Annotated in this window: 53 protein-coding genes (1 of these 53 only partly in view); 35 read left to right on the forward strand and 18 right to left on the reverse strand. The window is 69.4% G+C overall.

Annotation, left to right across the window (positions count from 1 at the left end):
* Window positions 1-1,782 precede the first annotated feature (1,782 nt).
* From ACYVIO_RS22765 to ACYVIO_RS22775, 3 genes are read right to left on the reverse strand one after another with little or no spacing between them, the layout of a single operon-like run.
* Window positions 1,783-2,088 carry a type II toxin-antitoxin system PemK/MazF family toxin gene (locus ACYVIO_RS22765; protein ID WP_344169623.1) on the reverse strand — a complete coding sequence of 102 codons (306 nt, stop codon included), beginning with the start codon at window positions 2,086-2,088 and terminating at the stop codon, window positions 1,783-1,785.
* On the reverse strand, window positions 2,088-2,324 hold the full coding sequence (locus tag ACYVIO_RS22770; protein WP_460652877.1) for a ribbon-helix-helix domain-containing protein: 237 nt from the start codon (window positions 2,322-2,324) through the stop codon (window positions 2,088-2,090). Before ACYVIO_RS22770 ends, ACYVIO_RS22765 begins: the two co-directional genes overlap by 1 nt.
* Window positions 2,325-2,366: 42 nt before the next feature.
* Window positions 2,367-3,035, reverse strand: a complete 669-nt coding sequence (locus tag ACYVIO_RS22775) for an LON peptidase substrate-binding domain-containing protein (protein WP_460652878.1) — start codon at window positions 3,033-3,035, stop codon at window positions 2,367-2,369.
* Between the two features lie 77 nt (window positions 3,036-3,112).
* On the opposite strand from ACYVIO_RS22775, the gene hisD reads away from it, so the two are divergent.
* The 11 genes from hisD to ACYVIO_RS22830 all read left to right on the forward strand — a co-directional run bounded on the left by hisD (window position 3,113) and on the right by ACYVIO_RS22830 (window position 15,291).
* A complete protein-coding gene (hisD, locus tag ACYVIO_RS22780) occupies window positions 3,113-4,438 on the forward strand; it encodes a histidinol dehydrogenase (protein WP_460652879.1) in 1,326 nt (441 codons plus the stop codon).
* A complete protein-coding gene (locus ACYVIO_RS22785; RefSeq protein WP_460652880.1) occupies window positions 4,438-5,556 on the forward strand; it encodes a histidinol-phosphate transaminase in 1,119 nt (372 codons plus the stop codon). Before hisD ends, ACYVIO_RS22785 begins: the two co-directional genes overlap by 1 nt.
* Complete coding sequence (gene hisB, locus ACYVIO_RS22790) at window positions 5,553-6,152, forward strand: imidazoleglycerol-phosphate dehydratase HisB (RefSeq protein WP_460652881.1); 600 nt, start codon at window positions 5,553-5,555, stop codon at window positions 6,150-6,152. Before ACYVIO_RS22785 ends, hisB begins: the two co-directional genes overlap by 4 nt.
* Window positions 6,149-6,790, forward strand: coding sequence for an imidazole glycerol phosphate synthase subunit HisH (gene hisH, locus ACYVIO_RS22795; protein WP_460652882.1), 642 nt, complete (start codon window positions 6,149-6,151; stop codon window positions 6,788-6,790). Before hisB ends, hisH begins: the two co-directional genes overlap by 4 nt.
* Before the next feature lie 229 nt (window positions 6,791-7,019).
* Window positions 7,020-7,805, forward strand: a complete 786-nt coding sequence (locus ACYVIO_RS22800; protein WP_460652883.1) for an ABC transporter ATP-binding protein — start codon at window positions 7,020-7,022, stop codon at window positions 7,803-7,805.
* Complete coding sequence (locus ACYVIO_RS22805; RefSeq protein ID WP_460652884.1) at window positions 7,802-8,629, forward strand: ABC transporter ATP-binding protein; 828 nt, start codon at window positions 7,802-7,804, stop codon at window positions 8,627-8,629. Before ACYVIO_RS22800 ends, ACYVIO_RS22805 begins: the two co-directional genes overlap by 4 nt.
* Window positions 8,626-10,455 (forward strand): AMP-dependent synthetase/ligase, encoded by a 1,830-nt coding sequence (locus tag ACYVIO_RS22810; protein ID WP_460652885.1) that lies wholly within the window; start codon window positions 8,626-8,628, stop codon window positions 10,453-10,455. Before ACYVIO_RS22805 ends, ACYVIO_RS22810 begins: the two co-directional genes overlap by 4 nt.
* The gene (locus ACYVIO_RS22815) at window positions 10,452-11,339 is read left to right on the forward strand and encodes a branched-chain amino acid ABC transporter permease (RefSeq protein ID WP_460652886.1); all 888 of its coding nucleotides are present in this window, start codon (window positions 10,452-10,454) and stop codon (window positions 11,337-11,339) included. Before ACYVIO_RS22810 ends, ACYVIO_RS22815 begins: the two co-directional genes overlap by 4 nt.
* Window positions 11,336-12,442, forward strand: a complete 1,107-nt coding sequence (locus ACYVIO_RS22820; RefSeq protein WP_460652887.1) for a branched-chain amino acid ABC transporter permease — start codon at window positions 11,336-11,338, stop codon at window positions 12,440-12,442. Before ACYVIO_RS22815 ends, ACYVIO_RS22820 begins: the two co-directional genes overlap by 4 nt.
* A 39-nt stretch (window positions 12,443-12,481) precedes the next feature.
* Complete coding sequence (locus ACYVIO_RS22825) at window positions 12,482-13,786, forward strand: ABC transporter substrate-binding protein (protein ID WP_460652888.1); 1,305 nt, start codon at window positions 12,482-12,484, stop codon at window positions 13,784-13,786.
* Window positions 13,787-13,893: 107 nt separating this feature from the next.
* On the forward strand, window positions 13,894-15,291 hold the full coding sequence (locus ACYVIO_RS22830) for an alkaline phosphatase PhoX (protein WP_460652889.1): 1,398 nt from the start codon (window positions 13,894-13,896) through the stop codon (window positions 15,289-15,291).
* Here the strand turns inward: ACYVIO_RS22830 and ACYVIO_RS22835 are convergent.
* The 10 genes from ACYVIO_RS22835 to ACYVIO_RS22880 form a co-directional block, all read right to left on the reverse strand.
* On the reverse strand, window positions 15,255-15,893 hold the full coding sequence (locus ACYVIO_RS22835; RefSeq protein WP_460652890.1) for a lysoplasmalogenase family protein: 639 nt from the start codon (window positions 15,891-15,893) through the stop codon (window positions 15,255-15,257). The two genes, ACYVIO_RS22830 and ACYVIO_RS22835, sit on opposite strands and share 37 nt — an antisense overlap.
* Before the next feature lie 131 nt (window positions 15,894-16,024).
* Window positions 16,025-17,263, reverse strand: coding sequence for an ATP-grasp domain-containing protein (locus ACYVIO_RS22840; protein ID WP_460652891.1), 1,239 nt, complete (start codon window positions 17,261-17,263; stop codon window positions 16,025-16,027).
* Window positions 17,264-17,276: 13 nt separating this feature from the next.
* Complete coding sequence (locus tag ACYVIO_RS22845) at window positions 17,277-18,560, reverse strand: MFS transporter (protein WP_460652892.1); 1,284 nt, start codon at window positions 18,558-18,560, stop codon at window positions 17,277-17,279.
* Window positions 18,557-19,822 carry an ATP-grasp domain-containing protein gene (locus ACYVIO_RS22850; RefSeq protein ID WP_460652893.1) on the reverse strand — a complete coding sequence of 422 codons (1,266 nt, stop codon included), beginning with the start codon at window positions 19,820-19,822 and terminating at the stop codon, window positions 18,557-18,559. The genes ACYVIO_RS22845 and ACYVIO_RS22850 overlap by 4 nt, the downstream gene beginning before the upstream one ends.
* A 1-nt stretch (window position 19,823) precedes the next feature.
* A complete protein-coding gene (locus tag ACYVIO_RS22855) occupies window positions 19,824-20,201 on the reverse strand; it encodes a hypothetical protein (RefSeq protein ID WP_460652894.1) in 378 nt (125 codons plus the stop codon).
* The gene (locus ACYVIO_RS22860; RefSeq protein ID WP_460652895.1) at window positions 20,198-22,588 is read right to left on the reverse strand and encodes an FAD-dependent oxidoreductase; all 2,391 of its coding nucleotides are present in this window, start codon (window positions 22,586-22,588) and stop codon (window positions 20,198-20,200) included. The genes ACYVIO_RS22855 and ACYVIO_RS22860 overlap by 4 nt, the downstream gene beginning before the upstream one ends.
* A 4-nt stretch (window positions 22,589-22,592) precedes the next feature.
* Window positions 22,593-23,945, reverse strand: coding sequence for a class I tRNA ligase family protein (locus ACYVIO_RS22865; RefSeq protein ID WP_460652896.1), 1,353 nt, complete (start codon window positions 23,943-23,945; stop codon window positions 22,593-22,595).
* Complete coding sequence (locus ACYVIO_RS22870; RefSeq protein WP_460652897.1) at window positions 23,938-24,336, reverse strand: cupin domain-containing protein; 399 nt, start codon at window positions 24,334-24,336, stop codon at window positions 23,938-23,940. The genes ACYVIO_RS22865 and ACYVIO_RS22870 overlap by 8 nt, the downstream gene beginning before the upstream one ends.
* 312 nt (window positions 24,337-24,648) lie before the next feature.
* A complete protein-coding gene (locus tag ACYVIO_RS22875) occupies window positions 24,649-25,059 on the reverse strand; it encodes a ferritin-like domain-containing protein (RefSeq protein ID WP_460652898.1) in 411 nt (136 codons plus the stop codon).
* Window positions 25,056-25,595 (reverse strand): cell division protein FtsK, encoded by a 540-nt coding sequence (locus ACYVIO_RS22880; RefSeq protein ID WP_460652899.1) that lies wholly within the window; start codon window positions 25,593-25,595, stop codon window positions 25,056-25,058. Before ACYVIO_RS22880 ends, ACYVIO_RS22875 begins: the two co-directional genes overlap by 4 nt.
* 133 nt (window positions 25,596-25,728) lie before the next feature.
* On the opposite strand from ACYVIO_RS22880, the gene rimP reads away from it, so the two are divergent.
* The 6 genes from rimP (at window position 25,729) to truB (ending at window position 32,453) form a co-directional block, all read left to right on the forward strand.
* Window positions 25,729-26,277, forward strand: coding sequence for a ribosome maturation factor RimP (gene rimP / locus ACYVIO_RS22885; RefSeq protein ID WP_460652900.1), 549 nt, complete (start codon window positions 25,729-25,731; stop codon window positions 26,275-26,277).
* Complete coding sequence (nusA, locus tag ACYVIO_RS22890; protein ID WP_425839308.1) at window positions 26,277-27,269, forward strand: transcription termination factor NusA; 993 nt, start codon at window positions 26,277-26,279, stop codon at window positions 27,267-27,269. Before rimP ends, nusA begins: the two co-directional genes overlap by 1 nt.
* A gap of 44 nt (window positions 27,270-27,313) precedes the next feature.
* Complete coding sequence (locus ACYVIO_RS22895; RefSeq protein WP_460652901.1) at window positions 27,314-27,592, forward strand: YlxR family protein; 279 nt, start codon at window positions 27,314-27,316, stop codon at window positions 27,590-27,592.
* 175 nt (window positions 27,593-27,767) lie between these two features.
* A complete protein-coding gene (gene infB / locus ACYVIO_RS22900; protein ID WP_460652902.1) occupies window positions 27,768-31,013 on the forward strand; it encodes a translation initiation factor IF-2 in 3,246 nt (1,081 codons plus the stop codon).
* Window positions 31,014-31,132: 119 nt separating this feature from the next.
* Window positions 31,133-31,567 carry a 30S ribosome-binding factor RbfA gene (gene rbfA / locus ACYVIO_RS22905; RefSeq protein ID WP_460652903.1) on the forward strand — a complete coding sequence of 145 codons (435 nt, stop codon included), beginning with the start codon at window positions 31,133-31,135 and terminating at the stop codon, window positions 31,565-31,567.
* Window positions 31,551-32,453 carry a tRNA pseudouridine(55) synthase TruB gene (gene truB, locus ACYVIO_RS22910; RefSeq protein WP_460652904.1) on the forward strand — a complete coding sequence of 301 codons (903 nt, stop codon included), beginning with the start codon at window positions 31,551-31,553 and terminating at the stop codon, window positions 32,451-32,453. Before rbfA ends, truB begins: the two co-directional genes overlap by 17 nt.
* Here truB and ACYVIO_RS22915 read toward each other — a convergent pair.
* Window positions 32,450-32,758 (reverse strand): PEP-utilizing enzyme, encoded by a 309-nt coding sequence (locus tag ACYVIO_RS22915; protein ID WP_460652905.1) that lies wholly within the window; start codon window positions 32,756-32,758, stop codon window positions 32,450-32,452. The two genes, truB and ACYVIO_RS22915, sit on opposite strands and share 4 nt — an antisense overlap.
* A gap of 41 nt (window positions 32,759-32,799) precedes the next feature.
* Here ACYVIO_RS22915 and ACYVIO_RS22920 point away from each other — a divergent pair, with 41 nt between their 5' ends.
* The 3 genes from ACYVIO_RS22920 to ACYVIO_RS22930 are packed head-to-tail and all read left to right on the forward strand — an operon-like array spanning window position 32,800 to window position 34,700.
* Window positions 32,800-33,186, forward strand: coding sequence for a hypothetical protein (locus ACYVIO_RS22920; RefSeq protein WP_460652906.1), 387 nt, complete (start codon window positions 32,800-32,802; stop codon window positions 33,184-33,186).
* Window positions 33,183-33,806 (forward strand): transcriptional regulator, encoded by a 624-nt coding sequence (locus ACYVIO_RS22925; RefSeq protein WP_460652907.1) that lies wholly within the window; start codon window positions 33,183-33,185, stop codon window positions 33,804-33,806. Before ACYVIO_RS22920 ends, ACYVIO_RS22925 begins: the two co-directional genes overlap by 4 nt.
* Window positions 33,807-33,815: 9 nt before the next feature.
* Complete coding sequence (locus ACYVIO_RS22930; RefSeq protein ID WP_460652908.1) at window positions 33,816-34,700, forward strand: NAD-dependent protein deacetylase; 885 nt, start codon at window positions 33,816-33,818, stop codon at window positions 34,698-34,700.
* Here ACYVIO_RS22930 and ACYVIO_RS22935 read toward each other — a convergent pair.
* The gene (locus tag ACYVIO_RS22935) at window positions 34,672-35,301 is read right to left on the reverse strand and encodes a DUF998 domain-containing protein (protein WP_460652909.1); all 630 of its coding nucleotides are present in this window, start codon (window positions 35,299-35,301) and stop codon (window positions 34,672-34,674) included. The two genes, ACYVIO_RS22930 and ACYVIO_RS22935, sit on opposite strands and share 29 nt — an antisense overlap.
* A gap of 98 nt (window positions 35,302-35,399) precedes the next feature.
* A complete protein-coding gene (locus tag ACYVIO_RS22940) occupies window positions 35,400-36,443 on the reverse strand; it encodes an SGNH/GDSL hydrolase family protein (protein ID WP_460652910.1) in 1,044 nt (347 codons plus the stop codon).
* A 130-nt stretch (window positions 36,444-36,573) separates the two neighbouring features.
* On the opposite strand from ACYVIO_RS22940, the gene ACYVIO_RS22945 reads away from it, so the two are divergent.
* The 13 genes from ACYVIO_RS22945 (at window position 36,574) to ACYVIO_RS23005 (ending at window position 51,848) form a co-directional block, all read left to right on the forward strand.
* Entirely contained in the window at window positions 36,574-37,557 is a 984-nt protein-coding gene (locus tag ACYVIO_RS22945; RefSeq protein WP_460652911.1) for a bifunctional riboflavin kinase/FAD synthetase, read from the forward strand.
* Between the two features lie 117 nt (window positions 37,558-37,674).
* Entirely contained in the window at window positions 37,675-37,947 is a 273-nt protein-coding gene (gene rpsO, locus ACYVIO_RS22950; protein ID WP_164604166.1) for a 30S ribosomal protein S15, read from the forward strand.
* A gap of 272 nt (window positions 37,948-38,219) precedes the next feature.
* Window positions 38,220-40,454, forward strand: coding sequence for a polyribonucleotide nucleotidyltransferase (locus tag ACYVIO_RS22955; RefSeq protein WP_460652912.1), 2,235 nt, complete (start codon window positions 38,220-38,222; stop codon window positions 40,452-40,454).
* A 20-nt stretch (window positions 40,455-40,474) separates the two neighbouring features.
* Window positions 40,475-41,764 carry a M16 family metallopeptidase gene (locus ACYVIO_RS22960; protein WP_460652913.1) on the forward strand — a complete coding sequence of 430 codons (1,290 nt, stop codon included), beginning with the start codon at window positions 40,475-40,477 and terminating at the stop codon, window positions 41,762-41,764.
* Window positions 41,765-42,081: 317 nt separating this feature from the next.
* On the forward strand, window positions 42,082-43,695 hold the full coding sequence (locus ACYVIO_RS22965) for a peptide ABC transporter substrate-binding protein (RefSeq protein WP_460652914.1): 1,614 nt from the start codon (window positions 42,082-42,084) through the stop codon (window positions 43,693-43,695).
* Entirely contained in the window at window positions 43,692-44,618 is a 927-nt protein-coding gene (locus tag ACYVIO_RS22970; RefSeq protein ID WP_460652915.1) for an ABC transporter permease, read from the forward strand. The genes ACYVIO_RS22965 and ACYVIO_RS22970 overlap by 4 nt, the downstream gene beginning before the upstream one ends.
* Window positions 44,611-45,504, forward strand: coding sequence for an ABC transporter permease (locus ACYVIO_RS22975; protein WP_460652916.1), 894 nt, complete (start codon window positions 44,611-44,613; stop codon window positions 45,502-45,504). The genes ACYVIO_RS22970 and ACYVIO_RS22975 overlap by 8 nt, the downstream gene beginning before the upstream one ends.
* Window positions 45,501-46,496, forward strand: coding sequence for an ABC transporter ATP-binding protein (locus tag ACYVIO_RS22980; protein WP_460652917.1), 996 nt, complete (start codon window positions 45,501-45,503; stop codon window positions 46,494-46,496). Before ACYVIO_RS22975 ends, ACYVIO_RS22980 begins: the two co-directional genes overlap by 4 nt.
* Window positions 46,493-47,500, forward strand: a complete 1,008-nt coding sequence (locus ACYVIO_RS22985) for an ABC transporter ATP-binding protein (protein ID WP_460652918.1) — start codon at window positions 46,493-46,495, stop codon at window positions 47,498-47,500. Before ACYVIO_RS22980 ends, ACYVIO_RS22985 begins: the two co-directional genes overlap by 4 nt.
* 4 nt (window positions 47,501-47,504) lie before the next feature.
* The gene (locus ACYVIO_RS22990; protein WP_460652919.1) at window positions 47,505-47,945 is read left to right on the forward strand and encodes a GNAT family N-acetyltransferase; all 441 of its coding nucleotides are present in this window, start codon (window positions 47,505-47,507) and stop codon (window positions 47,943-47,945) included.
* Between the two features lie 54 nt (window positions 47,946-47,999).
* Entirely contained in the window at window positions 48,000-48,746 is a 747-nt protein-coding gene (gene dapB, locus ACYVIO_RS22995) for a 4-hydroxy-tetrahydrodipicolinate reductase (RefSeq protein ID WP_460652920.1), read from the forward strand.
* Window positions 48,747-48,749: 3 nt separating this feature from the next.
* Window positions 48,750-49,190, forward strand: a complete 441-nt coding sequence (locus ACYVIO_RS23000; RefSeq protein WP_460652921.1) for a hypothetical protein — start codon at window positions 48,750-48,752, stop codon at window positions 49,188-49,190.
* Between the two features lie 165 nt (window positions 49,191-49,355).
* Window positions 49,356-51,848: an ATP-binding protein gene (locus ACYVIO_RS23005; protein ID WP_460652922.1), complete on the forward strand. Its 2,493-nt coding sequence runs from the start codon at window positions 49,356-49,358 to the stop codon at window positions 51,846-51,848.
* A gap of 555 nt (window positions 51,849-52,403) precedes the next feature.
* On the opposite strand, the gene ACYVIO_RS23010 is transcribed toward ACYVIO_RS23005, so the two are convergent.
* Both ACYVIO_RS23010 and ACYVIO_RS23015 read right to left on the reverse strand, forming a co-directional pair.
* The gene (locus ACYVIO_RS23010; protein WP_460652923.1) at window positions 52,404-54,113 is read right to left on the reverse strand and encodes an alpha/beta hydrolase; all 1,710 of its coding nucleotides are present in this window, start codon (window positions 54,111-54,113) and stop codon (window positions 52,404-52,406) included.
* 103 nt (window positions 54,114-54,216) lie between these two features.
* A complete protein-coding gene (locus ACYVIO_RS23015; protein ID WP_460652924.1) occupies window positions 54,217-54,843 on the reverse strand; it encodes a TetR/AcrR family transcriptional regulator in 627 nt (208 codons plus the stop codon).
* A 55-nt stretch (window positions 54,844-54,898) separates the two neighbouring features.
* Between ACYVIO_RS23015 and ACYVIO_RS23020 the strand changes: the two genes are divergently transcribed.
* Both ACYVIO_RS23020 and ACYVIO_RS23025 read left to right on the forward strand, forming a co-directional pair.
* Window positions 54,899-55,189, forward strand: a complete 291-nt coding sequence (locus ACYVIO_RS23020) for a hypothetical protein (protein ID WP_460652925.1) — start codon at window positions 54,899-54,901, stop codon at window positions 55,187-55,189.
* Between the two features lie 21 nt (window positions 55,190-55,210).
* Window positions 55,211-55,968, forward strand: the 5' portion of a protein-coding gene (locus ACYVIO_RS23025; RefSeq protein ID WP_460652926.1) for a VOC family protein. It continues 214 nt past the right edge of the window; the window shows 758 of its 972 coding nt (coding positions 1-758); the start codon lies at window positions 55,211-55,213; the stop codon falls past the right edge of the window.

A 55,968-nucleotide genomic window follows, 5' to 3' on the forward strand; every position in this document is an offset into this window, starting at 1 on the left:
ACCACCACGCGAGCACCACCACGCGAGCACCACCACGCGAGCACCACCACGCGAGCACCACCACGCGAGCACCACCACGCGAGCACCACCACGCGAGCACCACCACGCGAGCACCACCACGCGAGCACCACCACGCGAGCACCGGCGCGCGGCCACCGGCACGTGGGCACCGGCGCGCGGCCACCGGCACGTGGGCACCGGCGCGCGGCCACCAGAACGCGGGGCAGCGCTGCGCGGGCACCTGCACGCGGGCTGCACCGGCGCGGGAACCGGCACGCGGCCACCGCTACGTGGGCACCGCCGCGCGGGGACCACTGGCGCGCGGGCGCCAGCACGCGGGCATCGCCGGGCAAGCGAGGCCGCGTGGTCGCCGCGACGCGAGCAGCACCGCGTGAGAACCGCGCGGGCTCCGGCACACGGGCACCGCCACGCGAGCGCCAGCATGCGAGCAGCACCGCGCGGTTACCGGCATGCGGGCACCGGGACGCGGGCACCGCCACGCGAGCAGCACCACGTGGGCACACCGCCGCGCGGGGACCACCACGCGAGCAGCACCGCCTGGGCACCGGCACGCGAGCAGCACCGCGTGGGCACCGGAGCGGGCGCCAGCACGCGGGCACCGCCGGGCGGGCGCCAACACGCGAGCAGCACCGCACGGCCACCGGCCATGCAGGCTCCGGCACGCGGGCGCCAGCATGCGAGTAGCAGCACTGAGCACCACCGGGCGGGCGCCAGCACGCGGCCACCGGCACGCGAGCAGCGCCACTTGAGCACCAGCACGCGGGGACCCACCGCGCGAGCAGCACCACGCAGCCACCACCGCACCATCACGCGGGCACCGCCGGGCGAGCGTGGCCGCGTGGTCGCCGCAATGCGAGCAGCACCACGCGAGCACAGCGCGCGCACCGGCACGCGGGCTCCGGCACGCGAGCCCCAGCATGCGAGCAGCAGCACCGAGCACGACCGGACGGGCGCCAGCATGCGGCACACACGAGCAGCTCCGCGGGGCCACCGGCACGCGAGCACCGGCACGTGGGCACTGTCACGCGGGCAGCACCGCGCGGCCACCGGCGCGCGGGCATCACCGCGCGGGCGCCTACGGGCGAGTTCGCCGATGCATGTTGCCGCCGGGTGCTCGGTGGCTGTTGTGGCTGTCAGTTCGTTGGAAGGCGAGCAACGACTCGTACGGCGGGTGGCGTGCGGGGGCTCGGGCTGTTGCCGGCGGAGACCGGGATTGCTGTGGGCAGGATGCTTGCTCTGCCGGATCACCGGGTGCGGGCATGCCACGTTGTGGACTCGTACGGGGTTGTCGTGGTGCGGAGTGGGAAGGGGGCCGGGGCGTCGGCGAGGCTGCGCGCGGGTGCTATCCGGTTGGGGTGGTGCTGCTGCGGGGCCGAGGTGTGCTCGGCTCGTTGCGACGGGGAGGGCTGAGCCTGGGGTGGCCGGGAGCTGGGGAGCGTGTGCTGCTCGGGCTGGCCTCGGTGGCGTCAGGTGGTGGCGCTCGGGTGGATGACGCCTGGGGTGGTGATGGGGTTGAGGTTGGTGGTGGCGCGGGGATTCGTGCGTGATCCGCGCGGAGTTCAGCGCGTTGGGCAGGCGGGTCCACGCGGAGGTTCAGCGCGGTGGGGCAGGCGGGTTCACGCGGTCGGGCATGCGGGTTCACGCGGGGATTCAGCGCGGCGGGGCATGCGGGTTCACGCGGGGATTCAGCGCGGTGGGGCAGGCGGGTTCACGCGGGGATTCAGCGTGAGGTAGCGAGGGACAGCGCCTGGGCGCAGAGGCTCACAGGAGTTCCAGGTCGAAGGCCAGGGTTATGGCTTCGGCTAGGGATGGTTCCTGGTCGGGGAGGACGTAGCCGATTAGGCGGCCTAGTTGGAGTTTGGGGATGGTTTGGATGTTGTCGCAGCTGATGGCGCTGGGGTGGTCCAAACCGTTCTGGGGGCCTACGAGGACTTCGGTCGAGAGGCCTCGGATGGTGCTGGTGATGGGGGCTACCGTCACGTTGGTGAGGCGGGGGCGGATGAGTTCCCGGGTGAGGACTACCACCGGGCGGGGTTTGTCTAGGCGGGCGATGTGGATCGGGCGCATCAGTCGAGGTCGGTGAGTACGGTTCCGCCGGCGGTCGCGGCCAGGCCGTCGAGGTCGGTGGGTTCGCCGTACTCGGCGAGCAGGGCGAGGTCGCGGGCGGCCAAGTCGCGGCGGCGCTCGCGTTCCATCGCCCGGGCTACGACCGACGCTCGGGAGGGTGCCTTGTTGTCATCGACGAGGCGGTCCATGAAGTCGACCAACTCGTCCGGAAGACGCACGGTGATCTGTTTGCTCATACCACGACGATACCATCGTGGGATTCAACCTGGTATGGACAGCTAGTTCGGGTTCATGGTGGACCAGGACATGTCCGTGTCGGGCAGCGACGGGATGGCCTTGATCGCGATGAGCTCGGCGTCGAGGAGGCCGATCAGGTGGGCCAGGCGGGTGGTGGTGTCGGGGGCCTCGAGGAGTTTCTGGCGTTCGGGGGTGAGCAGGGTGGTGGCGGCCGACATCAGGTACGACAGGGTGCCGGGGTCGTCCGGCAGCGAGCCGATGTGCAGGCCGGGGCGGGAGATCTCGGTGACGGCGGCGGCGTACCGGCGGAAGCGTTCGACGGCGATCGTCGCCGTACCGAGCGGGTCGTCGCCGAGCTCCTCCTCCAGCCACTCGACGTCCGCGACCAGATAGTCGCCGCCGCTGTCCAGCTCGTCGACCTTGAAGCGGCGGTTGCCGGTCAGCGTGACCTCGACCGGGCCGTCGTCGTCCGCGTCGATGGTGATCTCGGAGATGGTGGCCGCGCAGCCGGTTCCGTACAGCGAGCGGAAGACCCGGTCACCCAGTTCGTACCCGTCCCGGACGGCGATCGCGCCGCAGACCATCTCGCCGCCGTTCTCGACCAGGTCACGGATCACCGAACGCCCCTGGGCGTCCGTGATCGGCAAAGGGAGCACCAGCCCCGGAAAGATCACCGTCTCGACGGTGAGCAGCGGCAGCCGAGAGTCCATACGTCGAGCCTAGGGCAACCATCCACAGGTTGTACGCCGAACCACGGGACAACTGGTGTGACCACTAGACTGGGGCCATGATTCGCCGCGTCGACCTGCGGGGCCGAGTGGCGGCCGGAGAGCTTTACGATCTCCCTGCCGAAGTTCACGCCCTGGTGCCCCGAGCCGTGTTCGACGTCGAGAAGGCTCTCGACGTCGTCCGACCGATCTGTCTGGACGTCCGGCATCGTGGTCTCGAGGCGATCAGGGAGTACGGCGAGAAGTTCGACCAGGTCCGCGTCGACGACGTGCGGGTGCCGGCCGAGGCGCTGAAGACCGCGCTGGAAGGGCTCGACCCGACGGTGCGCCTTGCCTTCGAGGAGTCGATCCGCCGGGTGCGTGAGGTCAGCCAGGACGAGCTCGGCGGCGACGTCGCGTCCGAGCCCGCGCCGGGTGGGCGGGTCACGCAGCGGCTCGTGCCGGTGCAGCGCGTCGGGCTGTACGTCCCGGGCGGCCGTGCGCCGCTCGCCTCCAGCGTCGTCATGAACGTCGTACCGGCGCAGGTCGCCGGCGTGCCCTCGCTTGCTGTCGCATCGCCTCCGCAGAAGGAATTCGGGGGACTGCCGCACCCGACCGTGCTCGCGGTGTGCGCGATGCTCGGGATCGACGAGGTGTACGCGATGGGCGGCGCGCAGGCGATCGCCGGGTTCGCGTACGGGTTCGACGGATGCCGCAAGGTCAACCTGATCACGGGTCCGGGCAACATCTATGTCGTTGCCGCGAAGCGGTTCCTGCTCGGGCAGGTCGGGATCGACTCCGAGGCCGGGCCGACGGAGATCGCCGTACTGGCTGACGGGACGGCTGACCCGGTGCACGTTGCCGCGGATCTGATCAGTCAGGCCGAGCACGACCCGATGGCGGCCAGTGTGCTGGTGACGCCGAGCGAGTCGCTGGCGGCTGCGGTCGAGGCCGAGCTGCCGGTGCAGGTTGCCAAGACCAAGCACGCGGAGCGGGTGACCGAGGCGCTGGGTGGGCAGCAGTCCGCCATCGTGCTGGTGGACGATCTCGACCAGGGGACCGTGCTGGTTGACGCGTACGCCGCTGAGCACCTGGAGATCCAGACCGAGGACGCCGAGGAGCGGGCTGCGCTGATCAACAACGCGGGCGCGATCTTCGTCGGTGGATGGTCGCCGGTGTCGCTGGGCGACTACTGCGCCGGGTCGAACCACGTGCTCCCCACCGCGGGTTGCGCGTGCCACTCGTCCGGTCTGTCGGTGCGCAGCTTCCTGAAGGCCGTGCACGTGATCAACTACAGCCGCGACGCCCTGCAGGAGGTCGCCGGCCACGTGCTCGCGCTCGCGAACGCGGAGGACCTGCCGGCCCACGGCGCCGCCGTGTCCGCACGCTTCCCTGAGGACAACTGATGGGCCGCTTCGACGGGCTGCCTCTGCGCGAAGAGCTCAAGGCGTTCGAGCCGTACGGCGCGCCGCAGCTGGACGTGCCGTTCCTGCTCAACGTCAACGAGAACCCGTACCCGCCCAGCGACGCCGTCGTCGCCGACATCACCGCGTCGGTCGCCGAGGCAGCCCGCGGACTCAACCGGTACCCGGATCGCGACTTCATGGCGCTGCGCGCCGACCTGGCCGCGTACCTGGGCCGCGAGTCCGGCGCTCAGCTGACCGCCGAGCAGATCTGGGCGGCCAACGGGTCCAACGAGGTCATGCTGCATCTCCTGCAGGCCTTCGGCGGGCCGGGCCGGACCGCGTTGTCGTTCGCGCCGACGTACTCGATGTACCCGGAGTACGCCCGCGACACCAACACCGGTTGGGTTGTCGGCCGTCGGTCGCACGACTTCACGCTCGACCAGAGCAAGGCGCTGGCGGCGATCTCGCGCCACCGCCCGTCGGTCGTGCTGCTCGCCTCTCCGAACAACCCGACCGGTACGGCGCTGCCGATCCAGCTGGTCGAGGCGGTCGCCGGACGGACTGCATCGATCGGAGCCGTTCTGGTCGTCGACGAGGCGTACGCCGAGTTCCGCCGAGCGGGGACGCCGAGCGCGACCAGCCTGCTCCCGTCGTACCCGAACCTGGCCGTCGCCCGGACCACCTCGAAGGCGTTCGCGCTGGCGGGTGCCCGGGTCGGTTACCTTGCCGCGAGCAAGCAACTGGTCGACGCGCTGCGGATCGTCCGGCTGCCGTACCACCTGTCCGCCGTGACCCAGGCGGTCGCGCGGGCGGCGTTGCGGCACTCCGACGAGCTGCTCGGCCGGGTCGACCAGCTGCGGGTCGAGCGAGACGAAACCGTCGACTGGCTGCGGGCCCAGGGCCTGCGCGCGGTCGACTCGGACGCGAACTTCGTCCTCTTCGGTACGTTCGCCGACCGGCACGCGGTCTGGCAGGCGTTGCTCGACGACGGCGTACTGATCCGTGAGACCGGCCCGGACGGCTGGTTGCGGGTCTCGATCGGCGCCGCCGCCGAGATGGCCGCGTTCCGCGCGTCCCTGGAGAAGGTGCTCAAGACCGACATCGGAAGGCAATCATGAGTCGCACTGCCCGCATCGACCGGGAGACGAGTGAGTCGAAGGTGCTGGTCGAGCTCGACCTCGACGGCACCGGTCGCGCCGACATCTCCACCGGCGTCGGCTTCTACGACCACATGCTCAACGCGCTGGCCAAGCACGCGCTGCTCGACCTGCACGTGAACACGGTCGGCGACCTCGAGATCGACGCGCACCACACCGTCGAGGACACCGCGATCGGCATCGGCCAGGCGCTGAAGGAAGCGCTCGGCGACAAGAAGGGCATCCGCCGGTTCGGTGACGCGACCGTGCCGCTGGACGAGGCGCTCGTGCACTGCACGGTCGACCTGTCCGGCCGGCCGTACTGCGTGCACACCGGTGAGCCCGACGGTCAGGTCTACGCGATCATCGGCGGCGACTACGCCGGATCGCTGACCCAGCACGTGTTCGAGACGCTCGCGTTCAACGCCGCGATCTGCATCCACATCCGCGTGCTGTCCGGGCGCGACCCGCACCACATCGTCGAGGCGCAGTTCAAGGCGTTCGCGCGAGCGCTGCGCGACGCGGCCGAGCTCGACCCGCGGCAGCCGGGAATCCCTTCCACCAAAGGCGCCCTGTGAGCAAGAAGGTCGTCCTGCTCGACTACGGCTCGGGCAACATCCGGTCCGGTGAGCGCGCCCTGCAACGCGTCGGTGCAGACGTCACCGTCACCGCCGACTATCAGCAGGCGCTCGACGCTGACGGCCTGCTGGTTCCCGGTGTCGGGGCGTTCGAAGCCTGTATGACGGGGTTGAAGGCGGTCCGCGGCGACGTCGTCGTGGACCGGCGGCTCACCGGCGGTCGGCCGGTGCTCGGGATCTGCGTCGGCATGCAGATCCTCTTCGCCAAGGGCATCGAACACGGCGTCGAGACCGAGGGCTGCGAGCAGTGGCCCGGCACGGTCGAGCGCCTCCAGCCGCACAACGGCGAGCCCGTCCCGCACATGGGCTGGAACACGGTCGACGTCCCGGGCGGCACGACGCTGTTCGAGGGCATCGACAAGGAGCGGTTCTACTTCGTGCACTCGTACGGCGTCCGCGAGTGGGCGCTCAAGGACACCCGCGAGTCGGTCACGCCGAAGGTCACCTGGACGACGTACGGCGAGGACCGGTTCGTCGCCGCGGTCGAGAACGGGCCGCTGACCGCGACCCAGTTCCACCCCGAGAAGTCGGGCGACGCCGGCGCCGAACTGCTCGCCAACTGGATCCGCTCGCTCTGAGGAAGGCCGGATCCCACCGAATCCCAGGTGGGCCGGTCCGGGCGCTTCGCCGTACCAAGGTGTTGCCCTGGTTGACTCCTGACCAGGGCGGCAGGCGTCAGCCTGCGCCGATCACGGTTCGGTAGTCCGGGTCCGATTTCCGGGCCGGACCTCTTCCGTAGATGACATCGGTGCTGTCACACTCACTCGCCAGGACGGTGGGAACCTTCGGGGATCCGGGAGGCCGGACGTGCTGGCAGCAAAGAATCTCGAGGTCGTCTACGACGATGTGATGCTCGTGCTGCGCGGCGTCAGCCTCGAGGTGCCGCAGGGCAAGATCGTCGCGCTGCTCGGCGCGAACGGCGCCGGCAAGTCCACGCTGCTGCGCGCGTTGTCCGGCCTGCTCGACCTGCACGACGGAAAGATCAGCCGCGGAACCATCACGCTGGACGGCGAACCCGTGCACGGTCTCGGCCCGAGCCGGATCGCTGCCCTGGGCATCAAACAGGTGATGGAAGGCCGCCGGATCTTCACCGAGCTGACCGTCGAGGAGAACCTCCGGATCGGCGGGCACGTCAAGCCGCGCGCGCTGAAGACCAACCTGGACCGGACCTACGACCTGTTCCCGGTGCTGGCCGACCGGCGCCGCAAAGTCGCCGGCTACCTGTCCGGCGGCGAGCAGCAGATGCTCGCGATCGGGCGCGCGCTGATGTCCGACCCGAAGTACCTGCTGATGGACGAACCGAGTCTCGGCCTGGCGCCGATGATCGTCCAGCAGATCCGCGACGTGATCGTCGACATCAACCGCGCCGGTACGACGGTGCTGCTGGTCGAGCAGAACGCCGCGATGGCGCTGGCGATCGCCGAGCACGGGTACGTGCTGGAGAACGGCGCGATGGTGATGGACAAGCCGGCCGCGGAGCTGCTGGCCGACGGCGACGTGCAGGAGTTCTACCTCGGGCTCGGCGCCGAGGGCTCGTCGCGATCGTTCCGCGACGTAAAGCACTACCGGCGGCGGAAGCGGTGGTTGTCATGACCGCCACCGAGACGCGGCCGGAGAAGGCTGCAAAAGCACCGCCGCCAGTGCTCACCTTCGAGGACGTCCTGCTGGAGTTCTCCGGCGTGACCGCGCTGAACGGCGTCAGCTTCACCGTCGACCCCGGCGAGCTGTTCGCGATCATCGGACCGAACGGCGCCGGCAAGACCTCGATCTTCAACGTGCTCTCCGGCGTCTACCGGCCGCAACGCGGCTCGGTCCGGTTCGGCGACGAGGAGCTGATCGGCCGCAGACCGCACGCGATCGCGCGGCTCGGGATCGCCCGGACGTTCCAGAACATCGAGCTGTTCTCCAACCTCACCGTGCTCGACAACCTGATGCTCGGGCGCCACCATCACAACCCGTACGGCGTGCTCGCGGCCTTCGCGTGGGTCGGCAAGGCGCGCCGCAACGAGCTCGCGAACCGCGAGGCCGTCGAGGAGATCGTCGACTTCCTCGAGCTCGCGCAGTGGCGGCGGATGCCGGTCGGCCTGCTCCCGTACGGCGTACAGAAACGCGTCGAGCTCGGCCGGGCGCTCGCCGCCGAGCCGAAGCTCCTGCTGCTGGACGAGCCGGTCGCCGGGATGAACCTGGAGGAGACCGAGGACATGGCCCGGTTCATCCTCGACATCCGCGACGAGCTGGGCCTGCCGATGGTGATGGTCGAGCACGACATGGGCCTGGTGATGGATCTCGCCGACCGGATCATGGTCGTCGACTTCGGCCGCCCGATCCGCACCGGCCGCCCACGCGAGGTCGCGGCCGATCCCGATGTGGTCCGTGCCTACCTGGGCGAAGAGCACAGAATCGTGGACCGGCCATGACGATCGCCGCCTTGGTGCGGCAAAGAGCCGACAAAACATCAGACCTCATTGCCTTGAGAGAAAAGGACCTGGGCCTCTGGCAACAGGTCAGCTGGGCGCAGTACTGGGACACCGCTCAGCTCGTCGGGCACGCGCTGCTTGCCCTCGGCATCGAGCCCGGCGACCGGGTCGCGATCCACTCCGAGAATCGTCGCGAATGGCTCTACACCGACGTCGGTGCGGTCGCCGTACGGGCTGTCACGGTCGGCCTCTACCCGACCAACCCCACAGCCGAGGTCGCCTACCTGCTTCGCCACTCAGGCTCGAGAGTGCTGATCGCCGAGGACCAGGAGCAGGTCGACAAAGCGCTGGCCGTCGCCGACGAGCTGCCCGACCTCGAGCACATCGTCTACCTCGAACCGCGCGGCATCAGACACCGGTACGACGACCCGCGGCTCCTCGCCTGGCCCGACTTCCTTGCCCTCGGCCACGAGCACCGCGAAGCCAACCCTCAAGCAGTCAAAGCCAGAATGGATCAGACCCAGCCCGACGACGTCGCCACACTGGTCTACACCTCAGGAACCACCGGCCCACCCAAGGGCGTGATGCTGACGGTCGCGAACGTCGACTACGCGATCCGCGAGCTGGTCGAACAAGGCGGCTTCACCGCCCCGCCGCCGTCCAGCAAAGACAGCGTCCTCTCGTACCTCCCGCTCTGCCACGTCGCCGAGCGCGTCTTCAGCTGCTGGTTCGGCGCGGGCGCCGGCGTCTGCGTCCACTTCGCCGAGTCGATCGAGACCGTCGCCACCAACCTGCACGAGGTCCAGCCGAGCATCCTGTTCGGCGTCCCACGCATCTGGGAGAAGATCGCCGCCGGCATCCAGATCCGGATCGAGTCCGCCGGCCTGCTCAAGCGGTACGTCGGCAGCTACTGGCTGCGCCGCGCCGACTGGATCGGCACCGCCAAAGCAGCCAACGGCGGCAAGCACACCACAGCGTCAAGAATCATCCACGCCATCGGCTACCTGATCTGCTACCGCGCCCTGCTCGACCGCGTCGGCCTCCGCAAGGTCCGGTACGCCGCCTCCGGCGCCGCGCCGATCGCGCCCGAGGTCCTGCGGTTCTTCATGGGCCTCGGCCTGCCGATGCACGAGGTCTACGGCATGACCGAGAACTCCGCCGTCGCCACCGCCAACCGCCCGGGCCGGGTCAAGCTCGGCACCGTCGGCGAACGCCACGAGGGCGTCGAGCTGAAGATCGACGAGATCAGCGGCGAGATCCTCACCCGGCACGACGGCACGTTCGCCGGCTACTGGCACGACGCCGAGGCGACCGCGCGGATGATCGACCCGGACGGCTGGCTGCACACCGGCGATGTCGGCGAGTGGGTCGACGGCACGCACCTGCGGATCACCGACCGGATGAAGGACCTGATCATCACCGCGGGCGGCAAGAACATCGCGCCCTCGGAGATCGAGAACGCGCTGAAGGCGTCGCCGTACCTCAAGGAGGCGGTGGTGATCGGCGACGGGCGCAAGTACCTGACCGCGCTGATCGGGATCGAGCCGGACACGGTCGGGCACTGGGCCCAGCAGCACCGACTGCCGTACTCGACGTACCGGGACCTGAGCTCGAAGCCGGAGGTTCTGAAGCTCGTGCAGGGCGTGGTCGACGAGGTCAACGAACGGTTCGCCACGGTCGAGCAGGTAAAGACGTTTCGGCTGCTGCCGAAGCTGTTGGAGCACGAGGACGGCGAGCTGACCGCGACGCAGAAGGTGAAACGCAGCGCCGTCACTTCGGCGTACGGCGAACTGGTCGAGGCGATGTACCGCGGAGGTGCCCGGTGAACGACTTCCTCGCGACGGTGATCCGCGGCCTCGGCAACGGTTCGATCTACGCGCTGCTGGCCCTCGGGTTCGTGATCGTCTACAAGTCGATGCGGGTGATCAGCTTCGCCCAGCCGGCGTTCATGATGGCCGGTGGCGTGCTGGTCAGCCATCTCGTCCTGCAGATGAACTTCTTCCTGGCGGTCGTGATCGCGCTGCTGCTGACCGGGCTGCTCGGCGTCGGCGTCGAACGTGTGGCGCTGCGGCCGATGATCGGCAAGCCGGTGTTCGTGATCGCGATCATCACGCTCGGCGTCGACGTCGTGATCCGTACGGTGGTCAACTCGTTCATCGGCGTCGACATCCGCCAGATGGGCGATCCTTGGGGCCTGAAGCAACTGAAGGTCGGCAGCGTGACGATCGACCAGCGGCATCTCGCGACCCTGGTGACCACGCTGGTCGTCGTCGCGGCCCTGTTCGCCTTCTACCGCTGGTCGCGGACCGGCCTCGCGATGCGCGCCGCGTCGTCGGACCAGGAGGTCGCGCAGGCCCAGGGCGTCTCGGTCGGCCGGGTGTTCTCCCTGTCCTGGGCGCTCGCCGCGATGCTCGCCGGACTCGCCGGAGTGTTCCTGTCGACGGGCATCGGCCTCGAGCAGAACCTCTGGCTGACCGCGCTCAAGGCGCTGCCGGTGATCATCCTCGGCGGCCTCGACTCACTCGGCGGTGCGGTCGTCGCGGGGCTGTCGATCGGCGTGGTCGAGGCGCTGGTCGGCAACTACGGCGGCTCGGTCAGCCCGGTCTTCGGCGGCGACTTCTTCCTGGTCGTGCCGTACCTGCTGATGCTGCTCGTCCTGCTGGTCAGACCGTACGGACTCTTCGGAACCAGAGAGGTGGAGAGGATATGAGAGGGCGTCCTCTGCTCTACACCTCGTACGGGCAGGACATGGCGTTGCTCAACACGCCGGCCAAGCGGTGGTGGACGCTGGTCCTCGCCGTCGCCGCGATCACGCTGCCGTTCATGCTCGAGGACGATCTGCTCGTCGTACTGGCGACCGCCTTTGTCGCCGCGATCGGGGCGATCGGGCTCAACATCGTCACCGGGTACGCCGGGCAGGTGTCGCTGGGGCACGCGTTCTTCCTGGCGATCGGGGCGTACACGGCCGCGGCCCTGTCGGGCGATCCGGAGAGCACGCGGCTGATCGGCTTCGGGATCACGTCGCTACCGATCTGGTTGCTGGCGGCCGGACTGGTGGCCGGGTTGGCCGGACTGATCGTCGCGCCGTTGGCCGCGCGTCTCCGGGGGTTGTACCTCGCGGTGGTGACGCTCGGGCTGGTGTTCATCGGGGAGCACCTGTTCAAGCACTGGCGGGACCTGACCGGGGGAGTGGGCGTCGGGCGGCCGGCCGCCGTACCGGAACTGTTCGGGTTGCAGTTCGCCGTCGACGGGGCCTTCTTCACCAAGGCGCAGAAGCTGTACCTGCTGATGTTCGTGCTGCTGGTGATCTTCGGCGTCCTGGCCCGGAACCTGGTGCGCTCGCGGATCGGCCGGGCGCTGGCCGCGGTCCGCGACCGGGACCTGGCCGCCGAGGTGATCGGGGTCGACGTGACCCGGTACAAGATGGTCGCCTTCGCCGTGTCGTCGTTCTACGCCGGGGTCGCGGGGGCGCTGCTGTACGTGATGATCGGTTTCGTCGAGCCGGGGTCGTTCAACCTCGCGCTGTCGGTGCAGTACATCGCGATGATCCTGGTCGGCGGCGTGGCGACCATCTCGGGATCGGTGCTGGGCGCGCTGTTCATCACGCTGTTGCCGCGGGTCACCCGCGAACTGCCGGCGGTGCTGCCGTTCGTCAGCAGCAGTTCCACCGCCGGGGGCATCACGGTCTTCCAGGTCGAGGCGATCCTCTACGGCCTGTTGATCATCGGCTTCCTGATCTTCGAACCGCGAGGGCTGTTCGGGATCTGGATCCGCATCCGCACCTACTGGAAGTCGTGGCCGTTCTCGCACTGACCCGCCAGGGCGGAGCTGGGGAGGCTGAGGAGGAGAGCGATGAGCAGAAGTCGCAGGACGGTCGCGGTGGGTCTGGTGGCCGCCGTACTGGCTGTTGCCGGGTGCCGCAACGACGCACCCGAGACGCAGGAGGGCAGCGAGGGCGTCAAGTTCGACGTCGGGGTGACCAAGGAACCGTGCCCGAGCGCGGTGGACTCGGCCAAAGGCTGCATCTACCTCGGTGTCATCTCCGACCTGACCGAGGGGCCGTTCAAGGCGCTCGGCGTGCCGGTGACCGAGGGACAGAAGGCGTTCTGGAAGCGCGTCAACACCGCCGGCGGGATCGGCGGCTACGAGGTCGACGTGGTCAAGTACACCAAGGACAACAAGTACAACCCGCAGGTGCACAACGAGGTGTACGCCGAGATCAAGCCGAACGTGCTCGGGCTCGCGCAGACCCTCGGCTCGCCTCCGACCGCCGCGATCCTGGCCGACCTCAAGGCCAGCAACGTGATCGCCGTACCGGCGTCCTGGACGTCGGCGTGGGCCTTCGAGGACGTGATCCTGGAGTCGGGGACGAACTACTGCTTCGAGTCGATGAACTCGGTCGACTTCGGCGCGGAGACGCTCAAGGCCAAGTCGGTCGCTGCCGTCCACTTCCCGGGCGACTACGGCGACGACGCGGCGGCCGGGGCGAAGATCGCGGCCACCGCGAACAACCTGACCTTCACCGACATCCCGACCGCTCCCGGTCAGGAGAACCAGGGCGCCGCGATCACCAAGCTGATGGCCGCGAAGCCGGACGTGGTCGTCATCGCCACCGGTCCGACCGAGGCCGCGACGATCGTCGGCGGTGCCGCGCAGGCCGGCTTCAAGGGCCAGTTCATCGGGGTCAGCCCGACCTGGAACCCGGCGCTGCTGAAGAGCCCGGCGGCCCCGGCGATGACCGCGCTCTACCGGCAGTCGGGACCGTGGGCGCCGTACGGGACCGACACTCCCGGGCACAAGGCCCTGCGGGAGGCCGTCGGCGACGCCGCGTTCAAGGCCGCGCCGAGTGACGGCTACACGGCCGGCTGGGTCTGGTCGTACCCGATGAAGGCCGCGCTGGAGAAGGCTGTCGAGAGCAAGGACCTCACCCGCGCCGGCCTGCTCGCCGCGGTCAAGTCCCTCACCACGGTCGACTACGAAGGCATGCTCCCCGCCGAAGCCGGCAAGTACGGCGGCGAGCCCAACGACCGCGTCTTCCGCCAGAGCCTGATCTCCAAGGTCGACGCGCCCTCACCGACGGGCGTGGCGGTGGAGAAGGACTTCTTCACCGGGAAAACCGCGGAAGGCTACGACTTCACCAAGCCCTGCTACCAGTAGATTGCTGCGGTCACGGTGAGTGCCTGACACTCGTTCTCTTGCTGTTGGGCAGTTGTTTACCGTACGTTCACTGGCGTCAACTGCTTGTACTCACAAGGAGGCCCGCCGTGACCGCAACAAATCCCCTGTCCAGGCGTCAGTTCGTCGCCCGAGCGGCCGCGGCCGGAGTCGCGGTCAGCGTGGTGGGGTCCGTCGAAGCGCTCTTCACCGCTCAGCCGGCGCTGGGCACGTCCGGTCCGAAGATCGGGTACGGGCCGTTGATCGAGGACCCGAAGGGGATGCTCGACCTGCCCCGCGGGTTCAGCTACAACGTGCTCTCGCGCGAGGCCACCGTGCGCCCGGACGGGATCAAGACGCCGAGCCGGTTCGACGGGATGGGGACGTTCCCGGACCGGCACGGCGGCAACCGGCTGGTCCGCAACCACGAGTGCAGCCCGACGGCAACGATCGGTGTGAAGGCGCCGCCGGAGCGGACCTACGACCCGATGGGCTTCGGCGGCACCAGCACGCTGGTGGTCGACCGGCACAACCACGCCACCAAGGAGTTCACCAGCCTCGGCGGTACGGCGATCAACTGCTCCGGCGGCATCACCCCGTGGCGGACCTGGCTGACCTGCGAGGAGACCGAGCTCAAGGCCGGCGAGAGCGGCTACACCAAGGACCACGGCTTCATCTTCGAGGTCGACCCGTACGACGACCGCCGCAACGTGCACCCGACGCCGCTGAAGCAGATGGGCCGCTTCCAGCACGAGGCCGTCGCGATCGACCCGGCGACCGGCATCGTGTACGAGACCGAGGACGCGTTCATCGCGCCGCTCGGCGGGTTCTACCGCTTCCTGCCGAACCGTCCGCGCGGCGGCTGGGGCAGCCTGCGGGCCGGCGGCGAGCTGCAGGCGATGCACATCCCGGGCCTGCCGGACCTTTCGGTGGTGCAGGAGGCAGGTACCGAGTTCCGCGGCGTGCAGTGGGTCAAGGTGCCCGACCCGCTGGCCACGTCGGAGTCGGTGCGGGCGCAGGACTACGCCAAGCCGATCACCGGTGGGTACAAGCTCGAGGGCTGCTGGTGGGGCTCGCTGGACCGCTGCGTGTACTTCGTGTCGTCGTTCGCGCGGACCGAGCTCGGCCCGAAGGTCAACCACGACGGCCAGGTCTGGCGCTTCGACCCGCGGCGCAAGACGCTGCGGCTGATGGTGATCTTCACCCGGCCGTCGCCCGGCTCCGACGACCCCGAGTTCGATGCCCCGGACAACATCACGATGTCGCCGTACGGCGGGCTGATGATGTGTGAGGACGGCCTCGGCGAGCAGCACATCCTCGGCACGACCGAGGACGGCGAGGTCTTCAAGTTCGCACGGAACCGGGTCAACAACGGGACGCCCGAGGAGCCGGAGTACGGCGAACTGGCCGGTGCGGGGTTCTCCGCGGACGGCCGGACGATGTTCTTCAACGTCTACAACCCGGGGATCACCTACGCGATCAGCGGACCCTGGCGCCGTAGGCGCTGATTCGTGACGCCGGAGGTCAGTAGGTACTGGCCTCCGGCGTACGTCGCCATCGTGAGCGCGCTCCGGCCCGGGAAGTCGTGCCCGGCCAGCCGGAGCGCGATCAGCGCGTCCGAGACCAGGAACAGCGCGCCGCCGACGCCGCTGCGCGGGTTGTGCCAGCGCGAGACCACAGCCGTTGCCGTGAGCAACAATGCGTACGCCGCGACCGGGACGCGCTGGGAGCCGAGTCCACGCGAGAGCACCGCGACGAGTGCGGCCCAGAGGGCGCCGTACGCCGCGAGCACGCGCCACGAGCGCTGGGTGGATTCCGGGAGCATGAGCGCCAGGTAGCAGGCATGGGCTGCTGCGAAGGCTGCGATGCCTGCTGATTGGAGCTCGGTCTCCAGCAAGAGGTCGCCGGCGGCTGACGCGAGCAAGGCGGCCTGGAGGAGTGGTGGGGCCTGGCGGGATCGGGACCAGGCGAGGAGCAACGGCATGAGCGTGGCTTTGCTGGCCTGCCGGAGGATCTTCACGTCGAACGCGACCGCGGCGACGTGGACGACGGAGGCGGTGGTGTACGCGAAGAGGCCTCGTCGGGTGTTCACCAGGTGGCTCAGGCTCATGTGGTCGAGTGTGCCGACTTGAAGTGAACAGCAGTGGATGAATTCTGGGCCCGGGCGGAGTGCCCGGGCCCAGCAGAGCGGGGGAGTCAGCGGATCGACTGGGGGGTCATGGCTGCATTCCGCGCCCGGTCCTACGGTTCGTCGATGACGATCGCGGCCTCCATCTCCAGCACGCGGCGGTAGTCGTCGTCGAGGGTCTGGGCGTCGCTGTGGATCAGGATCACCCAGGCCAGGCAGGTGAACAGGTCGACCGTCTCCGGGACGACGGCGTCCTCCTCGTGCAGGATCTTCATCCAGTGGAACGACTTCAGGCTCTCGATCCCGTCGAAGACCTCACGGTTGCGGAAGTACCCGTCCCGGTACGCCGAGACGAAGATCCCGCGCAGGTGCTGGACCAGGTCGAACCCGTCCCGCACCTCGCCGCGCACCCGGTGCGCGACGGTCCGCTTGATGTGGTTGTCACCGGTGGCCAGTTCGCTGACCATCTGGTGCCCGCCACCGGCAGGCCGGGCCGCGACCTCGATCAGGCGCGGGCCGTCCGCGGTCATCATCACCTCGGCGTGCCCGCAGCCGATCCGGATGCCGACCGCGTCCAGCACCTGCTGGGTGTACGGCCAGAGCGCCTGGACCTCCGGGTCGTCCTCGGCCAGGAAGTCGATCCGGTGGTAGATGCCGATCTTGTCACCGCGGCTGATCTTCGTGTAGCGGCAGACGTCGACCAGCGAGTGCTTGCCGTCGACGGTGTAGCTGTCGACCAGGTACTCGGTGCCTTCGGCGTACTCCTGGATCAGGACGGCGTCGTTGACCAGGCCCATCTTGTTGGTCCGCCCGAGCACCCGGTCGAACCGCTCGCGCCAGTCGCCGTCCTCGAAGACGACGTACACCTCGTCACCGGCGGCGCTCTTCGGCGGCTTGATCACCAGCCGCCGTCCGAGCAGGTCGTTCTCCTTCAGCCAGCGCTCGGCCTCGGCCGGGTCGGCGGTCCGGATCTGCCGCAGCCGGGGGACACCGGCGAGGCGCAGCGCCTCGGCCATGTCCCACTTGTCCCTTCGCGCGGACGCGAGCTCCGGCACGTTGCCGGTGCCGGGGACCAGGATCTCGATCAGCTGGTCGCACAGCTCGGTCCCGCTCTCCGCGCCGGGGAACAGGTACTCCGGCTCGTACTGCCGAAGCTCCTCGGCCAGCGCGGCGACGTCCCCGGTGAAGTAGTGGATGTGCTCGAACTCCTCCGGGTGCCAGCTGGTCGTGAACGCCGGCGGCGGCACGAGCCCACTCAGTACGGCGACCGGAGTCTGCCCGGCCTCCTTGAAGGCGGCAGGGTATTCCTGCCCTGTGGACAGTGGGTCCACGATGATCGTGTATTTGGACATCAGAGTTCTCCTACTACGAAGTCTCGCTCGGCAACGGCTCGGTGGCCGGGGTCATGTCCACGGCCGGTTCCTCGGTGGCGGCCATCGGCTTGCCCGGCATGCCGATGGCGGCCAGGACGATCCCGATCAGACCGGCGAGCCCGCACCACAGCCACACGTCGGTTCCGGAGTTGTTCCAGATCCACACGCCCAGGAACGGGCCGAGCGCGGAGCCCAGGCCGAACATGGCGTGCGCCGACCCGACGTACCGGCCGAGCAGTTGCGGTGGCGCGGCCATCCCGGGGTACGCGAACATGGTCGGACCCGCGATGATCTCGGCCAGCGTCCACAGCAGCGTGCCGATCACGAAGATCGCCACTCCGCCGGGCAGCGCGTAGAACGCCAGACCGCCGCCGAGCAGGACGAAGCCCGCGATCACGACCAGCTTCGGTGCCCAGTGCTGGACCACCTTCGTGACCAGCAGCTCGCAGGTGATGACGATGAACCCGTTCAGCGCGACCACCGCGCTGAACCACCACGTCGACAGCCCGTCGGCCTTCATGTGCAGCGGCAGAACCGCGAGGTACTGCATGTAGATCGCGGCGTTGATGAACATGCAGACCAGGAACAGCACGTACTTGTAGTCCCGCAGCACGGTCAGGTAGTTGCCCGCGGCAGCAGGTTCCGCCGCCGGTGTGTCCTGAGCAGTCTCGTCGGTAGCAGCGGACCGCCGCTTGGGCAGCGCGATGATCGCGACCGCCGCGTACGCCAGCGCGGCCAGGGCCTCGCCGATGAACAGCAGGTCCCACGAGATGGCCACCAGGGCCGCACCGACGAGCGGTGCGGCCGTGGCGCCGACGTTCATCGTCAACCGGTAGACCGCGAAGATCATCACCTGGCGATGCTTCGGGGTCAGCTCGGTCAGCAGTGCCGCCGAGGCGGGCCGGTAGAACTGCCCGACCGCACCGGCCAGCGCGACGACGATCAGAATGGCCGTGTAGCTCGGCACGTACGCGATCGCCAGCACGAAGCCGGCCATGCCGAACATGCTGATCAGTACGGCCGCCCGCGGCCCGATCTTGTCCGACAGCGAGCCGCCGATGATCAGACCGACGACCGTGCCGCCGCCGTACACACCCAGCGCCGTACCGGCCTGGACGTCGGTGAAGCCCTTCGAGGTGGTCAGGAAGAGCACCAGGAAGACCTGCAGGAACCAGCCGAGCTTGTTGACGAAGTTGCCGATCAACAGGGCCTTGACCGCGGCGGGCGCTTCCCGGATGGTCACCCAGATACCGGTGTCCTCCGTGGTTTCGGTCATGACGCTGCCTCCTCCGGCTCCTTGACCTTGCCGGACCAGCGCAGTGCCTTCTCGGCGGCGTCGAGCCCGGCCCGGCAGTCGTCCATCGACGTGGCCACCACGGTCGCGTACGCGATCCGGCCCCACAGCGTGCCTTCCGGCGGGGGACTGGTGGTCTGGCCGGCTTCCATCAACGGGACCAGTTGGTCGATCGTCCCCGGCAGGTCGGCCTCCTCGAAGGAGACCGAGTCCAGCACGGTGTCGTTCTCGTCGACGTAGAAGAACCGCACCCCGCCGACCATCGTGCGGTCCGGGACCAGCTCCGGCGTGCGCCCGGTCGCGACCGCCGCCGCGGCCAGGCCCGGGTCGGCGCCGGTCGCCTGCAGCCCGAGGTACGGGATCATGTCGCCGCCGATGCGGGCGTTGATCTCGATCACCTTCGGGCCGTCGGCGGTCATCATGATCTCGGTGTGGGTGACCCCGTCGGTGAACTCGATCGCCGCGTGCGCGTCGGCGAGCACCTGGAACAGCTGCTCGTCGGCCAGCAACGGGTCGGCCGCGTCGACGTAGTGCCCGATCTCCTCGGCGTACGGCGGGTAGCCGATCTCCTTGCGGGCCAGGCAGAACGGCGTCACCTGACCCTGGAAGACGGCCGCGTCGATGCTGATCTCGTAGCCGTCGGCGAACTCCTCGACCAGCACCTTGACGTCGTAGTGCGGCGCCTCGGGAACGGTCGTGTCGTGCGCGAAGGCCCAGTTCGCGGTCAGCTCCTCGGCCGAGTTCACCTTGACCACGCCGAGGCTGGCGGCCAGCGCGCGCGGCTTGAGGATCACCGGGTAGCCGAGCTTGTCGGCGGTGACGAGCGCCTCGTCGACGGTGTCCACGAGTACGGACTCCGGCTGCGGGACGCCCTGCGCGGCGAGCGCCGTACGGGTGAGGTGCTTGTCGCGACAGCGGTTGATCATCGCGACGTCACCGCCCGGCAGGCCGAGCGCCTCGGCGACGTGGGCGGTCTGGAGGATCCGCGCCTCGTCCCAGCAGAGCACTCCGTCGATCGGCTCCGTCTCATGGAGCTTGCGGGCCGCGGCGACCAGCGCGTCGGCGTCCAGAGTCGTCTCGAGCACGGTCCAGGCTTCGATGTACTCCTTCTCCCAGGTCGGCTCCGCGTGCAGGAACATGTGGATCCGGTACTGCGGCGCGACCGAGCGCAGGATGTACTCCCGGAACAGGCGCATCCCGGTCGCCACCACGAGCAGGTGCGGGCGTTCGGTGGTGGGGTTCATCTCAGGCCTCCCGGACCGGAGCAGGGATCTGCTCGATGTAGGTGACACCGCTGCTGCCGTCGCCGCGGCGGAAGTGGTCGGCGATCCGAATGTTGCCCCGGGCATCGAACTCGGGGATGCTGAGGCACTCGCCGCTGACCACCTCACCGGCCGCGGTGAGCAGGCAGTACGCGGCCCGGATCGAGCCGTCGTCCTGCAGGTGCCCGACCAGCCGGCCGCTGCGCAGCGTGCCGCCGGCGTAGAACTCGGCCCAGACCAGGTCGTTGTCGCGGTGGTACTGCCCGTACGGCGCGCCGCCGGCCGGATCGTCGACCACGAGCCGGAACCAGACGCCGTCGACGTCCGGGACCACCGGGTGCTCGGAGGCTGCGGCGGTCACCACTGCACCGCGCACAGCTCGTCGGAGATCGGGTAGATCTCCCGGTCGAACATCGAGTTCAGCACGATCGCGGCGCGGACCGGCAGCTGGGTCAGACCGGCGTTGGTCAGGCCGTGGCTGTACCGGCTGGCGTTGAACGAGTAGATCCGGTGGCCGTTCATGCCCTTCCAGCGCACCGAGTAGTCCGGCTCGACCAGCATCTCGCCGTCGTCGTCGTAGTCGATCCGCTCGCGCAGGTCGTCGCTGAACGGCGCCTGGACGTGCTCGCGGCCCGCGGCGACGACGACGTGCCGTACGTCGTGGTGCTCGGGGGTGACCGTGGTCGAACAGTTCAGCCGCAGCAGGCCGTCGGCGAGCAGCTCGGACGACAGGACGTCGCGGCCCGGCAGCAGCGTGACCGGGAACCGGCCCAGCGTCAGCAGACCGTCGTAGTTGCCCTGGTAGAGCGCCCGGAGCCCACCAGGGGTGATCGCGTCGCCGCTGTAGCGGGAGTCGACGATCATCTCGCGCCGCTTGCTGCGGTTCAGGCCCTGCAGGAACTCGATGTGCGACGGGCGGTAGAGCTCGTTGGCCATCGGGGAGTCGTCGATGCTGCGGAACCACTGGTTGCGGCCGAGCCACCGGATGTCGGTGAAGCCCGAGCCGAGCAGGCGCAGCACGCACTCGAGCCCGGTCTGGCCACCACCGACGACCGCGATCGGGTCGGCCTTGTGCGGCTCGAGGTCGGGCATCCGGACGCCGAGCTCGTCGGCGATGAACGCCCGGCCCGACGGCAGGTTGCGGACGTACTCCGGCCAGACCGGCCGGGTGCCCAGGCCGAGGACCAGGTGCTCGGAGACCGCGACCGGCGTACCGTCGACGGACACCTCGAAGCCGTCGTCGGTGATCGCGATCGAGTCCACCCGCGAGCTGAAGTTCACCACGCCGAGGCGTTCGGTGGCCCAGGCCAGGTAGCGCTCGTACTCGATCCGGGGGAGCGAGTCGAACTGGGAGTTGATCAGCGCGTAGAGCCGACCGGATGTGACCAGGTAGTTCAGGAACGTCAGTTCGTGCCGGGGGTCGACCAGGGAGACCAGGTCCTTCATCCAACCGGTCTGCATCCGGACACCCGGGTAGAGCAGCGGCGTGTGCCAGCCGGCCACCGGCCGGGAGTCGAACAGGGCCAGCTTCTCCGTGGTGACGTTCTTGTAGAGGGCGGCCAGCGAGAGGTTCGACGGCCCGGCTCCGATCCCGATCGTGTGGTACCGGGTCAAGCCGGCGGCGTCGCTGCTTCGTCTGGTGCCTGGTTCCATGATGGTCATGCGCTTGTTCTCCGTCCGCGAAGTGGTGGTGCGCGTGTTCGTTCCGGTGCCGAGCAGCGTGTTCGCTGCCGTCCGGCTAGCGGCCAGCGCGGTTTTCACGCTGCCGCCGGACCCACCGGTGAAGGTGAAGAGCCGATGGGTGCTGCCGAGGACCGACCAGAGGGTCAGTACCGGCGGATCGGCGTAGCAGTCGGCGTTGGTGACCGTGTGCGCGGTCTCCGAGAGCCGAAGGTGTGGCAGCCGCTCACCCGCGAGCCGGACGGCTTGGGCCGTCAGGTCGTGGATCGGTGCGCTGCTGCCGGGCGGGACGGACCAGCGGTGCGTGTCGACGCCCAGCAGCAGACCGCCGTCTGCCGTCGGGCGCCCGTACAGGTCACTGGTCTCGTCGACGAACATGGTCGGGAGGGCTCCCGCCACGCGGTGCACGGCGACCTGGATCGCCTTCGTCCGGTACTGGTCGGCCGGCAAGGCATTGCCGGTGAGCAGTCCGGGCGTCCACGGGCCGGCCGCCACCACGACGACGTCGTACCGGTCACTGCCGCCGGGTGTGCGGCAGGTGACCGAGCCGTCGGGGTGAGGTACCAGCCCGAGCACAGGGCCGGTGACGACCCTGCTGTTCTCGGAGCGGGCCAGCTGGTCGATCACCAGGGCCCGCAGTTGGTCGGGCCGGATGAACCCGGCCCGCTTCTCCAGTACGCCGACCGTCCCGTCCGGGAGCCCGTGCCAGCCGAGGCGGCGCAGCGCGCTCCCGTCGACGAGCTCGGTGGACCCGGGGTGCACGTGCTCCACCTCGGCGACGGCGTCCTCCAGCCCGTCGTACCCGGTCATCAGGTACGTCGAACCGGTCTCGGTGTAGCCGGCCTGGTCCAGCAGGCCGGGCGTCTCGAACAGCTCGGCCAGGCTCTCGACCGCGAGCCTGCGCTGCTCCGGATGGGTCTCGAAGCCCCGGACACCGCCACCGGACGCAGCGGTGGCGTCAGGTCCCGGTACGCCGGTGACGAGGTCGACCTCGACCCCGGGGTAGGACCGGAGGCGCCAGGCGAGCAACGTGCCGGCGATCCCGGCTCCGATCACGCAGATCCGCATCGGCCTACTCACCGGACCCGGTCAGCGCCGTCAGCAGGTGACCGGTGTCCCGGACGCCTCCTTCGAGCAGCTCGATCAGGCTGCGCGCGGCCAGCGCCGGGTCGAACCCCGCCGGGCGCAGAGCGGCCTCACCACGGGCCAGTTCGCGCGCGGCGAGCGCCGGATCGAGCGTCTGCCCGACCTCCCGCCCGTCGGCCAGCAATGGCTTCACCCGGTCGGTGAAAGCCTGGAAAGAATGCCAGGTGAAATCGCTGCGATAGCGGTCCGGCCGGTCCCACGCAAGGTACAAACGAACGATTGACGGGTCTTCCTTGTGCAGCAGTTCGTTCGCCCAGATCGCGTGATTGCGGCTGGTCGAGAACTTCGCGCCGTCGAGGGTGTAGAACTCGTTCACGACTAGTCCGGAAAGCGGCAGTTCGGTCATTCCGCAGGCCGCCCAGAGCGCCTGCCAGTAGACGGCGTACCAGTACGCGTTGTCGAGACCGAGGAAGTGCCACAGCGAGTCCACCCGGCCCAGCGCGGCCAGGTAGCCGGGCAGATCGGTGGCCGTCGGGTCGACCGCCCGGGCGATGTTCGCGAGGTCGGTCAGCGCGACCTCGGTGTACGCCCCGATCCGCAGACCGGTCAGTTCCCGGTCACCCTCGATGCCCCAGTTGGTCGGGTAGGCCAGCGCGATCTCCGGCAGTCCGGCCGCCAGTTGCCGACCGATCAGAGCCCGTACGGCGGGCGGCAGCTGTGCCCTCAGCCAGACGGCGGTGAGCTGCTCGCGGTAGTCCTCCATCCGCAGTACAGGCACTTCCGCCTGGAACGGGCGAGGCGCACCGCCGCAGCGGCCGCAGACCGGATCGACCATGGTGTCGACCTGGGTGAAGCCACCGCACACCTCGCAGGCGCCACCGGCGGCGGGCGAGTGGCAGCCGCCGCAGAGCCCGTTCAGGTAGGACTCGTGCAGCGTCCGGTCGCAGTCCGCGCAGGCGTACAGGGTCACCTCGCGCAACGGTGCCGCGCCGCTCGTGACCAGGTGGTTCATCAGGTCGCGGATGACCGGCGCGTGCTCGTCGGCCAGCGGGTCGCTGAAGCGGTCGTAGCCGATCCGTGCCTGCTGGTAGGTCTCCTGCATGCCGGCCCGGAAGTCGGCCATCATCACGCCGACCTCGACGCCCTCGAGCTCGGCGCGGGTCAGGACGTAGTTCTGGTGGACGTCCAGGCCGCTGGTGACGACGACCTGCTCGCCACGGGCCCGCGCGGCCCGGGCGGCGATGTCCGCCGCGACGTAGGGACCGGACAGGTGCCCGACGTGCAGCGGCCCGTTCACGGTCGGCTGGGGAAAGGTGTAGACGGTGACCGGATCAGTCATGGCCGACTGCCACGGCCTCGACCGATCTCTCGGCCAGCACGGCTGCCGCGGCGGTGGCGGCCTCGGGGTACCAGTAGGCGCTGAAGACCATCAGGGCCTCGTCGGCCGACCGGTTCTGGACGACGTGCGCTTCCTTGCTGTCCAGCAGGAACGCGTTGCCGTGCGGGACCACGGTCTCGGTGCCGCCGACCAGGACGTGCGCCGTACCGGCCACGACGATCGACAGTTCGAGCTCGGGGTGCTGGTCGATCGGGCTCTCGTCGCCCGGGGGCACCGAGTACCACATCGCCTGGAAAGGCATCGTGGACCCGAGGCCGTACTGCTCCCAGCGGACCACGCGAAGATCGTTCACGAAAAGGCTCTCGCCGGTGACCACATCGAATGTACGCATGCTTCACTACCCTCCGTAGCCGCGTGTGCGCGCAGCTCGAGAAGTGTGCAGGAATGAAGGTACGGACAAGACGCGTATTCAGCCTTGGATGAGCGCCCAGCAGCACGCGGCGGCGTACGACGTGGGCGAAACCCGGCGACCCCCCAGTCTCCGTGGCGGAAAATATAGGGAAGGTCACGCTCGGAGTAAAGGGGAGTACGCAACGAATTCCCCAAAAGGCGTAACCGCACCGGAAATCATTCGTTACGCACATCCGCCGACCGCATTCCGTGCCGGTTCAGGCACGCAAAGCGATCGGTTGGTTGAACTTGGTCAGACCTGCCCGGGGAAGGCCGTGGGCCTGCCGCCCCAGACCAGTTGCTCACGCGACGTCGCGATCAGCGCCTCGATCGCGAAGGTCCGGGTCCGGTCCTGCTCGGCGGCCTCGACCAAGTCGCCGTACACGGCCGCCAGCCGGCGTTCGAGGCCGAGGATCAGGGCGGTCGCGGTGGCCGCGTTGGTGACCGGTTGTGGCAGGTCGTACGCCGGTTCGGCCGCGGCCGGGGTCTCGCCGCCCTCGATCAGCAGGTCGGCCAGCTGGTCGCGCCGGGACCGGTGCCGCTCGTACAGAGTGGTCGCCGCGCCGAACCGGGCACCGCTGAGCTTCCCGCCGGCCACGCCCACGCCGTACAGGGCCGCGTGCTCACCGGCGATCGCCGCCTGCAGGGCTTCGATCTCGGTCACGTACCGGCCTTCTTCTTGGGAGTCAGGGTGGCGGCGAGCTGGCTCTCGGAGGCGGCGATCATCGCCAGCACGCGAGCGGCCTGGCCCGTGAGCTTGCCGGCCGCGGTGGCGTGGGCGACGGACAGCTTCTGCTCCCGCGCCGCCAGATCAGCCAGTACGGCGGCCGACGCCTTCGGCAGCGGCGGTAGCTTGCCGGGCTGCGGCGGCTCGGTGCCGCTGAGCTCCTTGAGCTTGGCGGCGTGCGCGGCGTGGCTCTGGACCGCCGGGGCGAGCTGGGTGCGCAGAGCGGGCAGTGCCTGGCCGGCCGCGCTCACCCGCAGTGCCAGCTGCGCGACCTGGGTGGCCGCGGCGGTCAGAGCGGCCACGACCTTCGGGTCGGTGCTCGGTGCGGGCGGCTGGACCGATCCGTCCGGCCCTTCCGAGGCGCCCGGAGTACCGGTGGCCGGCTTGTCGTCGTCACATCCACTGACCAGTACGGCGACGCCTGCCACCACCAGGGCAGCACGGCGGGACAAGTGGACGGGGGCCTCCGGCATGGCCGAAACCCTATCGGCTCCCCAGCTCGGTCGAGCCGTTGGTCAGGACAACGTCGTGGGCCGGATAAGGTGGGCTACTGCCCTGCGGATCGGGGCAGAACGGGTGCACAACTGGAGAGAGGCAGGTTTACCTGTGAGCCGAAAGACTGACCACACGGACACCACGAGCCTCGAGAACTTTCTCCGGCCGATCGTCGCGCAGTTCGGCTGCGACCTGGAGGACGCCGAGATCACGCAGGCCGGGAAGCGCCGCCTGCTGCGGGTGCTGATCGACCGCGACGGCGGGATCAGCCTGGACGACGTCGCCGAGGTCACCCGCGCGATCTCCAAGGCGCTGGACGCCGACGACATCATGGGCGGCGGCGCCTACACGATGGAGGTCTCCAGCCCCGGGGTCGACCGGCCGCTCACGCAGCCGCGGCACTGGCGGCGCAACCTGACCCGCCTGGTCGCGGTCACGCTGGAAAGCGGCGACAAGGTCACCGGACGGGTCACCACGGTCACCGAGGAGACCGCCGAGCTGGACGTCAAGGGCCGGACCCGCACGGTGAAGTTCGCCGACGTGGTCAAGGCCAAGGTCCAGATCGAGTTCAACCGGCCGGCCGGCAAAGACGAAGAAGTCCTGGAAGACCACGAAGAAGACGACGCCGAGGCTGCTGACGGCACGGTGGAGGAGAACTGATGGACATCGACATGGCCGTCCTGCGCTCGCTGGAGCGGGAGAAGGACATCGCCTTCGACGTCGTGGTGGAGGCGATCGAGCAGGCCCTGCTGGTCGCGTACCACAAGACCGAGGGCGCCCAGCAGCACGCCCGTGCGGAGCTGGACCGCAAGAGCGGGCACGTCACGGTGACGGCCCGCGAGATGGACGACGAGGGCAACCTCGTCCGCGAGTTCGACGACACCCCGGCCGACTTCGGCCGGATCGCGGCCACCACGGCCAAGCAGGTCATCCTGCAGCGGCTGCGTGACGCCGAGGACGAGGTGCGGTACGGCGAGTTCTCCGGCAAGGAGGGCGACATCGTGTCCGGCATCGTCCAGCAGGGCCGCGACCCGCGGTCGGTGATGGTCGACCTGGGCAAGATCGAGGCCGTGCTGCCGGCGCCGGAGCAGGTGCCGGGGGAGAAGTACGAGCACGGCTCGCGGCTGCGGGTCTACGTGGTCGGGGTCCGCAAGGGCTTCAAGGGCCCGCAGATCACCGTCTCGCGCACGCACCCGAACCTGGTCAAGAAGCTGTTCGCGCTGGAGGTGCCGGAGATCGCCGACGGCACCGTCGAGATCACCGCGATCGCCCGTGAGGCCGGCCACCGGACCAAGATCGCGGTCCGCACGCTGAACCCCTCGGTGAACGGCAAGGGCGCCTGCATCGGCCCGATGGGCCAGCGGGTGCGCAACATCATGCACGAGCTGCACGGTGAGAAGATCGACATCATCGACCACAGCGACGACCCGGCGACGTTCGTCGGGAATGCGCTGTCGCCGGCGCAGGTTTCATCAGTGGAGGTCGTCGACGCTGCCGCGCGCGCCGCGCGGGTCGTCGTACCGGACTACCAGCTCTCGCTGGCGATCGGCAAGGAAGGGCAGAACGCCCGCCTCGCCGCCCGGCTGACCGGGTGGCGAATCGACATCCGGCCGGATACTGATGTGACTCGTGGGGACGAGAAGGTAGACTGACTTCTCGGTCGGTCGACTGAGTCGTCACCACACCCTGAGGAACTGTGACAGAAACTGCAGACGCGCGCCCTGAGAAGGTTCGGGAGCGTACTTGCATCGGGTGTCGGAAACGGGACAGTCCGACCGGCTTGCTGCGGATGACGGTGTCCGGAGGATTAGTTCTCCCGGATCCCGCGCATCGAGCACCTGGCCGTGGGGCGCACTTGCACCCGGTGACCGGGTGTCTCGACCTCGCCGAGCGGCGCAAAGCGTTTCCCAGGGCCTTCAAGGTCCCGGGACCGCTTGATCTGAGCCTCGTAAGGGCACAGGTCGAGAAGCAGTAGCACCACAGCACCACCAAGTGCGGCCGCCCGGCCGCCCGCGGCATGAGCCGCGACGACATGAAGGCGGGTCATCGACTCATGACCACTCGATGAGTGTCGAACGATGAGTGCAATGCGATGAGCATGTACGTCAACTAACGGTCCGCGCCCCCAGGCTCGGACCAGAGGGAGAGTAGTGGCAAAGGTCCGGGTCTACGAGCTCGCGAAAGAGCTCGGAGTTACCAGCAAGGTCGTCCTGACCAGGCTGAACGACATGGGAGAGTTCGTCCGATCGGCGTCTTCGACGATCGAGGCACCCGTAGTCCGTAGATTGGCGGAGGAGTTCGAGAAGAACCCGCCGAAGAAGCGCGCGGCCAAGAAGGCCGCCGCCAGCACGTCCGCTGCGCCGCAGGCGACCGCTCCGGTCACCCCGGCGGAGCCCGCCGCGAAGGTGGCAACCCCTGCCCCCGCGGCACCCGCCGAGCGCGTTTCCGCGCCGGCCGCCGAGGCCGCTCCGGCCCCGGCAGCACCGAAGGCTCCCGAGGTCTCCGCCCCCGCGGCCGAGGCTCCGGCTGCTCCGGTCACCGAGGCTCCGGCCAAGGAGACCAGCGCTCCGGCCGCTGGTGCCACTCCGGCACCGGCTCGTCCGGGTCCGCGTCCTGGCCCCCGGCCCGGTCCGCGCACCGAGGCTCCGGCTCCGGCCGCTCCGGCGACCACCGAGCCGGCTTTCGAGGCTCCGGCCGCGCAGGCCACCCCGGCTGCTCCGGTTCAGGCTGAGGTTCCGGCCGCGTCCGAGGCTCCGGCCTCGTCCGGCCAGCCGACGCAGGAGCGGGCCGCTGAGGCTCCGGCCGCTCGCGCACCGCGTGAGGACTCCCGTCCGGCACCGCGTCCCGGTACGCCGGGCTCCGGTCCGCGTCCGGGTTCGTCCCCGCGTCCGGGCGGTTCCGACCGTCCGGGTTCGAGCTCCGCGCCGCGTCCGGGTGGTGCTCCCCGTCCGGGTGGCGCCCCGCGTCCCGGTGGCGGTCGTCCGGGTGGACCCGCGGCCGGTGGACCTGGTGGTCCCCGTCCGGGTGCTCCGCGTCCGGGCAACAACCCGTTCAGCTCGACCCAGGGCATGCAGCGCGGTGGCGCCCGCCCGGGTCAGGGTGGTGGCGGTTCGCAGGCACCGGCAGGCGCGAGCCCGGCCGGCATGCCCCCGCGCCCGCCGCAGGCCCGTAGCGGCGGCGGCAACGACCGTCCGCGTCCGGGCGGCGTACCGGGTGCTCCCCGGCCGAACCCGGCGATGATGCCGAAGTCCTCTGCCGGGACCTTCACCGGTCGTCCGTCCGCTCCGGCGGGTGGCGGCGGTGGCGGCCGTGGTCGCCCCGGTGGCGGCGGCGGTCCGGGTGGACCGGGTGCCGGTCCGCGCGGTGGCGGCGGTGGCGGTGGCGGCGGTTTCCGTCCCGGTGGTGGCCCGAGCGGTCCCCCCGGTGGTGGCGGCGGTCGTCCGGGCCCGGGCAACCGGGGTCGTGGCGGGACACAGGGTGCCTTCGGGCGTCCGGGTGGTCCGGCCCGTCGTGGTCGCAAGTCCAAGCGCGCGAAGCGCCAGGAGTTCGACAACATGCAGGCTCCGGCCGTCGGCGGCGTTCGCGTCCGCCACGGTGGTGGCGAGGTCGTCAAGCTCGCCCGTGGTGCCTCGCTGACGGACTTCGCCGAGAAGGTCGGCGCGGATCCGGCGTCGCTGGTGCAGGTGCTGTTCCACCTCGGTGAGATGGTGACCGCGACCCAGTCGGTCAACGAGGAGACCCTGCAGCTGCTCGGCACCGAGCTCGAGTACGACGTGCAGATCGTGTCCCCGGAGGACGAGGACCGCGAGCTGCTGCAGTCGTTCGACATCGACTTCGGCACCAACGAGGGCGACGAGGACGACCTGGTCAAGCGGCCGCCGGTCGTGACCGTGATGGGTCACGTCGACCACGGTAAGACCAAGCTGCTGGACGCGGTCCGCGAGGCGAACGTCGTCGCCAAGGAGGCCGGTGGCATCACCCAGCACATCGGTGCCTACCAGGTGACCACCGAGGTCGACGGCGTCGAGCGCGCCATCACCTTCGTCGACACCCCGGGTCACGAGGCGTTCACCGCCATGCGTGCTCGTGGTGCGCAGGCCACCGACATCGTCATCCTGGTGGTCGCGGCCGACGACGGCGTGATGCCGCAGACGATCGAGGCGCTGAACCACGCCCGCGCGGCCGGTGTGCCGATCGTGGTCGCGGTCAACAAGATCGACGTCCCCGCGGCGGACCCGACCAAGGTGCGCGGTCAGCTGACCGAGTACGGCCTGGTCCCCGAGGAGTACGGCGGCGACACGATGTTCGTCGACGTCTCGGCGAAGTCCCGGATCAACATCGACGGGCTGCTCGAGAGTGTCGTGCTGACCGCGGACGCGGCGCTCGACCTGCGGGCCAACCCGAACATGCCGGCCCAGGGCATCGCGATCGAGGCGAACCTCGACAAGGGCCGTGGTCCGGTGGCGACCGTGCTGGTACAGCGCGGAACGCTGCGGGTCGGCGACTCGATGGTGGCCGGTCCGGCGTACGGCCGCGTGCGGCTGATGCTGGACGAGCACGGCAACCCGGTCGAGGAGGCCACGCCGGCGCGTCCGGTCCTGGTCCTCGGTCTGACCGCCGTACCGGGCGCCGGCGACAAGTTCCTTGTCGTGGACGACGACCGGATGGCTCGCCAGATCGCCGAGAAGCGTGAGGCACGGGCTCGTGCGGCGGCCAACGCCAAGCGGCGCGCGCGTCGTACCCTCGAGGACTTCATGGCCTCGATGGAGAAGGGCGAGACGCAGGAACTGCTGCTCATCCTGAAGGGCGACGTGTCCGGTTCGGTCGAAGCGCTGGAAGACGCACTGGTTCGGATCGAGATCGACGACGAGGTCAACCTGCGCGTCATCGACCGCGGTGTCGGTGCGATCAACGAGAACGACGTCAACCTGGCGATGGCCTCCAACGCGGTCATCATCGGCTTCAACGTGCGGCCGGCGGGCAAGGCCGGCGACCTGGCCGAGCGCGAGGGCGTCGACATCCGGTACTACTCGGTGATCTACTCCGCGATCGACGACATCGAGGCGGCCCTGAAGGGCATGCTCAAGCCGATCTACGAAGAGGTCGTGCTGGGCCAGGCGGAGATCCGCGAGATCTTCCGCTCCTCGAAGGTCGGAAACATCGCCGGTTGCTGGGTGACCAGTGGGCTGGTCCGCCGCAACGGCAAGGTCCGGTTGATCCGCGACGGTGCGGTGATCGTCGAGAACGGCGAGCTGTCGTCGCTGAAGAGGTTCAAGGACGACGCGTCCGAGGTCCGCGAGGGCTTCGAGTGTGGTCTGACGGTGAACAACTTCAACGACATCAAGATCGGCGACATCGTCGAGTCGTTCGAGCTGCGCGAGAAGCCGCGCAGCTGACAAAGGGCCGTACGCCGGGATCCATCGGTCCCGGCGGCAGGTTCGCGGAGTAACGTCCGGAGCGGCGGTGTCACAGCCGCCGCTCCGGACGTTACGCATGAATGAGGGAGTGAGCCCGGATGGGTGAAGCAAGGGCGAAGCAGCTGGCCGACCGGATCCAGGTCCTGGTCGCGGAACTGCTCGAGCGCCGGGTCAAGGACCCGCGGCTGGGCTTCGTGACCGTGACGGACGCCAAGCTGACCGCCGACCTCGGCGAGGCCAGCGTCTTCTACACGGTGTACGGCGACGAGCAGGCGCGTGCGGCCACCGCGGCCGCGCTGGAGTCGGCCCGGGGGCTGATCCGCAGCGAAGTCGGCAAGGCGCTCGGCCTGCGGCGGACGCCGAGCCTGGCGTTCTTCCTGGACGCGATCCCGGAGAACGCCGGCCAGATCGAGGAACTGCTGGCCAAGGCGCGCCAGGCCGACGCCGAGGTGGCCAAGGCCGCCGCGGGCGCCAAGCCGGCCGGCGACGCCGACCCGTACAAGCGCCGCGAGGACGATGACGACGACGAGTGAGACGATCGTTGCCGACGGCATCGTTGTCGTCGACAAGCCGGCCGGGCTGACCTCGCACACCGTGGTCGCCCGCGTCCGGCGGCTGGCCGGCACCCGCAAGGTCGGGCACGCCGGCACGCTCGACCCGATGGCCACCGGCGTGCTGGTGGTCGGGGTCAACCGGGCGACCCGGCTGCTCGGGCACCTGCAGTTGGCGGACAAGTCGTACGACGCGACGCTGCTGCTCGGGGCGACGACGACGACCGACGACCGCGAGGGCTCGCTGGAGACCACTGCCTCTCCTGAGGCTCTGGCCGCGGTGAGCGACGAGGCGATCGCCGTGGCGGTCGAGGACTACCGCGGCGAGATCTCGCAGATCCCGTCGAAGGCGTCGGCGATCAAGGTCGACGGCAAACGCGCGTACGAGCGGGTCCGGGCCGGCGAGGAGATCGAGCTCAAGGCCCGCAGCGTCACGATCAGCCGGTACGACGTACTGGCGATCCGGCGGGTCGAGCAGGGGATCGAGGTCGACATCTCGGTGGACTGCTCGAGCGGGACCTACATCCGCGCGCTGGCCCGTGATCTCGGTGCGCAGCTGGGTGTGGGTGGGCACCTGACGGCGCTGCGGCGTACTCGGGTGGGCGGGTTCGACTTGTCCGCCGCGCACACGCTGGAAGCGCTGGGGGACGAGTTCGTCCTGCTGCCGATCGCCGACGTGGCGGCGGAGACGTTCCCGCGGTTCGACGCGGACGCGGAGCAGGAGATCGCGATCCGTACGGGCCGGCCGTTGGCGGGCCTGAAGTTGAGCGAGGGCGAGACGGCGATGTTCGCGCCGGACGGGACGTTCCTGGCGCTGTACGCGCCGAGCGGTCCGCTCGCCAAGCCGAGCGCGGTTTTCGTCGGTTAGCCGACAGTTCCCGCGGTGCCGTCGACGGTGACGGGTTTGCTGTCGTCCAGCAGGCTCATCGCGTCGGCGACGCCGACGACCGCGGGGATGCGCTGTTCCCGGGCGACGATGGCCGCGTGCGAGAGCGGACCGCCGATCTCGGTGACGACGGCCGCGACGACTCCGAACAGGGGAGTCCAGGCCGGATCGGTGAACCGGCAGACCAGGACGTCGCCACGGCGGACGCGGTCGAAGTCCTCGGGTCCCCGGACGATCCGGGCGGGACCGGACGCCGTACCGGCGCTGGCGGGCCTTCCGTGCAGCATCGAACGCACTCCTTCAACGGAATGTTGACAACAGTCTGTTGATGATGGACCGTTCGGGGGTGCAAAGCAACGATCACGCCGACGCCTCCCGGGAACGGCAGGCCCGGCAGCAGCTTCTCGACCTGGGCGCTGACGCGTTGGACCGGCGCCCGTGGCAGTCGGCGCCGGTGCCGCCGACGGCGGTGGACCTGATCCAGTTCTTCCTGTGGAAGGGCGCTGATCAGGAGGCCGCGCTGGCCGCGCTGAGGCTGATGTCGGCGGCGCGGGCGGAGGTCGACCAGTTGGAGACCGGGCTGCTGTTCGCGGCGCGTGGGCTCGGGCTGACGTGGGCGCAGCTGGCCGAGGCGCAGGGGCTGAACTCGCCGCAGGCGTCGCAGCAACGACTCGACCGGCTCATGGACCGAGTGCGCCCGGACGACCAGTCATGAGCCGCCCGTCGTCGCCTGAGCTGCTGACGCTGCACGCCGTACGGCTGAAGGGGATGGGCGATGAGCGGACCATCGCCGGGCGGTTCGCGCTCGATGTGGCGGTGGTGCGGGAGTTGCTGCTCGACTACCAGGCCTACGGTTGGGTGACGTGGAGCGAGTTCGCCGGGACGGGCGGGTGGTCGCTTACGCCGGCCGGGCGCGCGGAGAACGAGCGGCGGCTGGGTGCCGAGCGTCAGGACGCGGGCGACGCCGTACTGCGTGAGGTCTATCAGGAGTTCCTGCCGCTCAACGCGCGGCTGCAGCAGGCATGCACGGACTGGCAGCTGCGGCCGTCGCCGGACGACCCGATGGCGTTCAACGACCACACCGATCCGGCCTGGGACGCGCGGGTCGTGAAGACGCTGACCGCGTTGAGTCTGCGGCTGGATGAGTTGGTGGCGCGGCTGTCCGGCGTACTGGATCGGCTGGGTGGGTACGACCTGCGCTTCGCCGACGCGCTCGGTCGGGTGCCGCGCGACAACACCTGGGTGGACGGGTCGGGCAAGGACTCCTGCCACACGGTCTGGTTCGAGCTGCACGAGGACCTGATCGCAACCCTCGGGGTCGAACGCGGTCAGTAAGCTGGAGGTGTGCGTTCCCGACCTACGTTGAGCTGGACTCCCGGTCCTGAGGTGCTGGCGCTTGCGCCCGGTACGGCGGATCTCGCGCCGGTGATCGACGCGGTCGCCGCGGGCGATGCGGTCGTGCTGTCCGGGGCCGGGATCTCGACGGAGTCCGGCATCCCGGACTACCGCGGCGCGACCGGGAGCCTGCGGACGCACACGCCGATGACGTACGGCGACTTCGTCGGCAGCGAAGCGGGGCGCCAGCGGTACTGGGCGCGCAGCCACCTCGGCTGGCGGACGATCGCGCGTGCCGATCCCAACGACGGTCATCGCGCGGTCGCGACCCTGCAGGCGCGTGGCTACCTGAGCGGCGTGATCACGCAGAACGTCGACGGTCTGCACCAGGCGGCCGGCGCGCGCGACGTGATCGAGCTGCACGGCAACTTGGATCGCGTGATCTGCCTGGACTGCCACGACACCAGTCCGCGCGAGGAGCTCGACCGGCGGTTTCGTGAGGCCAACCCGGACTTCGAGGGCCAGGCGCTGCGGATCAACCCCGACGGTGACGTCGACCTGCCGGAGGAGACGGTCCGCGAGTTCCACCTCGTGCCGTGCCGCAACTGCGGGTCGCCGCTGCTCAAGCCGGATGTGGTCTTCTTCGGCGAGAACGTGCCGAAGGCGCGGGTCGATCGCTGCTACCGCCTGATCGACGAGGCCGAGTCGATGCTGGTCCTGGGCTCGTCCCTGACCGTGATGTCGGGGTTCCGCTTCGTCCGGTACGCCGCGAAGGCCGGCAAACCGGTCCTGATCATCAACCACGGAATCACCCGCGGAGACCCGCTGGCCACCCACCGGATCGACCTCCCGCTGGGCCAGGCGCTCACCGAGCTGACCGACGCCCTCGGCTGACCAGAGCGACGGCAAACACCCAGAGGTAGATCGTCTCCGCGGCCAGCCGTTCCATCAGCCCGACCGGTCCCGCTCCGCCGAGCGCCAGAACCAGTCCGGCCAACCCGGCCAGCGACAGGACGGCCGTGACGGCCGCAGCCCGCCCAGCGAACGTCCTGCGCATCGTGACCGCGCTGAGGACCAGTACGGCGACCGTCGCCAGGAACAACGGCACAGCGAGCAGCGAGTGCAGCCCGATCGACACATCGCCCGGGACGAGTGACGTCGCGATCCCGAGAACCGCGATCACCACCCACAACGCGACGAACCAGCGCGGCCGGCTCGACCAGCTCCGCAGCAGGACGCCTCCGAGACCGAGCAGCAGGTAGAGCACGACGCCACCGGAGTTGAACCAGGCATGGCGCGGTGAGCACGACTGCAGGACACCGCCGGGCCGCTGCTCGGTGGTGCAGGTCGTCCAGCCCAGGTCGCTGACCGTGTGGTGCAGGAACTCGTACGGCACGGGCCAGGCGGCGGCGACGTACAGCTGCAGACCGAAGTACGCGGGCGGGACGAGCAGCCAGAGCGCGCGCCCGGTCAGGATCGATCCCCCAGGGGTCATGTGACGCCAAGTACCCAGACCTGCGGGGACAAAAAGCGCCGGGCCGGTCCACGCGTGAAGTGGGCCGGCCCGGCGTCCGCCGTACGGATTGGAAAGGGTCAGCGTTGCGCGCCGGTCCGTAGGCGGTCCAAGTGGGCCCGGTAGGCCTCCGGCAGGCTGGTGTTCGCGGCCTTGCTGCTCAGTTCGCGCGCCTGCCGCGCGAACTTGGCCTGCTCGTCGGCGGTCACCGTCTCCGGTGCGCCGGTCAGCTTCTTGTAGGTCAGCGACGCGACGCCGGCCTGACCCTCGAACCGCGGGTGGTAGTTGAACGCCCGCAGCAGGTTGAGGTCCTTGCCCTGGATCCACGCCTGCCCGTCGGGGGCGCAGGCGTCGTGCCCGGTGGAGGGGCCGAAGGTGTCGAGGTAGAGCGCCCCGGCCGCCTTCGCCGCGTTCTCGGCCGCCTTGTTGAGCTCCTGCTCGATCGAATACAGGTAGCCGTAGTCACCGTCGGCGAACGGCAGGATGTCGGGGCAGGTGCCCTTCTCCGGCGCGATCTTCGGGTAGCCGACGAGGACGACGGTCGCCTTCGGCGCTTTCACCTTGATCGCCTTGGCGACGTCGGTGATCCGCACCTGGGTCTTGGCGATGTCGGCCTTCAGCGTGTCGACGCCGTCGACGGTGAAGTGCTGCTTGCAGGGCGCGCCCTTGGCGTCGCTGTCCCGCAGCTTCGGGCAGGTGTCGATGATCCGGCCGAAGACGCCGAAGTCGTTGCCGCCGATCCCGAGCGTCACCAGGTCGGTGTCGGCCGTCAGCGCGTCGAACTGCGGCGCGGCCACGCCGAGCGCCGTGCTCTGCGGCTGGGTCATGTTCGTGGTGTCGGCGCCGCCGCAGCTGACGTCGGTGAAGCGGTAGATGTGCAGCATCCCCGCGAGCAGCTTGGGGTAGTTGCTGGTCGAGCGCAGGCAGCCCAGCGAGAGCAGCTCCGGCAGCGGGACCAGGGGAGCGGAGGTGTAGGAGTCACCGAGCGCGACGTACTTGCTGTACGACGCCTTCGGGGCGACCGGGGGCCGGTCCGGCGTGGCCGCCTGAGCGGGGCCGGTGAGGGACACCGCTCCGATCGAGGCCAGCGCGGTGAACGCGGCGACTGCACGGGAAAGCTTCACTTGACCTCCGGGACTCTGCCTTCGGGGAAGGGCAGTGCGGCCCACAGTAAGTTGAGTCACCGGCCGATTACAAGGGGTGACCGGGGACCTGGTGCATCGGGCCCGGAGCTTTCGTGGAATCCTTCTGCCTATGCGTGTCTGGCACGGTTTGGACGAGGTGGGCCCTGACTACGGTCCGTCGGTCGTCACCATCGGCAACTTCGACGGCGTGCACCGCGGCCACCAGGAGGTGCTGGCCCACGCCCGCGCGCGGGCCGAGCAGCTCGGTGGGCTGCCGGTGGTCGCGCTCACCTTCGACCCGCACCCGATGGCGGTGCTGCGCCCCGACAAGGCGCCGGCGACGATCAGCGAGCCGGAGGAGCGGGCCCAGTTGCTGTGCGACGCCGGGGCCGACGCGGTGCTGATCCTGCCGTTCGACAAGGAGACGTCGAACTGGTCGCCGCAGGAGTTCATCGACCGCGTCCTGGTCGGCACCTTGCACGTGAAGGCTGTCGTGGTCGGCGAGAACTTCCGGTTCGGCCACAAGGCCGCCGGGCACGTCGACACCCTGGTCGAGGCGGGCGCCGCGGCCGGGTTCGAGGTCGAGGGCCTCGCGCTGCGCGGTGAGGGCCAGCCGTGGTCGTCGACGTACATCCGTGAGCTGATCGCGGCCGGTGACGTCGAGAAGGTCGCCGTCGCGCTGGGCCGGCCGCTGCGGGTGGCCGGTACGGTGATCGAGGGCGACAAGCGCGGCCGCGAGCTCGGGTACCCGACCGCGAACATCCCGGCCGAGTCCGGGTCGGCGATCCCGCTCGACGGCGTGTACGCCGGGTGGCTGCGGGTCCTCGAGCCGGCGCCCGGCACTCCGGCGTACGGCGAAGCTTTCCCCGCCGCGATCAGCGTCGGCAGCAACCCGACGTTCGACGGGATCGACCGCCGGGTCGAGTCGTACGTGCTGGACCGCGACGACCTGGAGCTGTACGGCTCGCGGGTCGCGGTGGACTTCGTGGCCCGGCTGCGCGGCTCGCAGATCCGGTTCGACACGATCGAGGCGCTGCTGGTCCAGATGAAGACCGACGTCGACCAGGCGCGGCGGCTGCTGGCCGGGGACACCCCGTCCACTCAGGGTGATTAGGGCGGCTTGTCCACAGGCTGATACCCTGGCTGCTGCCGTCTGAACGGCCGCGGATCGAGAGTGCCCGGGTGACCTAAGCCCCGGTGCGCCGCGCAACGGACATCGAGAGGATCAATAGTGTCGTCTGCCAATCCTGAGGCGAAGAAGAAGATCATCGGCGAGTACGCCCTGACCGAGGGCGACACCGGTTCCCCCGAGGTCCAGGTCGCGCTGCTCACGCACCGCATCGCCGACCTGACCGAGCACCTGAAGGAGCACAAGCACGACCACCACAGCCGTCGTGGTCTGCTGCTCCTCGTCGGTCAGCGCCGCCGGCTGCTGAACTACCTGTCCAAGAAGGACATCAACCGCTACCGGTCCCTGATCGAGCGGCTCGGCCTGCGCCGATGACGTCGTGAGAAGCGGCCACCGCATCCTGGTGGCCGCTTCTCGCGTATCCATGTCCCGGTGGTTTTCGGGGCTTGGGACAACTGAATAGCTAAAACGACAACGAGACGACGCGACCTGCGTACCGGGACGACGACCGGTCCTCGGTAGTGGCTTTCGGGACAGAGACTGACCCGCGGGCCTCGATCGAAGACCGGCACACCCCCGGAGCCCGCGCCTCACGTCGTCTCAGAGTGAGAGAGGGGTATCCCGTGTCGGGATCCACCAACGCGCCCATGGAGGGCGCACAGTACGCCGAAGCCGTGATCGACAACGGCAGCTTCGGCACCCGCACCATCCGCTTCGAGACGGGCCGTCTGGCCCAGCAGGCCGCCGGCTCCGCCGCCGCCTACCTCGACGGCGACACGATGGTGCTCTCGGCCACCACGGCCAGCAAGAAGCCCAAGGACCAGTTCGACTTCTTCCCGCTGACGGTGGACGTCGAGGAGCGGATGTACGCCGCCGGCCGCATCCCGGGCTCGTTCTTCCGTCGTGAGGGTCGCCCCTCCGAGGAAGCCATCCTGACCTGCCGGCTGATCGACCGCCCGCTGCGGCCGTCGTTCGTCTCCGGCCTGCGCAACGAGATCCAGGTCGTCATCACGGTCCTGGCGCTCAACCCGGACAAGCTGTACGACGTCCTGGCGATCAACGCCGCGTCGATGTCCACCCAGATCGCCGGGCTGCCGTTCTCGGGCCCGATCGGCGCCACCCGCGTCGCCCTGATCGACAAGCAGTGGGTCGCGTTCCCGACCCACACCGAGCTCGAGGACGCCGTCTTCGACATGGTGGTCGCGGGTCGTGTCACCGACACCGGTGACGTCGCGATCATGATGGTCGAGGCCGAGTCCACCCCGGGCACCTTCGACGCCGTTGCCGCCGGCAAGCAGGCGCCGACCGAGGAGATCGTGGCCGAGGGCCTCGAGGCCTCGAAGGGCTTCATCAAGACCCTGGTCGAGGCGCAGTCGGCGCTGGCCGCCGCCGCGTCGAAGCCGACCGGTGAGTTCCCGGTCTTCCCGGACTACCAGGACGACGCGTTCGCCGCCGTCGAGGCCGAGGCGACCGAGGAGCTGACCCAGGCCCTCGCGATCACCGGCAAGCACGACCGCGACGACGCCACCGACGCCGTCAAGGCCGCCGTGGTCGCCAAGCTGGCCGAGTCCTTCGAGGGACGTGAGAAGGAGCTGTCCGCAGCCTTCCGCTCGCTGACCAAGAAGCTCGTCCGCAACCGCGTGCTGACCGAGAAGATCCGGATGGACGGTCGCGGTCTGGCCGACATCCGCCCGCTCAAGGCGCAGGTCAAGGTGCTGCCGCGGGTGCACGGCTCGGCGCTGTTCGAGCGCGGCGAGACCCAGATCATGGGTGTCACCACGCTGAACATGCTCCGGATGGAGCAGCAGCTCGACACGCTGTCGCCGGAGACGCGCAAGCGCTACATGCACAACTACAACTTCCCGCCGTACTCGACCGGTGAGACCGGCCGGGTGGGTTCGCCCAAGCGTCGCGAGATCGGGCACGGCGCTCTCGCCGAGCGCGCCCTCGTGCCGGTGCTGCCGTCGCGCGAGGACTTCCCGTACGCGCTGCGTCAGGTCTCCGAGGCGCTCGGCTCGAACGGCTCGACCTCGATGGGTTCGGTCTGCGCCTCGACGCTGTCGCTGCTGTCGGCCGGTGTGCCGCTGAAGGCACCGGTCGCCGGGATCGCGATGGGCCTCATCTCCGGTGAGGTCAACGGCGAGATCGAGTACGTCGCGCTGACCGACATCCTGGGCGCGGAGGACGCGTTCGGCGACATGGACTTCAAGGTCGCCGGCACCAAGGACTTCGTCACCGCCCTGCAGCTGGACACCAAGCTGGACGGCATCCCGGCCAGCGTCCTGGCCGGTGCGCTGACCCAGGCCAAGGAAGCCCGCCTGACCATCCTGGACGTGATGTCGAAGGCCATCGACGCCCCGGGTGAGATGAGCGAGTTCGCGCCGCGGGTCATCTCGGTGAAGGTCCCTGTGGACAAGATCGGAGAGGTCATCGGCCCGAAGGGCAAGATGATCAACCAGATCACCGACGAGACCGGCGCCGACATCTCCATCGAGGACGACGGCACGGTGTACATCGGTGCGACGGACGGCCCCTCGGCCGACGCGGCGCGCGCGATGATCAACGCGATCGCCAACCCGACCATGCCGGAGAAGGGCGAGCGCTACCTGGGCACGGTCGTGAAGACGACCAACTTCGGGGCGTTCATCAGCCTGCTGCCGGGCAAGGACGGTCTGCTGCACATCTCCAAGCTGCGTGGCCTGGCCGGTGGCAAGCGGGTCGAGGCCGTGGAGGACATCCTCTCGGTCGGCCAGAAGCTGCAGGTCGAGATCGCCGAGATCGACGACCGGGGCAAGCTGTCGCTGATCCCGGTGATCGAGGGCGAAGAGGGCGACAAGGCCGACGAGAAGGCCGACGACACTGAGGCCGCAGCCGCCGAGTGAGTCGAGCCACCACTAGCACGTTGCTGAGCCCGGAGGAGGGCGGTCCCGTCAAACGGACCGTCCTGCCCTCCGGGCTCCGCGTGCTCTCCCAGTCCGTACCGGGCTTCCGCTCGGTCACCTTCGGCGTGTGGGTCGGGGTCGGTTCGCGCGACGAACCGGTGCAGCTGTCCGGTGCCACGCACTTCCTCGAGCACCTGCTGTTCAAGGGCACCGAGCGCCGCGACGCGCTGGAGATCTCCGCGTCGCTGGACGCCGTCGGCGGGGAGATGAACGCCTTCACCGGCAAGGAGTACACCTGCTACTACGCGCGGGTGCTGGACTCCGACCTCCCGCTGGCCGTCGACGTGATCTGCGACATGATCACGTCCGCGACGCTGACGCCGGAGGACGTCGAGTCCGAGCGTGACGTGATCGACGAAGAGATCGCGATGCACGCCGACGAGACTTCCGACCACATCCACGACCTGTTCGCCGAGCAGCTGTGGGGACCGACACCGCTCGGCCGATCCATCACCGGTACGCCGGAGTCGGTCGCCGGGCTGACCCGCCGTCAGGTGATCGGCTGGTACCGGCGCCGCTACCGTCCCGAGAACATCGTCGTCTCGGTGGCCGGTAACGTGGAGCACGCCGACGTCGTTCGCCTTGTACGTAAGGCGTTCGAGCGGCACTGGGTCACCGGCGAGGCCGAGCCCGCGCCGGTCCGGATCGGATCGGGGCGCAGGCTTCCGACGTACGGGGGAGTGCAGGTCCACCACCGCGACGTCGAGCAGGCGCACCTGGTGCTCGGGATGCCGGGCCTCGTGCGCAACGACGAGCGGCGGTACGTCGCCGGAGTGCTGCACGGGATCGTCGGCGGCGGCATGTCGTCGCGGCTGTTCCAGGAGGTCCGCGAGAAGCGCGGGCTGGCGTACTCGGTGTTCACCTTCGGTTCGGCGTACGCGGACACCGGCATGGTCGGCGTGTACGCCGGCTGCCTGCCGAAGAAGGCGCCCGAGGTGCTGAACGTCGTACGGGCCGAGCTGGCCACGCTCGCGGCCGGCGGCATCACGCCCGACGAGTTGCTCCGCGGCAAGGGCCAGATGCGCGGCTCGGTCGTGATGGGCATGGAAGACACCGGCGCGAAGATGACCCGCATCGCCAAGGCCGAGCTCGTCTACGGCGAACTCCCCACCGTCGACGAGATCCTCAACCGCATCGACGCCGTCACCCTCGACGACGTCCACCAGCTGGCCACCGAGCTCTACGCCGGGACTCCGGCCCTCACCGTGATGGGCCCCTTCGACGAGTCCACCACGGCGTTCGATCTGTAGCTCCACCCGCGTTCCACCGAACCGGTCAGTCGGCACGTCCGACTGACCGGTTCGTCGTTCCCGGCACCTGAGAAGGCAGCAAGTTCGCGAGCTGTCATCTGATGACTTCGAGGGTTGAGTGGGGATATGGTCGGTGTGGACGCCTGTGAGGTCTCCGGGTGCTCTGAGGTCTTCGGCGAGCGTGTCTCCGAGTAACTTCCTTGTTACGTCAGTTGTTTTTGTTGCTGACAACGTTGACATGCGCAGTAACGACCAGCCAACATGGCGACCACATTCCGCCCGCCTTAGTGGCCTCCTCCGAGGAAGTTGGTTCGACCGTGCGACGTACGACTGGTGTTGTGGGGGTGTCGCTGGGGCTCGCCCTGGTGCTCGGTGCCTGCGGGGATGGAGGCAGCGGCAGTGGCGACAGTGGGGGAGGTGGCGCGAAGAGTGCGGTGATCGCGATCGCGGCCGACCCGCTGGAGTACATCAACCCGCTCAACGAGAACGGCAGCCCGGGGATCCAGATCGCGCAGGCGGTGTTCGCGCCGCTGGTGGCGACCGACCCGGGCACCGGCAAGACCACGAACGTGCTGGCCGACTCGGTGACGCCGGACAAGACCAGCCAGACCTGGACGATCAAGCTGAAGCCGGGCAACACGTTCCAGAACGGCCAGAAGCTGACCGCGAAGGACTACGTCGACAGCTGGAACCTGACCGCCCAGGGCTCGACCGCCTGGAAGAACAACGGGTTCTTCTCCAAGGTCGAGGGCTACGAGGCGCTCAACCCGCCGACGCCGGATGGCGCCACGCCGAAGCCGACCTCGGTGAAGACGCTCAGCGGGCTGAAGCAGATCGACGACCTGACCTTCTCGGTGAAGCTCAAGGTGCCGTTCTCCCAGTTCGGCCTGACGCTGCAGTACCTCGGCCTGGCGCCGCTGCCGGAGGAGGTCCGCAAGGACCCCGACGCCTACAAGCGCAAGCCGATCGGCAACGGCCCGTTCAAGCTGGACGGCGCCTGGAACCCCGGTGACGACATCAAGCTGGTCAAGTGGGACGGCTACAAGGGCCCGAACGCGCCCGAGGCCACCGCGCTCACGTACCGGTTCATCTCGAACGCCGACACGGCGTACAACGAGTTCCTGGCCGGCACCGTCGACTTCGTGGACGTCCCGCCGACCAAGGTGAAGACGTTCAAGACCGACGCGCCCGACGGCTGGGTGACGGCGGAGCCCTCCGGCGCCAACTACCTGACGCTGCCGGCCTGGGACGCCCGCTTCAAGAACCCGAAGCTGCGGCACGCGATCTCGATGGCGATCGACCGGAAGGCGATGGCCGAGCTGGTCGGCCTGTCGACGCCGGCCAGCGGCCTGGTCGCGCCGGACATCAACGGCTACCGTGCCGACGCCTGCAAGTACTGCGCCTTCGACGCGACCGCGGCCAAGCAGCTGCTCCAGGAGGCCGGCGGCTTCTCCGGCCCGCTGAACATCAACTACAACACCACCTCCGCGACCGGCCAGATCTTCGCCGAGGCGATCGGCAACATGCTGCGCCAGAACCTCGGCCTGGAGATCAAGTACACCGGCAAGCAGGGCTCGGAGATCACCACGCTGGCCGACACCCGCAAGCTCGACGGCCTGCGCTTCTCCGGCTGGGGGCACGACTACCCGTCGATCGAGGACTACCTGACGCCGATGTTCAAGTCGTCCGGTGACGCGAACTTCGCCGGCTACGCCAACCCGGCCCTGGACGCCGTCCTGGCCAAGGGCGACGCCGAGCCGGACCCGGACCAGGCGATCAAGCTCTACCAGCAGGCCGAGGACATCGCGCTCGAGGACCTGCCGCTGATTCCCCTGTACACCAAGCAGAACGCCTACCTGCACTCGGCCAAGATCGAGCCGCGGGTGTCGAAGTACACCGGCGTTCAGGCGCTCTACTCCACGTTCAAATGACCCGGTTCGTACTCCGCCGGATCCTGGCGGCGGTTCCGATCGGCCTGATCGTCACGCTGGGGGTCTTCGCGCTCGTCTTCGCGATGCCTGGGGACCCCCTGCGGGAACTGGCCGGTGACAAGCCCATCCCGGCCGCCGTACTGGCGGCCAAGCGGGCGCAGTTCCACCTCGACCAGCCGTTCGTGGTGCAGTACCTGCTGTCGATGAAGGACATCTTCACCGGCCACTTCGGTACGACGTTCGCCGGCGCGGACATCGCCGACCAGCTCCGGCTGCGGATCCCCGTGACGCTGAAGCTGGCCACGATGAGCCTTGCCCTGCAGTGGATCGCGGGCATCCTCTTCGGCCTGTACGCCGGGTTCCGGCGCAACGGTCTGGTCGACCGGATGCTGCTGCTGTCCACGCTGGTCGTGCTCGCCGTACCGGGCCTGGTGCTGTACTTCGCTGGGCAGTACGTCTTCGGTGTCGAGCTCAAGTGGCTGCCGGTCTCCGGAGCCGCCGACGGCTGGCCGATGGCGTACCTGCTGCCGGCGGTCTGCATCGCGATCTCCGGGTTCGCCGGGATGGCGCGGCTGACCCGGACGTCGATCGTCGACACCGCGAACGCCGACTTCGTGAAGACCGCCCGGGCCAAGGGCCTGGGGGAGCAGCGGATCCTGTGGCGGCACGTGCTGCCGAACGCGTTGCTGCCCGTCGTCACGCTGATGGGTATCGACTTCGCGGGGATCTTCGCCGGCGCCGTGCTGGCCGAGTCGATCTTCAACCTGCCGGGGCTGGGCCAGTTCATGTTCTCCGCGATCCGGTTCAAGGAAGGTGGCGTGGTGGTGCTGCTGTCGACGCTGGCCTTCGTCATGTTCATCGTCATCAACCTGATCGTCGACATCGTGTACGGCGCGATCGATCCGAGGGTGCGCAATGTCTGAGGCCCAGCAGGTCTTCGGGACCGAGACGGCCGACCTCGAAGGCCGGACCCTGTCCAACACCGAGCTGCTCCGCGCGTTGCTGCGCAAGCCGCAGTTCGTGCTCTGCACCGTGCTGGTGCTGACGTTCTTCGTGATGGCCGCCGTCCCGAAGCTGTTCACCCGGGTCGACCCGCGGTTCTGCGAGCTCGGCAAGACCCAGCACGGTCGCGAGCCGGGCCACCCGTTCGGCTTCGACATCCAGGGCTGCGACTACTTCGCGAACGTGATCTACGGCGCGCGGCCGTCGGTGCTGGTCAGCCTCGTCGCCGGCATCGGCGGGTTCGTCGTGGCCGGCATTCTCGGTCTGCTCGCGGGGTACTTCCCGGGCGCGGTCGACACGGTGATCTCGCGGGTGGCCGACGTCCTGTTCGCGCTGCCCGGCCTGATCGCGCTGATCGTGATCCTGAACTCGGTCCCGAACCGCAGCATCTGGATCATCGTCGCGATCATCCTGGTCACCGGCTGGCCGCAGGGCATGCGGGTGATGCGGTCCACGGTCTTCTCGGTCCGCAACCGCGAGTACGTGCTGGCCGCGCGGTCGGTCGGCGTACCGCCGTTACGGATCCTGCGCAAACACGTGTTCCCGAACGCGATGGCGCCGCTGCTGGCGATGACCACGCTCGGCATCGGCGGCCTGGTCGGGCTCGAGGCGGTCCTCACCTTCCTCGGCGTCGGGCTGCAACCGCCGTCGATCTCGTGGGGCTCGCAGTTCGGCGTCGCGGCGGCGTACCGCGACACCCCGCACCTGTTCCTCTGGCCGGCGCTGTTCATCTCGACGATGACGATCTCGTTCATGATCATCGGCGACTCGATCCGTGACGCCCTCGACCCGAAGTTGATGCGATGAGTAGCGGCGAAGTTCTGTTGCAGGTCGACGATCTGAGCGTCGAGTTCGACACCCCGCACGGGACCGTGCGGGCCGTCGACGGCGTCTCCTGGCAGGTGCACGCGGGGGAGACCCTCGCGATCCTGGGGGAGTCGGGGTCCGGGAAATCGGTGTCGACGCAGGCGCTGACGGGCATCCTGGAGATGCCGCCGGGCCGGATCGTCTCCGGTACGGCGAAGTACCGCGGTGAGGACCTGATCGCGATGTCGGTGAAGGAGCGCCGCAGGATCGTCGGCGACCGGATCACGATGGTGTTCCAGGACTCGTTGTCCGCGCTCAACCCGGTGCAGACGGTCGGCAATCAGATCGCCGAGTGCTACCGGGTGCACCGCGGGATGTCCAAGCGCGACGCGATGAAGCGGGCCGCGGAGATGCTCGACCAGGTGCGGATCCCGGCCGCGGTCAAGCGCGTCAACGACTACCCGCACGAGTTCTCCGGCGGTATGCGGCAGCGCGTGATGCTCGCGATGGCGCTCGCGCTCGACCCCGACGTACTGATCGCGGACGAGCCGACGACCGCGCTCGACGTCACCGTGCAGGCGCAGATCCTGGAGCTGATCGCGGAACTGCAGGCCGAGCGGGACATGGGCGTCGTCCTGATCACGCACGACCTCGGCGTGGTCGCGGACGTCGCCGACAACGTGGTGGTGATGTACGCCGGGCACGTGGTCGAGCGGGCCGCCACGGCCGCTGCGCTGGAGCAGCCGATGCACCCGTACACCGAGGGACTGCTCGGCTCGATGCCGTCGGCGGACCTGAAGGGTCAGGAGCTGCCGACGATTCCCGGTACGCCGCCGTCGCTGCGGGCGATCCCGTCCGGGTGCGCGTTCCGGACCCGCTGCAAGCTCGCGATCGACGAGTGCGCGCACGAGGTCCCACCGTTGCTGACCGTCGCGCCGGGGCGCGACGCGGCGTGCATTCGCCGTACCGTCCTGAAGGAGGCTGTCGGATGAGCGACGAGTTGCTGGTGGCAACCAATCTGGTGAAGCACTACGACATCAGTCCGGCGTTGTCGTTCGGGACGAAGACCCTGGTCCGGGCGGTCGACGGCGTGGATCTCGTACTGCGCAAGGGCGAATCGCTCGGCATCGTCGGTGAGTCCGGTTGCGGGAAGTCGACGCTGGTCCGGCTGCTCGCCGCCCTGGAGAAGCCGACCGACGGCGAGCTCCGGTACGACGGAGTCGACGTCGCCGGGCTGAAAGGCCGCGCGCTGCGGCGCTGGCGGCGCAACGTCCAGGTCGTCTTCCAGGACCCGTACTCGAGCCTGAACCCGCGGATGCGCGTCGGCGAGATCGTCGCCGAGCCGCTGGAGGTCCACCCGGACGTGTCGAAGGGTACGGACATTCGAAAGCGCGTCCGTGAGCTGCTGGAGCTGGTCGGGCTGCGGGCCGAGGACGAGACGAAGTTCCCGCACCAGTTCTCCGGGGGCCAGCGGCAACGGATCGGGATCGCGCGGGCGATCGCGCTGAACCCCGACGTCCTGCTCTGCGACGAGCCGGTGTCGGCGCTCGACCTTTCCGTGCAGGCGCAGGTGGTGAACCTGCTGATGCGGCTGCAGCGGGAGCTCGGGCTGAGCATCATCTTCGTCGCGCACGACCTGTCGGTGGTCCGGCACGTGTCCGACCGGGTGGCGGTGATGTACCTGGGCAAGGTGGCCGAGCTGGGGCAGCATCACGAGGTGTACGACGTACCGGCACACCCTTATACACAAGCGCTTCTGTCGGCCGAGCCAGGTCTGGCCCGGGCCGGTGGACGTCGCCGGATCGTGCTCGCCGGGGACCCGCCGTCGCCGGTGTCGCCGCCGTCCGGGTGTCGCTTCCACACGCGGTGCCTGCAGGCGGAGGCGAAGTGCTCAGTCGACGTACCGGAACTGCGGATCCTCGAATCGGGGCAGCAGGTGTCCTGCCATTTCGCCGAAAAAGCCCAGGCGGACTTCGCTGCCGGCGTGGCATCCTGACCGCGTGCGAGTGCTGATCGAGCCGCGACCGCGGGACGACCTGGGCCTGGTGCTGCTGCTCGACCTGGCGCTGAAGGAACTCTTCACCCGCTACCCGGCGAGCCTGTCGCACCCGGTCGATCCCGCCACGTCCTTCTTGGTTGCCGACAACAAGGGAGACGCGGTCGGCTGCATCGGGCTGATGCCGGTGGTCGGCGGGGTCGGCGAGATCAAGCGCATGTTCGTCCGCCCGGACCAGCGCGGCCAGGGCATCGCCCGCCGGCTGATCGGCTCGGCCGAAGCCCTGGCCCGGCACCGCGGAGCGACCACGCTCCGCCTCGCCACCGGCAGCCGCCAGCCCGAGGCGATCACCTTGTACGAGTCGCTGAACTACCGCCCGGCCCCGGCGTACGGGAAGTACGTCCACGAGCCCACCGCTCTGTGCTACACCAAGTCGCTGAACTGACGCGCGACGGCCAATGAGATCCTTGGCCGGTCGACTGGTGTGGAAAGGGTGCGGATGATCAAGGTCGCGGTGTTGGGGGCCAAGGGCAAGATGGGCGCCCAGACGTGTCTGGCGGTCGAGGACGCGGACGGGCTGGAGCTGGTGGCCCGGCTCGACCAGGGCGACGACCTGGAGGAGCTGGCGAAGGCCGGTGCTCAGGTGGTCGTCGACTTCACCCGGCCCGAGGTCGTGATGGAGAACCTGGCCTGGTGCATCGAGCACGGCATCAACGCGGTCGTCGGGACGACGGGCTTCGACGAGGAGCGGCTGGCGACGTTGCGCGGGCAGCTGGACCAGAGCCCGGGGACCGGCGTGCTGATCGCCGCGAACTTCTCGATCGGCGCGGTGCTGATGATGCAGTTCGCCGCGAAGGCCGCCAAGTACTACGAGTCGGTCGAGATCGTCGAGCTGCACCACCCGGACAAGGTCGACGCGCCGTCGGGGACAGCACGCCGTACGGCGGAACTGATCGCCGCGGCCCGGCGCGAGGCCGGTGTCGGCCCGATCCCGGACGCGACCACGACCGGGCTCGACGGTGCCCGCGGGGCCGACGTCGAGGGGATCCGGGTGCACGGCATCCGGCTGCGCGGCCTGGTCGCGCACCAGGAGGTCCTGCTCGGTGACGTCGGCGAGACGCTGACGATCCGGCACGACTCGATGCACCGGGAGTCGTTCATGGCCGGCGTCCTGCTCGGCGTCCGGCGGATCGTCGACACCCCGGGGCTGACCGTCGGCCTAGAGCACTTCCTCGAGCTCGACTGACCGATGAGCGCCAAACGGGTCGTCGTGGTGATCGCGGTCGTCTTCGTCGCGTACGCCGTGCTGCTCGGCTGGCGCGGCGTCCTGCTGATCGGCACCGGTGACCCGGTCGCGGTCGGACTGGGGATCGCCGTCCTGGTGATCCCGTTGGTCGGGCTGTACCTGGTCTGGCGCGAGCTGCAGTTCGGCCGTCGTACGGAGGCGCTGGCGCAGGAGCTCGACCTCGAAGGCGGGCTCCCCGTCGATGACCTCCCGCGCCGCCCGTCCGGCCGGATCGAGCGCTCGGCCGCGGACGCCGCCTTCGCGCAGTACCAGTCCGAGGTCGAGGCGGCGCCGGACGACTGGCGCACCTGGTTCCGCCTCTCCACGGCGTACGACGCCGCGGGTGATCGTCGCCGTGCGCGAGCGTCCATGCGCACCGCGATCGCCCGCTACGACCAGGCGTGAGCCGGCCGCTACAGCCCGCTCAAACAATCGACTGCCTGAAACGGGATTCCTGGCAGTTGGCTGGGAACTGCCTGTAGTGGGCGACAACCCACCCGCGATACGGCTATTTTCAGGGGGTGCGCGGCAACCGCCGCGCACGGGTCGGAGACTGGGTGGAGCCGTCCTGTGCCGTCTGACGGGTCTCGCCGCGGCTCGGACGACGTTCGTACCACGGGTTTCGGCGATCTGCTGCGCCGGCACCGGCGAGAGGCCGGGCTGTCGCAGGAGGGGCTGGCAGAGCTCGCCGGTTTGAGCGTCGACGCGATCGCGGCCCTCGAAAGAGGTCGTCGCCGGGCGCCCAGGCCGCACACGCTGAGGTTGCTCGGAGACGCTCTCAAGCTCGGCGCGCCCGATCGGGCCCAGCTCGCGGCCGCTGCCCGGCGCGACGGCGACAACCCGCGCTCCACGCTGCGGCCCCCGCCGGTCCCGGCGAACCAGCTGATCGGCCGTTCCACCGAGCTGACCGAAACCGGTCGCCTGATCGGTGAGCGCGTGACCCGGCTGCTCACACTGAGCGGACCTGGTGGCGTCGGTAAGACGCAGCTCGCGCTCGCGCTGACCGGCGGGATCGGGCACAAGTTCGAGGACGGCGTCTGCTGGGTGCCGCTCGCGCCGCTCGCCGATCCGGCAGCTGTCGCGTCGGCGCTCGCGACGGCGACCGGGCTGCACCCACTCGACGGGGCGCGGCTGATCGAGGAGATCGCCGAGCTGATCGGGCAGCGCAAGGTGCTGCTCGTCCTGGACAACTGCGAGCACGTCGTCGCCACCGCGGCGCAGGTCTGCGGCGTACTGCTGGAGTCCTGCCCGAACCTGTCGATCCTCGCGACCAGCCGCGAGCTGCTGCGAGTGCCCGGCGAGAGCGTGTACGTCGTACCGCCGCTGGCCTTGCCGGAGCTCGAGCAGCAGCCTGACGCGTCGCCGGCCGTCCGGTTGTTCGTCGATCGGGCGACCGCGCGCGGCAACGCGCCGAGTGAGCAGATCGAGCAGGTTGCCCGAGTCGTCCGCCGGCTGGAAGGCATGCCGCTCGCGATCGAGCTGGCCGCGGCCCGGACCAACGTGCTGACCGTCGAGGAGCTGGCGACCGAGCTGGAGACGTCGTTCGGGATCCTCGCAGGCGGAGCCAGTACGGCGGGACCGCGACAGCAGTCGCTCGAGGGCGCGATCGGCTGGAGCTACGAGTTGCTGACCGCGCCGGAGCGAGAGCTGTTCGCCGAGCTGTCGGTCTTCGTCGGCGGCTGGACGCTCAACGCGGCCGCCGCGGTCTTGACCGGTACGACGACGCCCGGTCCGCGCGAGCGGGCCGAGACGCTCGACCTGATCAGTCGCCTGGTCGACAAGTCGCTGATCCGGGTCAGCCGTGAGGGCGGGATCGGGCGGTACGACATGCTCGCGGTGATCCGCGAGTACGCCGCCGATCGGCTCGCGGAGAGCGGGCGGGCCGACGAGGTCACGCGCAACCACGCGGCGTTCTACCTCAGCCTGGCCGAGGAGGCCGAGACCAACCTGCGGGGTGCGAACCAGGGCGCCTGGCTCGATCGCCTCGAAGGGGAGCTCGACAACCTGCGCGCCGCGATGAGCTGGTCGCTGCGAACGGAGTCGAGCGCCGAGGCGATCCGGCTGGCCGGCGGACTCTGGCTGTTCTGCTACCTGCGCGGCCACTACGCCGAGGGCGGCGGCTGGCTGGAACGCGCGCTCGCTCTCGTCGACGGGCAGCCCGAACTGAAGGCCGCGAAGGCGAAGGCCGAGCTCGGCGCGGGCATGCTCGCCTTCCTCCAGTGCGAGTACGACGTCGCGACCGCGCGGCTGCAGTCGTCGCTCGCGCAGTACAAGGAACTCAACGACACCGCCGGTACGGCGTTGGTGATGCAGCGACTCGGTGGCGTGGCCCGCGAGCGCGGCGACTACGTGACGGCCGAGAACCTGCACTGCCAGAGCTACGACCTGTTCGAGAGCCTCGGCGATCGCGCCGGGATGGCCTGGGCGCACAACCAGCTCGGCTTCGTGGCCTGGCTGCGCGGCGACCTCGAGATCGCGGCCCGGCGCTGCAAGCGGGCGCGGGACAGCTTCCGGACGGTCGGCGACGGCGAAGGACTGGCCTGGTCGCTGATCAGCCTCGGCACGATCGCGCAGTACGGCGGTGAGCTGTTCGAGGCCGAGGAGCTGCTGCAGGAGAGCTTGGCGCTGTCGCAACGGCTCGGCTACCGCGAGGGCGTCGCCTGGTCGCTCAACCAGCTCGGGATCGTCGAGCGGCGGCGCGGGCTGACCGAGCGCGCGGTTCACCTGCTCGACGAGAGTTTGGCCGAGCATCGGGATCTGGGGGACCGGTGGCGGTCGGCGAGTGTGCTGGAGGAGCTGGCGACGGTCGCGCAGCAGCGCAACCGGACGGAGTACGCCGCGTTCCTGCTCGGCGCGGCCGACGGCATCCGCGAGGTGATCGGAGCGCCGATCCCGGAGATCGAGAAGGCCGACCGCGCGGCCACGCGGCGCGCGATCGAGGAGACGCTGGATCGGCGGGCTTTCCGCGCGGCCTGGGCTGCCGGGCGGGCGACTCCGCTGTCCGCGGTGGCCGACGGCTATCCAGGTCCCGCGGCAGCTCCCGACAGGTCAACCAGGCTCTAGTTCTTTCGTTCTGGATCAGGGAGCGATTCGCACGGGGTTGTTCCCGCAGCCGCTCGACCTGGACCGGCATCGCTTAGCCGGTGAAACAGCCGGGTCCCGGCTGGTGCGTCCACCAGGGCGCACCACCCGGGCCGGTGGATCGGAGACGACCGCCCCGCCGTCTCCGACACCTGGCCTCGCGAGGCACCACGACCTGGGGGATCGAAGGTACCCCGCGAGGGATCAAAGCCGGGTCGGACGTGCGTCGACGGGTCCCGGCCGGCTGTGTTTTCTGTCTGACCCCCCAGGCAGTCCCCCCACCTCACAGCCGGCCGAAGCCTCGTCGGCGATGTCCCCCGCCCGTCGAGCCCTCCCGGTCGACGTTCGGTTCTCCCGCGCTGACTCAAGGTTGTCCTGGTCACGCTCTGTCGCACAGGGACGCAACCCTGACATCGCCCTGACAACCGCGGGCTGACAACGAAAGTCCTGCCCGAATTTCGCGGATTGTGACGGAAACCTGGCGGTCCGTGCCGGAAATTCCGGCAAAATCGGGTTCATTGACCGGGTCAAGTGACGCTATTGGTGCAGATACCCGGAAAGTTCCCGGGTCATTCCCGCGATCCGGTGCAGTGGTGTTCCTTCTTCCCCTTCCGGAGGGGTCATCGTCGGTCCGGGCAAGCCCTCGCCCTGGCAGGTGGTGTCCCTGGCCGGCGCGCGGCCGGAGGTCAGGAACGCGTCGACCAACTTGTCGGCGCACTTGTTCACGCCGCCGTAGATGCCGTGGTCGCCTTCGCGGGCGATCGTGATCAGCCGCGAACCGGCGTACCGGCGGTGGGCGGACTGGGCCAGCGTCACGTTGGTCGCGGGGTCGTGCACCGACTGGACCATCAGCGTCGTCGGCAGCCCGGCGCCGGTCGGGGTCGGCAGCGTGCGCTGCGGGCGATCCCAGGACAGACAGGGGTTCTCGTTCATGCCCCAACCGAGCAGCGGGTAGTGCGGGCCGAGCCGGGCGGACAGGATGTCGCCGTACTCGCGACCCTGCGGCCACTCGCTGTCGTTGCAGGTGACGGCGGTGAAGGTCGCCTGCTGGGCGTCGTCCGCGAACGGCCGGCCGAACGGGCTGAGGCCGATGGCCGGCTTCGTCGCCCGCTGGACGAGCTGGTGCTGGCGCTCGACCGACAGGGCGTCGACCTTGCGCTGCGCGGCCCGCGGACCGCCGGCGGTCTGCGCCTTCGACAGATCGCGAAGAAATGCGAGATCGGTGGCGAGACTGAAGAAATCCGCCTTTGTATACATATCCCCGACCACGATGTTGTCGAGGGTGTTCTGGTCGTAGCTGATCTTGACCGAACCGTCGAGGTATTCCTCGACCGCCGGCTGTTTCTTCAGTTCGGCCCGCAGCTTTTCGTAGGTACGGATCACCAGTCGCGGAGTGTTACCGAGTTTCAGCTCGCTGTCGTACTTGGCCGCCCACGGCGCGAAGTCCTCGCGGAAGCGCCGCTCGAAGGCCTGCGGCTGCGCCTCGAAGGTGTTGATCCACGGACGGGTGAAGTCGGTGTTCGAGTCGAGCACGAAACGGCCGACGTGCTCGGGGAAGAAGGTCTGGTAGTACGCGCCGAGCCAGGTGCCGGCCGAGTAGCCGACGTAGTCGATCGTGGCGAAGCCGAGCAGGTGCCGGATCAGGTCCATGTCCTGCACGGTCTGCGCGGTGTCGACGTACGGCAGCAGGCCGCGGGACTGCTGGTCGCAGTACGGGCGGGTGAGCTCGGTGGCCTCGGCGATCAGGTCCAGGTTCGCGGGATCGCGGTCGCGGGCGTCCATCGTGTAGCCGGGCGCACCCTGGCAGCTGACGTTGGAGCTGTCGCCGGTGCCGCGCGGGTCGAAGCCGACGGCGAGGTGGTCCTTGGCGATCGCGGCCCGGCTCGCCAGGAACGGTGCCATGCCGAGGCCGGCACCACCCGGGCCTCCGGGGTTGCCGAAAACGACGCGGCTCGGCTTGCCCTTGACCGGGGCGACCTTGCTGACGGCGAGCTGGATGTCGTCGGCCTTGTCACCCTGGTGCCACCAGTCGCGGGGTGCGGTGACCTTCGCGCAGCTGACGCGGAACGACGGGTCGCCGCAGGTCTTCCAGAGCGGCTTCTGATCCAGGTAGCGGTTGGCGACGTACGCGGGTCTCTTCAGGACCGGCGCCGGCTCGACGGACGCGGTCGCGCCGGAGCCGGGAACGACGAGCAGGGCGGGAAGGCTGATACCGAGGCCGAGAACGGCCAGGGTACGGAACTTCATACATCCTCCAGGGATGTCCAAACGTGACGGGACCGTCGCAATCTGTCACGTCAGCCGTCCGCCGTCGAACACCACCCCCGGTCCGGCGGCGGATCGTCGTCTGCTAGGTGCAGAGCTGCGGCTTCAGTACGTCGTACGCCCAGTCGGCGAAGTGCTCGCTCGTCCAGCCCCGGTTGGTGACGAGCAGCAGGTAGAGCTCGGTGCTGAGTACGGCGTACAGGATGTCGGTGGCGTGCTCGGTGCTGACGTCCTTTCGGGCTCCGCGTTTGGTGAGCAGGCTTTGCGCCGCCTCGGTCTGGACGGTGAGGCGGGGATCGCTGTTGGGCCAGAGGCCGGCGATGTTGGCGTCCGAGGCGGCGGCTGCCTCGAGCATTTTCATGATCGGGGCGACTCTGGCCAGCACCTCTGTGGTGCCGTCGACGTGGGCACGCAGGTGCTGGTCGGCGGTCTTCGCGGCTTGAGCTTGCTGGAACCACGGCCGGTCCATGGTCGCGACCGGCTCGTCGTCGCCGGCGATCGAGCGGTCGACGACCTGCTTGAGCACCGTCTGCTTGTTGCCGAAGCCGTAGTAGATCGTCTGGACGGCGACGCCGGCGGCCGCGGCGATGTCCTGCAGCGCGGTCGCACCGTACCCGTCGCGGACGAACAGTTCGGCGGCCGCGTCCAGCACCTTCGCGCGGGTGAGGCGCGACTTCTCGGCTCTGCCGTCGACCTTCTTGACCTGGCTCATGTTTGTAGTCTATCTCTAGAGTCAATCACTAGAGTTCAACTACAAGGAGTTTGCGATGAGTGTGCTGCGACTGACCCGGCTGACGGTGGACGCCGCTCAGGCCGACGAGATGCTGGTCCGGCGGGCTGCCCTGATCGAGGCTGTACGACGGACGACCGACGGGTTGACCGACACCCGATTGGCGCGGGTCGACGAGGAGACCTGGCTGGATGTGTGGCGGTGGGAGTCGGGTGAGGCGCTGGACAAGGTTGCCGCGTCGGCGCCTGGGTTGCCTGAGGCTCAGGCGGCGTTCGCCGTCGTACGGGATGCTCAGGTCGAGCGGTACGACCTGGTGGACGAGCGGTAAGGCCTGGTTGAGTTGTTCGTCATGGACAACTCGACTGAGCTGGTGGAGCGGGCGCGGCGTGTGGTGGAGGCGCTGGAGCGGGACGACGTCGAGGCCGTTGCTGCCGCGCGGTCGTCGCGGCTTGCGGGCTGGGAGCCGGGTCCGTGGATGCGGGACGTCTGGGCCTCTCGCATGGAGGCGGCGGCCGGCTCAGGTCGCCGCCTCGGCGAAGGGTGGAAGGTCCATGACGAGATGGTTCGCTTCCGGGTCGAGGGGGACGGTGGCGAGGCGTTCGCGACGGTGCTGCTGGATGCGGAGGGGTTCTTCGGGCTGGATGTTGCGGCGGAGCTGCGGGACTGGCGGTTCGGGATCTGCATCGGGTGTTCCGACTCGCAGCGGGAGGAGGTGCGGGGGTTCTGGGAGCGGCTGGTCGAGGCGCCGCTCAGCTTCGGGGACGGGTTCGGGGTTGCGCCGCGGTGGCCTGATCCGGCGTACCCGCAGCAGCTGCATCTCGATGTGTCGGTTGCTGATCTGGAGGTGGCCGAGGCCGACGTACTGGCTCATGGTGCGACGAAGCTTCGGGACTCGGGTGGTTTTCGCGTGTACGCCGATCCGGCTGGGCATCCGTTCTGCCTTTATCCCGGTGAGTCTCGGGAGTTGATGCGGGTGGTGATCGACTGCCCGGATCCCTTGGTGCTGGCGGACTTCTGGGCGGGGCTGCTGGAGATGCCGGAGCGGGTCGAGGAGACGGCTGATCGGATCGTGATCGCCCGGTCGGACGGCCGGCTGCCGATGATCGC

It is taken from the genome of Kribbella endophytica, assembly GCF_054781295.1.

Bases quoted from the DNA above. Each gene is read 5' to 3' on its own strand.
- ACYVIO_RS22765 (WP_344169623.1), bottom strand. From the start codon at position 2,088: ATGCGCCCGATCCACATCGCCCGCCTAGACAAACCCCGCCCGGTGGTA.
- ACYVIO_RS22770 (WP_460652877.1), bottom strand. From the start codon at position 2,324: ATGAGCAAACAGATCACCGTGCGTCTTCCGGACGAGTTGGTCGACTTC.
- ACYVIO_RS22775 (WP_460652878.1), bottom strand. From the start codon at position 3,035: ATGGACTCTCGGCTGCCGCTGCTCACCGTCGAGACGGTGATCTTTCCG.
- hisD (WP_460652879.1), top strand. From the start codon at position 3,113: ATGATTCGCCGCGTCGACCTGCGGGGCCGAGTGGCGGCCGGAGAGCTT.
- ACYVIO_RS22785 (WP_460652880.1), top strand. From the start codon at position 4,438: ATGGGCCGCTTCGACGGGCTGCCTCTGCGCGAAGAGCTCAAGGCGTTC.
- hisB (WP_460652881.1), top strand. From the start codon at position 5,553: ATGAGTCGCACTGCCCGCATCGACCGGGAGACGAGTGAGTCGAAGGTG.
- ACYVIO_RS22805 (WP_460652884.1), top strand. From the start codon at position 7,802: ATGACCGCCACCGAGACGCGGCCGGAGAAGGCTGCAAAAGCACCGCCG.
- ACYVIO_RS22810 (WP_460652885.1), top strand. From the start codon at position 8,626: ATGACGATCGCCGCCTTGGTGCGGCAAAGAGCCGACAAAACATCAGAC.
- ACYVIO_RS22820 (WP_460652887.1), top strand. From the start codon at position 11,336: ATGAGAGGGCGTCCTCTGCTCTACACCTCGTACGGGCAGGACATGGCG.
- ACYVIO_RS22825 (WP_460652888.1), top strand. From the start codon at position 12,482: ATGAGCAGAAGTCGCAGGACGGTCGCGGTGGGTCTGGTGGCCGCCGTA.
- ACYVIO_RS22835 (WP_460652890.1), bottom strand. From the start codon at position 15,893: ATGAGCCTGAGCCACCTGGTGAACACCCGACGAGGCCTCTTCGCGTAC.
- ACYVIO_RS22840 (WP_460652891.1), bottom strand. From the start codon at position 17,263: ATGTCCAAATACACGATCATCGTGGACCCACTGTCCACAGGGCAGGAA.
- ACYVIO_RS22845 (WP_460652892.1), bottom strand. From the start codon at position 18,560: ATGACCGAAACCACGGAGGACACCGGTATCTGGGTGACCATCCGGGAA.
- ACYVIO_RS22850 (WP_460652893.1), bottom strand. From the start codon at position 19,822: ATGAACCCCACCACCGAACGCCCGCACCTGCTCGTGGTGGCGACCGGG.
- ACYVIO_RS22860 (WP_460652895.1), bottom strand. From the start codon at position 22,588: ATGCGGATCTGCGTGATCGGAGCCGGGATCGCCGGCACGTTGCTCGCC.
- ACYVIO_RS22865 (WP_460652896.1), bottom strand. From the start codon at position 23,945: ATGACTGATCCGGTCACCGTCTACACCTTTCCCCAGCCGACCGTGAAC.
- ACYVIO_RS22870 (WP_460652897.1), bottom strand. From the start codon at position 24,336: ATGCGTACATTCGATGTGGTCACCGGCGAGAGCCTTTTCGTGAACGAT.
- ACYVIO_RS22880 (WP_460652899.1), bottom strand. From the start codon at position 25,595: ATGCCGGAGGCCCCCGTCCACTTGTCCCGCCGTGCTGCCCTGGTGGTG.
- nusA (WP_425839308.1), top strand. From the start codon at position 26,277: ATGGACATCGACATGGCCGTCCTGCGCTCGCTGGAGCGGGAGAAGGAC.
- rbfA (WP_460652903.1), top strand. From the start codon at position 31,133: ATGGGTGAAGCAAGGGCGAAGCAGCTGGCCGACCGGATCCAGGTCCTG.
- truB (WP_460652904.1), top strand. From the start codon at position 31,551: ATGACGACGACGAGTGAGACGATCGTTGCCGACGGCATCGTTGTCGTC.
- ACYVIO_RS22915 (WP_460652905.1), bottom strand. From the start codon at position 32,758: ATGCTGCACGGAAGGCCCGCCAGCGCCGGTACGGCGTCCGGTCCCGCC.
- ACYVIO_RS22920 (WP_460652906.1), top strand. From the start codon at position 32,800: ATGATGGACCGTTCGGGGGTGCAAAGCAACGATCACGCCGACGCCTCC.
- ACYVIO_RS22925 (WP_460652907.1), top strand. From the start codon at position 33,183: ATGAGCCGCCCGTCGTCGCCTGAGCTGCTGACGCTGCACGCCGTACGG.
- ACYVIO_RS22935 (WP_460652909.1), bottom strand. From the start codon at position 35,301: ATGACCCCTGGGGGATCGATCCTGACCGGGCGCGCGCTCTGGCTGCTC.
- ACYVIO_RS22945 (WP_460652911.1), top strand. From the start codon at position 36,574: ATGCGTGTCTGGCACGGTTTGGACGAGGTGGGCCCTGACTACGGTCCG.
- ACYVIO_RS22955 (WP_460652912.1), top strand. From the start codon at position 38,220: ATGGAGGGCGCACAGTACGCCGAAGCCGTGATCGACAACGGCAGCTTC.
- ACYVIO_RS22970 (WP_460652915.1), top strand. From the start codon at position 43,692: ATGACCCGGTTCGTACTCCGCCGGATCCTGGCGGCGGTTCCGATCGGC.
- ACYVIO_RS22975 (WP_460652916.1), top strand. From the start codon at position 44,611: ATGTCTGAGGCCCAGCAGGTCTTCGGGACCGAGACGGCCGACCTCGAA.
- ACYVIO_RS22980 (WP_460652917.1), top strand. From the start codon at position 45,501: ATGAGTAGCGGCGAAGTTCTGTTGCAGGTCGACGATCTGAGCGTCGAG.
- ACYVIO_RS22985 (WP_460652918.1), top strand. From the start codon at position 46,493: ATGAGCGACGAGTTGCTGGTGGCAACCAATCTGGTGAAGCACTACGAC.
- dapB (WP_460652920.1), top strand. From the start codon at position 48,000: ATGATCAAGGTCGCGGTGTTGGGGGCCAAGGGCAAGATGGGCGCCCAG.
- ACYVIO_RS23000 (WP_460652921.1), top strand. From the start codon at position 48,750: ATGAGCGCCAAACGGGTCGTCGTGGTGATCGCGGTCGTCTTCGTCGCG.
- ACYVIO_RS23010 (WP_460652923.1), bottom strand. From the start codon at position 54,113: ATGAAGTTCCGTACCCTGGCCGTTCTCGGCCTCGGTATCAGCCTTCCC.
- ACYVIO_RS23015 (WP_460652924.1), bottom strand. From the start codon at position 54,843: ATGAGCCAGGTCAAGAAGGTCGACGGCAGAGCCGAGAAGTCGCGCCTC.
- ACYVIO_RS23020 (WP_460652925.1), top strand. From the start codon at position 54,899: ATGAGTGTGCTGCGACTGACCCGGCTGACGGTGGACGCCGCTCAGGCC.